This is a genomic window from Paenibacillus periandrae (assembly GCF_022458865.1).
GTDB lineage: Bacteria > Bacillota > Bacilli > Paenibacillales > NBRC-103111 > Paenibacillus_S > Paenibacillus_S periandrae.
The window spans coordinates 57,672-110,330 of record NZ_JAJNMU010000029.1 but is presented as its reverse complement, the minus strand read 5'-3'; the positions used below and the strand labels follow the sequence as shown (position 1 = coordinate 110,330).

Sequence of the window (52,659 nt, the reverse complement as noted above, 5' to 3'; positions counted from 1 at the left end):
TCCGGTGACGGATGAAGAGAACTCACTCCTGAAGATGAGGAACTGACGAAGGAAAGCCGTGTGCGGGAAATCCGCATGCACGGTTTGACGGGGAGTCCGAGGGAGTAATCCCTCGTCTTACCCTACTTAACAAGACACATGATATCCTTATATTAAGAACATCTTAAGAGTTTTCGTTAAATGGGTATGCTATGCTAATATAGAAAATCCGCAACTGCAGGATCTTTGCGAGTTAGATAGAGGATTAGGAGGGCTTGATATGTTCGGAGGCACCATTCTCCTAGTTGACGATGAAAAGGAAATTGTCGATCTCCTGGAGATTTATTTGAAAAATGAAGGTTTTACTTTATTGAAGGCAAGTAATGGTATTGAGGCCTTGGAGATATTGAATTCTCAGCTCGTCGATTTAATTATTCTGGATGTGATGATGCCACAAATGGACGGTATTGAAGCTTGTATGAAAATCCGGGAAGAAAAGCATATGCCGATTATTATGCTATCAGCCAAGAGCCAGGAAATGGACAAAATAACGGGACTCAGCATTGGTGCAGATGATTATGTGGTCAAACCGTTCAGTCCGCTTGAAATCACAGCTCGTGTCAAATCTCAGCTTAGGAGATATAGGCAGCTTAACGTTTCGTCCATCAAGAACGATAATGAAATCATTATCGATGATCTCGTCATTAATATTGCAACGCACAAAGTGAGCATTGATCACAATGAAGTCAGGCTGACACCACGGGAATTCTCCATCCTGCAGGTGCTCGCAAGAAACCGAGGAATTGTCCTCAGCATGGAGAAAATTTACGAAAATGTCTGGAACGAGCCTTTCTGGGAATCAAACAATACCATCATGGTACATATCCGTAAAATTCGTGAAAAAATAGAAAAAGATCCAAGCAATCCTCAATATATTAAAACCGTGTGGGGAATTGGTTATACGATCGAGTAAGGACGTCAGACTGGGCTGGGAGAGAATGTTATTGAAAAATAAATTTATTTATACGATGCGTTGGAAGTTTATATACGTGTTTGTGCTCAGTATTGTACTCGCGGCTATAACCGTGTTTCTCAGCTATCGAATTCTGCTCGCTTTGATTTATGTGAAACCGTTTACGACTCCTGTTAGATGGGTGGTCAATAACATTGGCTCTACTCCCGTAATGGTTGTCATCGGCGGCTTTTTGTTCCTGTTCTTTTTCTTTATCTTTAGTAGAAAAATCATAGGCTATCTGGAGGAAATTACGCTGGGTCTTCAGGAGATAGCCAAAGGAAACCTCAGCTACGAAATTGTCGCAAGATCGTCGGATGAATTGGGCGTAGTGGTAGATAACATTAACCAGATGACGAGAAAGCTGCGCAAATCGATTGAGGAAGAAAGAATCGCTGAACGAACTAAGAATGAATTAATTACCGGGGTATCTCACGACCTGCGGACACCGCTGACCTCGATATTAGGCTATCTCGAATTGATTGAATCAGACCGATATAAGGATGAGGTAGAGCTTCGGTATTATACGAATATAGCCTACGAAAAAACGAAAAATTTAAAAAAACTAATCGATTACTTATTTGATTATACTTCCCTGCATGGTAATGATCCCGTTCTGAAGAAGACCAAAATTAACATGTACGGTTTTTTAAAACAGCTTGCGGAAGAGTTTATACCGGCTTTAACGAAAGCTGGAATGTCTTACCGTTTGGCTTCAGATGATGAAATGGTGTACATCAATGCCGATGGAAATCAGTTGGTACGCGCTTATGAAAATTTAATTTCCAATGCGATTCGCTACGGTAGGGAAGGTAAATACGTCGATATTCAGATCAGAACAAGCAGTAATGAAGCGATCGTGGAAATTATTAATTATGGAGAAGCCATCCCTCAAATGGACCTGCCTTATATATTCGAAAGATTTTATCGAGCTGAGAAATCAAGATCTTCGCAAACAGGAGGCACCGGGCTCGGCTTGGCCATTGCTAAAAGCATTATTGAAGTGCATGGCGGTCAAATCGCTGTACATAGCAATAGAAGCATGACCGTTTTCGAAACGACGTTTCCACTGCTTACAGGTAATTCTTAATAATTATTAAGAATGACTTAAGCGGTTCATAAGCGGCTGCACAAGAGATCTAAAGATTTGACTAGTATACTCTTGATTATACAAGTGATTAAAAATTTGAAATCGAGGTGTAGGATGTTACGTAATTGGATTTTATTCGCAGCTGTGATCGTCATGTTGGGTATAGGAGGAAGCTGGCTGTACAACAAAGGAATGAAAGAAGATGTCCCGTTGACAGCGGCGCCACAGCACCAGGAGCCCAATAAGGTCGTATCGGTGGACAAGCTTCAGGATCGTTATGACTTGGTTGTTGTTGGTACAGATCCGGAAGGTATTAGTGCAGCCGTCTCTGCGGCGCGCAATGGATTGAAAACCTTATTAATAGAAAGCAGAAATCGTGAAGTATTGGGAGGCTTGATGACGGTAGGCTGGTTGAACAGCATTGATATGAACTGGGTGAAACCCAAATCCAACTTGCCAGGAAACACACAGGCCTACTTGAATCAAGGGATTTTTACCGAATGGTACAAAAAAATAGAAGGCCATTCGTTTGATATCCAGACAGCAGCTAGTGGTTTCAATGGGCTGGTTAGCTCAGAGGAGAACATTGATGTGTTCATGCAATCACAGACGATTGAGCCTATCGTTAAGCAAAATGACAAGTCCCGTGTGGTTAATGGGGTTAAAGTTATAACCAAGGACGGTAAACAGCATCATATAGAGGCCAAAGCTGTGATTGATGCCACTCAGGATGCTGACTTCGCCGCTGCTGCAGGTGTCGAATTTACAATAGGACGCGAAGATTTGGGGGATATTCAATCTGCGATGGCGGTTACGGCCGTGTTTCGTTTGAAAAATATCGATGCAAAGGCGTGGAAACTCATCTCCAAACGGCTTAATGAAGATGGGAACGACGGCACAGGGACCGACAAAATGTCCGCTTGGGGATACGGGACTGAGATGAAATCGTACGTGCCGTTGAACAAGGAACGTGCCATGATGCGCGGACTTAACATTGGCAGGCAAAATGATGATACGATTTTAATTAATGCACTGCATATTTTTGGTATTGATGGATTAAATCCGGCTTCGCACAAGGAAGCATTGGACATTGCCCGTGAGGAAATTCCGAATGTCGTACAATATTTAAATACCTTCCCGGAGTTCAAGAATGCCGAGCTGGATGGAATCGCCTCTGAGCTTTATGTTCGAGAAACCCGGCATATGAAGGGTCTATACCGCTTAAGTATTATTGATTTACTCGAAAATCGGGATCAGTGGGACCGAATAGCCTTCGGTTCCTACCCTGCGGATATCCAGAAAACTTCACCGGAAGATAACGGTGCCATTCCTGTTGATCCCTGGAGATATGCTGTGCCATTCCGCAGTATTGTGCCGCAAACTGTGGACGGATTGCTCGTGGTGGGACGTTCTGCCAGTTATGATACGTTGGCACACGGAAGCGCACGCGTCATTCCGACTGGAATGGCGGAGGGCCAAGCGGCTGGTGTTGCCGTTAAACTTGCCAAGGATAATAACGTTACCTTCCGAGAGTTATCCGAATCGAAACCGTTAATTACAGAAATGCAGAAGCAAATGAACGATCAGGGAATGGATATAAAGCCTTATACATTGAAACAGCCGTCCTTTATGGAGCATAAGGATTATCCTGGTCTTAAAGCAGCCGTATATATGGGGCTTGCTTACGGCTCTTACGGCAACACGGCCTTTGATTTGGACAAGGCGTCTAATGCTCAAAGGATGGTTAATCAGATCAATAATATGAAACGGATCTACGCGGCTAATTTTACGGGTGTTCCTTCTGAAGCATTAAAAGGTGTGACAGAACCAGCTAATGAACCTTTAAGCTTGCAGCAGGCAAGCTTTACGTTAGTGAAAGCACTCGGCTTGAACACAAACTTAGATGGAGCGCAAGCTGAACTTCAATCTAAAGGGATCATCAGCCAAGCTACCGTCGATAGTATCGCGGATAAACAGAATTTAACCAATGGGGATGCTTTTATGCTGCTCAAGGATGCAGTAAGCAGCATAGTTGGTAAGCAGTTCTAGCATGAGGAGCTGCCTCTCCAGTAGTTTTGTAGCTACTGGAGAGGCAGCTCTTTTGCTGTCATCACTCTTTTTACATTGAAAAAGGTCGAGCAGAGGGTTCAATTGCCTCTAGACTCAGCCTTGTGGTTCATCATGGTTGGATGATGAAAGCTCTACATATTCGATAAATCGTTTGGCCGCTGGTGACACATAGTGGTCTTTTCTCCATTTCAGACCAATCTCCCAGTACCAGCCTTCATCCGTAATTGGAATCCAGACGAGCCCGTCCAGCATCAGCCCCAATGTTTTGGGAAGTACGGATACGCCGAGATCTGCCTTAATAAATCCCGCGACTGTGATTAGATCTTCAGCATCGTAAGTTGAGGTTAGCACAAAACCGGTATTTTGAAAACGGGACAAGATGGTGGCCTTCAACCCACAGTTGTTTTTGAGGCCTACGAAGGGCTCTCCTGATAGCTCCGCCAGACTTAATGCAGAATGACCAGCAAAACGGTGCCGAGAAGAGACGACGATGTATAAAGGCATAGTGTGGATGACGATCCATTGATGATTGTCAATAATCGATTCCTTTGAGGTAATCATTAAATCCGATAGTCCTTGTTCCAAATGCTCGTCAATATCTCCGAGATTTCCTTGCGTCAATTCGAAACGAACGTGAGGATGGTTCAATTTTGGTAAGCCTTCACAAGGGTGGGAACCAGATCAACACCCAGAATATTAAGGTAGGAGATGGAGATGACACCTGTATCAGGATTGGACCATTCCTCGATTTCCTGCATACCGTTCTCAATATTGTGCATGGCCTGTTCAATCCATTTCGAGAACATCTGTCCATACCGATTAAGCTTAATATTTCGGCCGTTGCGTTCAAATAAAGGAACGTTTAATTCGTTTTCAAGCTTGGAAATAGCATGGCTTAATGCGGGCTGCGTAATACGGAGTGCTTTGGAAGCCATAGTCATGTGTTGAAGCCGGGCAACCGTCAAAAAATATTCCAATTGGGTAAGTTCCAATAGTCCGCCTCTTCTTTTATATGAATATTATTAATCAATTTCATTATTATTATAAATTGGACGCTATGAAAGGGTCAAGTGTAAACTAACTTTGAAGTTAATTCAATCCGGGTGCATAACCCAAAATTACAGGAGGCTATACAATGAATAAATCATATACAAATCCGTTGAATGAATTTGAAGGCAAAAAGGTACTTGTAACAGGTGGTACAAAAGGAATGGGTCAAGCCGTTGTCAAACGACTATCTACTGCTGGCGCAACCGTCATGACAACCGCGCGATCTTTACCTGCCGATTTGGCAGAACCCCATCTGTTCGTTCAAGCGGATTTGGCAATACCGGATGGTGTCGACAAGGTTATTCAAGGGGTTAAAGAGCGGCTCGGTGGTGTAGATATTGTGGTTCATTGCGTCGGTGGATCCACCACACCACCCGGAGGAGCGCTCGTCCTGACCGACGAAGACTGGCTTCATGCGTTGAATTGGAATCTTCTTGCCGCTGTTAGGCTGGACCGCGGGTTGCTGCCACTGATGGTAGAGAAAGGCTCCGGCGTCATTCTTCATTTCACGTCAATCCAAAGACGAATGCCTCTATATGAAACGACATTGGCTTATGCGGCGGCGAAGGCTGCTCTTGCCAACTACAGCAAAGGTTTGTCCAACGAGTTCTCTCCAAGAGGAATACGTATAAACACACTATCACCAGGTTTTATTCAAACTGAGGCCGCAGATGCGATGATTGATCGAATTGCAACCGCAGCTGGGAGCAGAGAAAGTGCACTGAATCAGTTAATGGACTCACTTGGTGGCATTCCGCTTGGCCGCCCGGGACTTCCGGAAGAAGTTGCCGAGTTGGTGGCATTTCTGATATCCGACCGTGCGTCATCGATTACAGGGAGCGAATATGTTATTGATGGAGGCACGATTCCAACCGTGTAATATCCTACAAATCAACACATATTTTACTGGATTTATAGCAAACTATTCAGAGGAGAAGGCGGCATATGAATGTCGATATACGAACGAATAAGCAGTAGAAGCAGCTTAATAAATTGAAGAAAGGGGGTATACCCTTGGCAGAAAAAAGCATCATGGCTTACTTTCATTCACCAGATGATGCGCACCGACTGCTTCCCAAGCTAAAAGCGCTTGGCACCATTGATGTTCAGGTTGCCAGGATTGGTCAATTCCAGGGTGACGGTGTGAGTGAAACGTTTAATCCATTAACGGGCGGTTTCCCCGGGTTAAGCTTTCTCACGCTGAATAATGAGAGTCCAGGAATTGACGAAGGCATTCTGGCAGCGGCAGACGTTGATGCCAGTGGATTAAGTGCTCCTCGTTCAGAGGATGGGTATTATGATTATAACGGGGTAGGTAATATGGATATTTTGCTTACGGTGGTTATTGAGGAGCAAGCTTATGAACAGGCGCAACGAATTGTCCGCGAGGGTGGGGGCTACTTTTAACCTAACAAAGTGAACAGTTTATCAGAATGATATTAAAAATGCCCTTTACCTAACGGTTGAGGGCATTTTGTTCAGTGATGATAATAAAATTGTAGTCATTTTTTATAAACCGTAAAGCATTTTTGCACGAACATCATCTATAGGTTTACTCACAGGTATATCCAGAAAATATTTCAGCTGCCATGCTTGAGTTTTTAGAGCCTGACGACTTGTAGGATGATCCCAAGGCGGGTAAACCCTTATTCCTCTTTTGCCACCTTTACCTTGACTGGATACGATATCCTGAGCACATAGAACAACTTTTGGAAATACAAAGTGGCCAAATTTATCAACATCACGTGTGCTAATAACAAAGTAATCAACAGGATCTGATATATCATAGGGCTGGGTCGGTCCATTCCCGATTTTCTCCCATATCGTCACGAATTGTCCGATCTTGGTAGGTGTGATTTTGGCCACGCGGAATCTTATGGAAAGAGCATTCAAGTTAAATACATACGCGCCATAGTCAGCATTTTGTGTTTCTTCAAGTGGTTGAGAGCACTCAAACCTGCACGGGTTATATACTAAATCCCTGATCGCAAGCAGATCGCTATGAATCGTGTCGGTGGAATTCCAATTAATAGGATCACTCGTGCCTGCTTTTGAAAAGTCTTGATGTTGTGCTTCCATCTGTTCAAAATCCCCCATACTTGTTTAACTCAAGTTTAGATTAGCGGCTAAGTAATCAACATGTTTGTCTACCTCATTCCAATTGGCAGCACGATATACTAACGGATTTACAACCGATAAATTATAGGGCTGTTCATATAAAATAACGGGCTTATTGACAAGGGCAAACTCCTCTGCATAATGAGGACCGTCATCAATCAATACATCAACCTTGGATTGAATACATGCTTGGAGTTTATTTTCAATCAGTGTGATATGGTGATAATTAATCTTATGGTGCTGAAGCCAGTTAATAGTAACCTCACGATAAAGCATGGGTCGTGCGGTAATAATAGATATTTGATGTTGAGTGTATAGTTTCTGTAATATTTCTAAGGCCATGGGTAGAGGTGATGAATTCCAATGAATATCGTGACCGTATTTATTATAAACGGCATCGCGTTCTTCCTTATCCCACCCATATAAACGGTATAAATAAAAATCATTCACATCTTCAGGCGTTAACGATAATCCAGACGCGATATTATAGTAATGTAAATGAGCTGTAGTTGCATCTAGAATGGTGTTGTCCAAATCGATTCCGATATGCAAGTTTTAACAACCTCCATCTAAAAACCTTGAATTTATAAGTAAACCGATTATACCATTGAAAAGTAATCATGTGCATGCAAGATTGCTAAATTAATTAAATTCGAACTCAAGTTGAGGCGAGCAATGATGGATAGCATCATGTTGTTATAGATTTAGCTTATGGCAGCGTAAAGGAAGGGGGAAATACCCACATTATCCTTAGCGTTTAGATTATTTATTCATTTTGAAACTACAGTTGAAAAATTATTTACTTTCGAGGAGGAAACAAAATGAAATTTCGAAAACCTAATGAAATCGAACAACACCAAAATGATAAATCCGCAAAAAACAGGGTGGGAATTTGCAATCTTGTGCTTGGTAATGTCATTTTCTTTTTCTAAATTGAACAGTAAGTAAGCATCTAAGTATCTTGTTTTCTCCACAAGGAGGGACTTACTTCATATCTTTGCTTAAATAGCCGACTGAAGTAATGGATGCTTTGAAAACCAACGGCATCGCTAATTGCCTGTACGGGCATTTGGGTCGTAGATAAAAAACAGGCTGCTGCATTCAAGCGCAGATCATGCAGGTATTGAAGCGGTGTTCTGCCGGCGATTTTGTGAAATGAACGTATAAAGTAGGAAACGTCTAGGTGAGCATGGGAGGCTAACAGGTTGACGGTCATCGGATTCTGATAGTTGGATTCCATGTAGCGCATGATCTTCTGAATTCGTTGGTTGGCATCTTCGGTATACCGGAAGGCCTCTAAAGATGGGGATATATCCCGAAGCTCGTGAGCCTCTAGAAAACAGGTAATAAGTAGCAGCAGCCGACGAATGTCCAATAGCATGAGGTCTTCGGCAATAGATTGATAGGGGCTCTGAGGGTCATAGCTATCCCACATTCTGGATGCAGTCTGATAAATTGGGACGAATGCAGACAGCTGTGGGTCTTTATTGGACTGCATCCCATTCCATGAAATTGCATGTACAAGACTCGGAAATTGTGTGGAGCCCAACATGTCAAGTTCGATGTATCCAAAACGGCAGACTTCAGATTGCTTGACTAATACATGTGGAGTATTCGGTGGCAGCAGGAAAAGAGCTGGTGCAGCTGACAGGTAGGCTTGGCCCATCCATTGAAGCGTGACCACGCCATCTGAGATGAAGAGAATTTCATGATAGGGATGGATGCCCCCTCCGTTTTCCTTGCTCAGAACCCCTGATAAATCTACCATATCGATTTTGCGCAAATACATGACAGCTCTCCTTGAACATGAGCCCAGTTGATTTCCTCATGGCTCATGATGTAATCTCCTTAAATTTTACCATATTAAAAGCGTCTATGAATCACCTTGGACGCAAAGCGCGATGGGATTCGTATGCGGATTGTACAGAAATTAAGATGAGTGTTCAAATTATTTTAGAGAACCACGAGATCGTATTGAAAATTACAGGCTGGACGGCGGTAGCCAGTTTAAGAAAAGAGATAAAGATTCCTTATGCTTCAATTCAAAACGTACAAACCGGAAATTTTGATTTTCCGTGGGGAGCTGTAAAAAGAGCCGGTATTTCTGTTCCATACGGCTATAAAGCGGGTAATTTCCTGCATAAGGGACAAAAATATTTTTTATCCTTTCACGATTCTACTCAAGTAGTCATGCTCGATTTGAAAGATAGTGAATTTGACAAAGTGGTCCTACAGAGCCAAGCTCCCGAAGAACTGGTAGATCTTATTTCAAAAAATTGTAGTTATTTATGAATCGAAAGGATGGTTTCCTACGATGATTGTCTATGAAAAACAAAATGCTTTTGTCATGATTACTCAACATGATCATGCGCATGTTTCCGGGAAGCTTGCATCCGAATTCAAAAACGATTTTTTTATTAATAAAGCACAACAAGATGAGTTTATTTATGCGGCTTATCAGCACGATAGAGGCTGGATTGATTTAGATTCTGCACCATTTTGGAATGATGCCAAGCATAAGCCTTATTCGTTTCGTGATTTTCCGCTTAAACCAAGGTTTGTATTTTACAAAAAGGGAATTGATGAAATTCAAGAGGTAAGCCATTATTCGGCTTTGTTATGCAGTCTCTTATATACGACTTTATTTGAAAGAATCAAACAAAAGGATGTTCAGGAATATTTAAACATGGAATATGTAAGACAAAAGACACTCAAGAAACTTTTAAATATGGATGACGAGCTATCGTTGCCATTACAAAAGCATTTAAGAGCGCTGCTTATTTGTGATGAACTATCATTATTTTTGTGTATGCAACAACCGGGAACACCAACAGATCAATACGAATGGTTTTCACAGGGCCTCAATTATTCGATCGACTCTACTAATAAATCACAAGTCAGATGGAGAACGAAGGATATCATCGAATTAACCTATTTTCCTTTTCATTCGGACGTTGAAATATTGCTTCCTTATAAAGAAGTCGATAAAGAGGATATTGTAACCTATGGGGTCTTAGAAGCGTACCACAAAACATCTTGGAAGGAATTTAATGTGTTTTACAAAAGCATGGCAGTCTCTCAGGAAGACAGCGGCAGCATGTAACATCGTGTTCCCATGTCTAATTTGTTAAGTGATAAAGAACCCTCCGATTATGGAGAGTTCTTCTTTTAAAATGATTAGTTAACATCCCACTCTGGATTCCAGACGACTTCCCACAAATGACCATCCGGGTCTTGAAAGTAGCCGGAGTATCCTCCCCAAAAAGTGTCATGTGCAGGGACTGTTATTGTAGCACCAGCCTTTTTGATCTCCTCCATCACCGTGTCCACTTCTTCTTTACTGCTCACATTGTGTCCGATAGTAAATTCAGTAGCGCTTGACCCAATTTGAGTAATATTAACGTCATGTGCGAGATCTTTGCGATTCCAGATTGCAAGCTTTAGCCCTGATTCCAAGTCAAAAAAAGCAACAGCCCCATGCTCAAATTCTGTGCCGATAATCCCTTCTGTCGGTAGCCCGAGACCATCGCGATAAAATTTTAATGATCTTTCCAGATCATCTACACCCAGTGTAAGTACCGTAATACGTGGTTTCAAAATAATGCCTCCCTGTTCGTTTACTTCACAGCTCACTTTCTTATATTAATCGACTTTAAGCACTAAGGATTGTAAAAATCGGACATGTTTCCAAATTCTCTGGCCGCAACAAGCGGTGATTCACCGTAAAAGCGTTTGAAATCTCGAATCATATGCGCTTGATCGAAATACCCGTGGTTCAAGGCAAGCGAAGCTCCGTCTATCTTTCCCAGGCTCTGTATGTCATCAATAATTGCTTGAAACCGTACTACATCACAAAATCTCTTTGGACTGGCTCCGATCCATTGATAAAAGATGCGGTTCATTTGCCGTGTACTAATCACTTCTTTGTTGGCTAATTCCTGTACACTCGTTTTTCCTTCGGTTACAAAGATGTGATGAAGCAGATTATGGATAAGGCTGTCGTTCATGGATTTATGGGTACGCATACAAGAGAGCAGGTATTGTTCCATGATCTGAACCCTTTTATAGGAAGATGGTTCTTCGAACACCCTGTATCCGATTTCATTATGCATCCCGGGCCAAACCAAGTCTACATCCACTAGAGAATTAGCAAATTCATGCAGTGGAACGCCTAACAATGCATGGGCCCCACCTGGAAAAAATCGTACACCGAACTTTCGAACGGGATGCTGCTGATCATAGGTAACTGTAAAGGACCCCTCAAAAAATCCCGAATACCGAGCTCTGAATTGATTAAGCTTAAGATCGTGCTCAAATATAATATCATTGCAGCCATCCGGCAGAACCCTGTCGACTGCTGCTTCATGGTACATATTAAATGAAAGATGACAATCCTGATCTTGCATTAACGGTTCGGACACCCAGTAACAGGATACATAAGGAGCTAGCAGCAGGGAAGGCGGAATTTCCATATATCGGTTGGTTGCCACTCTGCCGCTTGCTTGTTTTGGCCGAAAAAGTGTATGCAATTGAACTTGCACTCAACGTCCCCCCATCTGAGCAGTATGATCTAATGATATCACATTTAACCATCCCCGCATCCGATTGTGGAGCAGGGAGGGGTGGCGACGGATACACGGTCTCCTCCTATTTACAGCTCCAAGAATGTATGGTAAATTTAATTTAGTTTCACAATACGATATATTGTTTCATTAAATGAAACTAATGCAATTCAGAAGCTCTGATCTGTAAATTAGGAGGAAACGACGATGGAAGATTCGATTAAAGATCAAGTGCAGAAGCAATTTGCTAAAAACGCCAGTAAATATGTCACAAGTAATCGTCATGCCAAAGGCGAAGATTTGTCGCTGCTCGTCTCATTATCCAAAGCCGATACGAATATGGATGTGCTTGACATTGCGACGGGTGGCGGGCACGTAGCCAACGCTCTTGCCCCTTTGGTTCATCGTGTGACAGCCTATGACTTGACCGAAGAAATGTTAACGAACGCCTCCGAATTTATCCGTGGGAACGGTCATTCTAACGTCGAATTTGTTAAGGGAGATGCGGAGCAGCTTCCTTTTCTTGACGCTTCCTTCGAGCTCGTTACGTGCAGGATTGCGGCGCATCATTTTCCAAATATCCCTGCTTTCGCTGAAGAAGCGTTCCGAGTCGTCAAGCCGGGTGGCAAGCTGCTGCTAATTGACAATGTAGCTCCCCAACTAGATCAATACGATCAATTTTACAATGAGATAGAAAAGCAAAGAGACCCCAGCCATGTTCGGGTGTGGAAAAAGTCAGAATGGATCAATCTGCTGGAAACCATAGGCTTCCGCATAGAGATGCTCGTTTGTTTCCCCAAACCTTTCCAGTTTCAAGACTGGTGCGAACGATCCGGGCTTCCAGAAGAGGAAATAGCTTCGTTAGAGGCAAAGATGCTGCAAGTTCCGCAGGATTTCCAGGAGTTCTTTTCCATTCAAATCGATGAATCAGGCGGGCTATCGAGTTTTGCAGGTGAAGCCGTTTATTTTCAAGCAATTCGTCCATTGTAAATATGGGAATATATGTTGTTTCAGCTAAAGCCAGCATCGATTTGTGATCCCACAGGATCTCAACAGTCTGGGCCTCCAATGTGAGGCTCTTTTTTTATGTAGGGTATATACCAAGGTACTTGCCATTTTGTTAAGATAAGGAAAGGCAAGGCCGATCGGATCACTGGCTACACTATTGATTACATTGACTGGCCTCTACTTGTAGCTGAAGTTGATATCATAAAAAAATGAGGATGGGGATAGGACACATGGAAAAGAAACTTGTTTATTTTTTATGCACAGGAAATTCTTGTAGAAGCCAGATTGCTGATGGATTTTTAAACAAATTAGGCGGTGAGCAATATAATGTCCAAAGTGCCGGTCTGGAAGCTCATGGACTTAATCCGCGGGCTGTTCAGGTCATGAATGAAGTAGGTATGGACATCAGCGGCAACACTTCGAACGTCATTGACCCTGAACTATTAAACCGTGCAGATTATGTGATTACCTTGTGTGGGCATGCAGACGAGCATTGTCCCGTGATTTCCAATACTCATGTAGTGAAATGGCATTGGGGCTTTGATGATCCTGCCAAAGCGACAGGTACAGAAGAAGAAATCATGGATAAATTCCGTGAAGTTCGGGATGCGATCAAATCACGAATCGAGACGTTTATAGCTGAAGGAAAATAAGAGTAATAGAAAAGTAAGTTTTGCCGAAAAAAAGCTAGAACCCTCTATCATCATGGAGGGTTCTATTTTGTTCAGGATATGAGATTTAATAAGTGGGCACCTGTGAGCGGAATGCATGCTCCAGTTTTCTCCAGAATAGGTGTTGAGCAGGACCAATCAGCTTTTTCTTATGCTTCACAGCGTAAATATATCGTTTGGGCATCCAGAATGGGATCGGTTTTACGACTAGACTACCTTCCTGTTCTTCTGCTTTAACGGATGTTTCTGAAACCATTCCATAACCGATTCCATGACGTACTGCCGCTTTTAATGCCTCTGAGCTGGACACCTCCATGACAATATCCAATACGATGTCTTGCTGCTGCACCCAATCATCTACGAGCTTCCTGCTAATCGATCCTTCCTCGTGAGATACGAAGGGATAATCAGTAAGTTGATCAGGTATAATTTCCTCCACAAGTGCAAGAGGGTGAGCGGCAGCGAGGATAATGACCAGATCGTCCTTGACTAAAGGCTCGCTGATCAGATCGGGATCCTCCATATGTGTGTGCGAAATGATACCTATATCGATTTCAAAGTTTTTCAGCTGCTCTAGAATGAAAGGTGCCGGCCTTACATCAAGAAACAAGCTGAGATCGGGATAAGTGTGTCGCCATTCGCGCAGCAGCGGGGGAATCATATAAGTAGCAGGCGTATGTGTGCTGCCGATGGATAACCGCCCGGCCTTCATTCCTTTATGTTCATCCATCAGACTATGTATTTCCACAGAGAGGGCATTTACCTGTAAAGCATAATGATATAGATCTTTACCTGCTTCGGTCAGCTTGATAACATGGTAAGATTTGGTTTTGAACAAAGACACTCCCAGATCCTCCTGCAATTTATTCAAATGAAAAGTAACAGTAGGCTGTGTAATTTGCAGCTTCTCAGCTACTAAGTACAGTTTTTGCAAATCGACAGCGAGCACGAATACTTTCAATTGCTGCAAATTCATTGATTAACCTCTTTTCTTATACAAACTATCATTCATATTATCTATTTTATCAAAAATATCATTAATATTATTTAATTTTGTGTTAACACGCAGCTAACCCTCTGATGAATATGGTCACTTACACTTAAGTAACAGGGTCCAAGACGGATACCTGAAACGAGGGAGGTTCATATGAACAGGAAATGGATGCGAATGGCTCTGGGTATGAGTATAGCTGTCGGAATGCTGTTAACAGGCTGTGGAACGGATGGTTCGTCGTCTCTTGCAGGCAAAGGAGCGGAAGTCTCAACTCAGAGTGAGCCTAAGCCGGCTGAGGACACTGGCAAAACGATTTACTTGTACGGTAATGACTTTGTCGACCTGGTAGCACCTAAATTTACGAGTGAAACGGGATTTAAAATGGAAGCCGTTCATTATGGCGGTGGAGAAGCTTTGGCGAAAATTGAGGCGGAGCAAGGCAATCCGCAGTGGGACGTACTGATGATGGATGGACATGGATCGGTTCGCAGCCTGGCTGATCGTGACTTTCTAATGAAGGGCTGGAAGCCTGCCAATCTGTCTAAGCTAAGCGAGTATGGCGCTTCACTCGTGCCGAAGGATTACGCTTATTATCCGGTAGGCATTCATGCGGCGGCGGTCATTGCCTACAACACGAAGCTGGTACCAGCAGATAAAGCCCCCAAAACCTGGGAGCAATTTTTTGCCTATTCAGGTCCAGTTGGACATGCCGATCCTGCGGTGGCAGCACCTGCCTACCCTTTAGTTTCTGCCTTCTTCCAGAAGTGGGGAGTGGAGGAAACGAAAAAGAAGTACAAGCAGCGGTTTGAAGCTGGCATGCGGGTTTATCCCAAAAATGGACCGGTCGGTAAAGCTTTGGTAAGCGGTGAGATTCATGTGGCTGCGCTGCAGGAGCACAATGCCTATGAATTAAAGCTGGCGGGCGAACCTGTAGAAGTGATCTGGCCGGATGAAGGTGCACCCGGAAGTCTCCGCGTTATCGCCATAAGTAAAAAAACAAAAAATCCGGCGGCGGCTCAAGCCTTCGTCGAATATATGATGAAGCCGGAAACGCAAGCGATGTTAACGTCACTGCCTTCAACAGAAAGCTTGTTCACTCCATTGGCTCAGGGTGTGCAGATGCGCAAGGAACGCAGACAGGACGGCAGCTTTCTGCTGCCACCAGCGGAATGGGCAGCTCAACAGGAAGCACCGATAAAAACCTGGTTTGCTGATCAGAATGTTAAATAAGGGGAAATGGAAATGATTTCATCTGAGGCTCGCTGGGGAGGAGGGATTACCCTTCTTCTGTTCATTCTGATTTTTTTACCGCTCGTTGCCGTCTTGGCGAATGTCGTGATCCCTGGGCTTTTCTTCGGTCGAGTGGAGTTCCAGGGCTTGAATCTGCTGGTCGATATCTTCATACGTCCGTTATGGCGCCAATCGCTATGGAACTCTGTATCGTTGGCTTTTGGAGTAGCAACGCTTGGTACTGTTCTTGGTGGCGCTCTTGCGATGATACGGGCGCAGTGGGACTTTGCAGTCGGTCGATTGCTGGATGTAACGGCCTGGGCGTTGTTGATTGTTCCTTCCTTTATGCTGGCTCAAGGCTGGGTGCTGTTTGCCAGCCGGGACGGCCTGATGAATCAATGGCTGGGGTGGGAGTGGCTGCCAACCGCCGTTTTCCAGCCATCAGGTCTGGTTGTGGTAATGGCGCTTAGCAAATTTCCATTGGCCTATTTGGCTATTGTCGCAGCGATGGAATGGAACGTCAAACAATTCGGACAGGCTGCCCAGCTGTGTGGGGCAGGACCGTTCACCGTATGGAGGACGGTACAGCTGCCGCTGCTGGCGCCCTCCTTCATAGCAGGCTGGACGCTTGTATTTATGGACACCGTCGGCGATTTCGGGCTGCCTGCTGCTTTATCTACGGTATACAAATTTCCGACGCTGACGTATTCGATATATTCAGCAATCTATCAATCACCTGTGCGTTTTGATATGGCTGGTGTACTAGCCTTTTACCTGGTGTTGATCCTGACCGTGGCCATGGCCCTGCTGATGCTGGCGATGCGGCGCTCACGGTTTGACTTCTTGAATGCCCGGGCAATCAAGACCATAAAGCGCAAGCCACGTCATGCCTGGGTGCTCAATGCGATAGTAGGGGTTTTTCTGCTCATTTGTTTGGGGATTCCGATCGGGACTAGTACGTTATTCTCTTTCATGAGGCATGCGGGAGAAGGATTGTCCATTGGGAATTTGACAATGGAGCACTACTTTTCACTATTCGGGCACAATGGAGGGGACCATCGATTACTAGGCTACAAAGAAGGCTTGCTGCATTCTCTCCTCATAGCGGCGATTGCGGCGGTGCTTAGTATGATCATCGGTTTTGTAGTTGCTTATGTGCTTGCATTCACAGAATCCCGATTTAAGTCTGCCATACAGCTGTTTTCCATTGTATCGCTGGCTGTACCGGGTGTTGTCCTTGGTATTGGGTATATTTTCATCTGGAATCAAAAGTGGCTGGAGCCCATAGGCCTGCATCTGTATGGCTCACCGTCTCTATTGGTGCTATCAGCTGTTGCCGGCTCGATTCCTTATGCAGTAAGGATGCAGCTGGGAGCGTTCGCATCCGTGTCTGGCTCTATGCTCAAAGCTGCGGCTATTCAGGGAGCGGGGGTGTTCGACCGCATGATACAGATCGTAATGCCGCTCGTTCGACAATCGCTGCTGATCGCGACTCTGACAGCCTTTGGGACAAGTATTTTCGATCTGGCGCTCGCGTCTATGCTGCAGCCGCCCAATTATGTGCTGATGCCGCTGGTCATTGATCGGGCCTTTGAATTTGGCCGCTATGGCTATGCAACGGCTGCAACTGTCGTTAGTGGAGGGATGGTTGTGCTGCTGATTGTGGTACTGCAGGCAACTGGCAACTGGATATTTCGCCGAATCGACGGCGACCGTCGATAATGGGTAGTTGAAATAAAATCGAAATTATACAGGGAGGTTGTCATTTTGAGTTTTGTCTTGCAGTTGAGGGGCGTTGCCAAAGCTTTTGGAGCACAGCAAGTACTTCACCCCATTTCCTTTCAGCTGAAGCAAGGAGAGCGGGTGTGTATACTCGGGCCATCGGGTTGCGGCAAGTCCACGCTGCTTCAAATTGTGGCTGGTTTGCTGCGTGCTGACAGCGGCGAGGTAGAGATGGATGGAAGAACGGTAGAAAATGGAGCCCAGTACGTACCGCCAGAGAAACGGCCTCTCAATATGGTTTTTCAGGACTATGCCTTATGGCCGCACATGTCGGTGCGGGAAAATATTGAATACGGCATGAAACGCAGGAAGGTAGATCTCGGGGTCCGCAAGGAACGGCTTACCCAATTGCAAGCACTTCTACAGCTTGAAGGGCTTCTGGAACGGCTGCCTGCTCAATTGTCTGGGGGACAGCAGCAGCGTGTTGGCATCGCCAGAGCGCTGGCAACAGAGCCAAAGGTATTGCTGATGGACGAGCCTTTGTCTAATCTCGATGTTAAGCTTCGAACCGATATGCGCAATGAATTGGCTAATTTATTGGGCAGTCTGTCCATTGCGACTCTGTATGTGACACATGATATGATGGAGGCCTTCACCTTGGCGGATCGCATTCTGGTGCTTCGTGAAGGTCGAATCGATCAATTAGCTGCACCTCAGGAATTGTTCGAACGTCCCGCAACCCCGTGGGTAGCCCGCCTGATGGGTTACCATAACAGGCTGCAAGTCCGTTTTACGAAGGAGCAAACAGGGTCGGTCATACTGCAGGATAAGCGGATCAACGGTCAATTGATGACACATGGATCAGATAGGAAAGCAGCCGTCATTATGCTGCAGGCCGAATCACTGGTCATTCGCAATCGTACGGATTATGAAGAAGCTAACCAGATTGAGGTTACGGTTCGTCAAGCGATTTATGAGGGTGCCCGTTGGAGGCTGATCACGGAAACGGCTGATAACCAGGCTTTGCATGTATTTAATGAAGGGAGGATCGAGCCGGGGAGCGTATTGAACGTGTTTCTCCCTCCTGAACGAACGATGATTTACGCCGATAGCCCCAGCGACGCTGATGATTAGGGTGTTGGCTGTCTCGGATATTCATGGATATGGACATTTACTGGAAAGATTGCTGGAGCATGCCGGCTATGATGCTTGTAAGGACCGTTTATTTTTGTTGGGGGATTATGTAAATAAAGGCCCCGATTCGCTAGGTACGTTAAGTCTCGTCCGTAAGCTGACCCAAGACGGAGCACTTGCGATTCAAGGCAACAATGAACGCAAGTGGCTTCGTTCTGCTTCTTTGCCTGCTCACGATGGTTCGGACGGGATTGGGGGATATGGTGAGTTTTTGAGCAATTTGCCGCTTTGGGCGGAATATAAACCCTTTCTTTTTGTACATGCGGGATTACGTCCTGGAGTTCCGATGATTGAGCAGACCGCCGAGGATTTAACGGAAATCAGGGAGCTGTTCCATGCAAGCTCGCCTGAGGCTGGCAGGATTGTCGTCTTTGGTCATACCTCGACCTTCCGGTTTGGCCTCAGTCCTGAGCGCGTCTGGCTGGGGAATGGCAAGATCGGTATCGACACCGGAGCTGGACATGGTTATTTTGTTAGCTTGGTTGACCTGACCAATGGCATTCAGTGGTACATATCCGTGAAGCAGCCTCATATCATTGAAGTTGCCTTGCTGAGCCAATGAACGAAAATGCTATCCCTAAATGCAATTCGATTGTCTGATCTTATGAATAAAAGGCGCTTTAAAATGCGCTGCATATATGCAAACTAATAACCATCACAACCGGAAATGCACCCTTACGAATAACATTGCACCTATCCATTTGGGAAGCCAATGAGAATCGAGGGGTGCATTTTTACATGGGATATAGCTTCGAAAATAAAGTACATAAACTTGTTAATGCTTTACTCCTTTTTACGTATTAACCTGTGTAACACTTAACAAACAAATTGCGCAATTTGTTTAACACTTTATTTTTATAAAAAAACGAAGGGAGGGAGCGCAGTTGGAGATGGCCCCAGCGAACACAGCAGTCTACCAAAACCAAAAAAGTCATATCCAGGCAGGTCTCATGCCTACTGAACAATTCGCTCAAATCTATGATCTGTATTATAAACGAGTCTATAAATATATTTGCTATCGAATTAACAACCACTATGCGGCAGAGGACATATGCAGTCATGTGTTTGAGGCTGTTATTTCAAAATACCATAGCTTCTCATCGGAAAAATCCAAATTTGAGGTATGGTTGTTTGCTATTGCGAGAAACGCCGTGACGGATTACTTCCGCTCACAGAAAAAGAGAGCTTTTTTTTCACTCGATTCAATTTTGAATATGGTTGTATCCAAGTCGTCTCCGGAAGAGATCGTCATTCGGGATGATAATAATCGAGCCTTATTTACGGCACTTGCTAAGCTGAGTGACAAGGAACGCCATATTATTGCTATGAAGTATGCGGCGGGTCTCAAAAACTCGGAAATTGCAGACTTATTAGGTGTAAGTGATTCCAATATTGGCGTTGTGCTCTATAGAAGCTTAAAAAAACTTCATAAAGTATTACATATAGGAGGCTTCATCTATGACTAAAAAACAGGATGTAGAAGAATTTAGCAATTTGGCCAACCTGCTTACTGATGCGCAAATCGGGGATAACCCCTATAAAGATCGTATTTTCAATCGTTTAAAATATAAGTTGGAAACAGGAACAATTCAACACAATGATATAACAAAGGATGGTATTTATATGAAGCAGAGTAAGTGGAAATCTATCGTTGTCATTGCAGGTGCTATGATTTGTTTGTGTGGTGTATTTTCGACGATATCCTATGCGCAGGAAATGCTTCAATCGATATTGGCACGTTTTCAAGTTGGAAATATGGAAATCACACAATATGACAAAGAGCTACCCAAACCGGAATTAAACCGTACAGCCGACAAAGCACAAGCGAACGAATCAAGGTCAATCCAAAGAGAAGTACCCAAGCACATGACATTGGAAGAAGTTCGTACAGCTACCGGAATCAACTTTCCAGCTCCCAAATGGTTGACAGATCATTATGAATTCAAAAACAGTGTAGTCCAAGGCGCCCAGATGGTTGAGCTGCAATATGAAAAAACGGGAGAGTTTATTTCCCTGTTGATATCAAATAATACCAAGAACGGTATCAGCACCCAAGGTGAGGTTAAAACCGAAACTATTGGCGGAAAAACAGTCTATTTTGCCAATGGCATCGTGCTATGGGAGCATGAAGGCTTCACCTACGAATTGTATCAAATGGCAGACAACAATTTTGATGTGGATACTATCGGTAAAATCATTAATTCATTGGGAAAATGATTTCCATTTCGTTCCATACTTGTTCGCCAAATAATAAAGGAGCTGCCTGAGCAGCTCCTTTGCTTCATTTATATCACTTAACCAACCCTTAAACCCCGCGCTTATTTCCCCAAATCCAGGCATGCAGCTGTGGTAAAACCCTCACTTTTTTAAAATCAGTTGAAGCCATCACAGTTTGTATCAGCCATACATATCGTTCCATTAGTTGCTGCTGCAGCACATCCCGGTTGATCTCGCTAACATCGTGATTTCCTACTTGTAAATATAAATTAACATGCGGATAACGGCGATGGACAGTCCGTGCGTAGTCCAAATCAACATCGTCGAAGATAACGACCTTCAAACTGAAGTTTTTATGTCCTATGGTTAATTTCCCCACAATAGGATCCAATTGAGTCCAGTCCGTGATCATTGTGGAGCTTGGAGGCTTAGGTGACAGTGTTAATTCATCAATATCCATAAACCAATCCTGCCAACGACTTCCTTGTGTCTCTAGGGCAATCTCGATTCCTCGCACATGAAGAACCTCGATTAATTCGCCCAGCTGTTTGATCAGGGCCGGATTACCGCCAGATATGGTGACGTGACTACAGGTAGCTGTACCTAATTCATCGAGCTCTTGTTCAATCTCTCGTGCTGACATCCATCGAATGTCCTGTTTAGCAGAGCCATCCCAAGTAAAGGAAGAATCACACCAGGAACAAGAATAGTCGCAGCCCGCTGTACGAACAAACATCGTCTTTTGCCCAATGACCATTCCCTCACCTTGTATGGTAGGACCAAATATTTCAAGAACGGGTATGCCTTTAGCATTCATAGGATACGCCCGCCTTCGGACGGAATATGACATAGCTTGAAGGTGTTTCCCGCAAAAACACTTGAATACAGGCAGGGCGGTTCGCGGTTGTATCCAAATATTCTTGTACAAGATTACATATGGTTCTCGCTATGATTTCACTTGTTGGAAATCGGGAGGCATCATGCCGATCAAATTGACTGTCGTTGTTGAGCAGCGTATGATCGAAACGGTCGTGTATGAGCTTCTTAATCAATGAAAAATTGACAAGAAAGCCTGTTTCGTCCAGTTCATTACCAGCAATCGTAATATTGGCATAATAAGTGTGCCCATGCATCTGTGCGCATTGCCCAGCAGCTTCCGCAGGTATATAATGGGCCGCTGCAAAGTGGAAGTCTTTATTAAGTTCAAATTGAAAGGGATGGGTGACTGAGGGATATATTTGTTGTATCATCACAATACCCGATCATTTCTTAATGACAGGTAATCATCAAGACCTCTTTGGCGAAGGCGACATGCTGGACATTCTCCGCAGCCCTCCGCGATAATTCCATTGTAACAAGTAAGTGTTTGGCTGCGGACATAATCAAAAGCACCCAGTTCGTCTGATAACGCCCACGTTTCTGCTTTATTTAACCACATTAATGGTGTTTCAATAACAAAAGGGTAATCCATAGACAAATTCAAGGTGACATTGAGTGATTTAATGAATATGTCTCGGCAATCGGGGTAACCGCTGAAATCCGTCTCACAGACACCGGTAATGATATGCCGCGCGCCCACCTGCTTGGCTAAAACCGCCGCAAAGGAGAGGAATAAATGGTTCCTGCCGTCTACAAACGTATTGGGGAGCTTCCCATCTTCTTCTTGGATATCGATATCGTCCCGTGTCAGAGCACTCGGAGCCAGCTGATTCAATAATGACATATCCAGAATATGATGCTTGATACCCAGATCCTGAGTGATACGAGCCGCACATTCCAACTCCAGCTTGTGGCGCTGTCCGTAATTAAACGTAATCGCTTCTACCTCGCTGTATCGGGCTTTAGTCCAAAATAAGCAGGTCGTACTGTCTTGTCCGCCGCTAAAGACAACTATGGCTTTTTCATTTTTCATTAGTCGTATTCCTCTCTTTTCTACAAAATGGAGATAAAAAGAGAGATTCAAAAATAACTATACAAACAAAGATCATAACTAATATCAGCATTGGATATCAGTTCTTTAGTTTTTTATAGAGGGAGTTTTCGAACCTCTCTTGCCTCTGTCAGACAAGCAAACGCACGTGCAGAATAACGAATGGACATCCGTTTTCATTCATTACTATACCACAGGTATTGATTTGTATCGAGTCGAGAGTTAATCTAGCATAAGCAGATTGTTTATTTGGTAACCTACAATTAATGGAGGAATTCTAACTATGAGCACACAACAAGATGGCATACAACCGGAATTTGGAAGAAAAGAAAACGAGCTGAAAGGTGTAAGCTTGTTAGGTAATCAAAATGTTGAATACCCGAACAGCTACAACCCCGGCATCCTCGAAACCTTTGTGAACAAACACCAGGAAAATGATTACTTCGTGAAATTCAACTGTCCCGAATTTACAAGCCTTTGTCCGATGACAGGCCAGCCTGACTTTGCCACCATCTACATCCAATATATGCCTGATGTTGATATGGTCGAAAGCAAATCGCTCAAGCTGTATTTGTTCAGCTTCAGAAACCACGGCGACTTTCATGAAGACTGCGTGAATATTATCATGAAGGATCTGATCCGATTAATGAACCCCAAATATATTCAGGTGTGGGCAAAGTTTACACCTCGAGGTGGCATTAGCATCGATCCGTTCGCCAACTATGGCCGTCCAGGTACCGAATATGCCAAAATGGCCAAAGATCGCTTGTTCGCTCATGACATGTACCCTGAAAATATCAACAATCGCGGCTAATTCGAGTGCAAGCTTGACTCGTGATTGACTTTGATATCAAAAGGAGAAAGACGATGTACGATATTACAATTATTGGGGCAGGGGTAAGCGGAATTTTTGCAGCCCATACCTTGTTGCAGGGGAACTTGCGTGTTTTAATGATTGACAAGGGCAAACGGCTGGAGGAACGAGATTGTCCTTTGGAACGCGGAGAAGAAAGCTGTCATTGTGTTTCCTGTGCAAAATACATCGGCTTTGGTGGATTAGGTAAATCCGAAGGGAAATATAACTATACGAACGATTTTGGTGGTGAGCTGGAGTCCAAGGTAGGATATGACTATGCTTTGAAGCTCATGGAGGAGGTAGATCATGTGCTGTGCCGATTTGGTGGAGACCAGGTGGGGATGTATAGCACAGAAAATCCCTCCCTTGTTCAAAAGGCCAAAAAAGCTGGTTTTGAGGTTCTATCCACGAAAGTTCGTCATTTGGGAACTCGATTGTCGGAATCCGTGCTGCAACAAATGTTCATAGCATTAAACAGCCAAATGGATTTTAAATTTGATACGGAAGTAGAGTTGATTCGTAAAGGTAAAGACGGCTTTGAGCTGGAAATAACAGGGGAATCACCCATCTATTCAAAAAAAGTCATTATAGCCACGGGCCGCAGCGGCAACGACTGGTTGTCTGATCAATGTGTTTCCTTAGGTATCCCTCAGAACCATACGAGAGTGGATCTTGGCATTCGTGTAGAGATGCCGGCCAACCAGCTCGATCCTATACTCCAGGGATCATTTGAAACCAAGCTGCAATATCGGGGGGATGGCTTTCATGCCACCACGTATTGTATGAATCCAAAGGGAAGAATCATTCGTAAATTTCAGGACGGACTTGTCATGGCAGACGGGCAGAATTACCGGGAACAAGATGAGGGTACCTCTAATCTGAATTTTACTTTGTTTGTTCCGAGATATTTTTCAACCTTGCAGGAAGCCAACCAATATGCACATTCGATTATTGGAGCTATTAATCACAATAGGGACCGCATATTGGTGCAGCGTTTGGGAGATTTGAAGAGTGACAGGGCAACCTTGGCTTCTGCAATGTCTCGCAATACAGTCAAGCCGACTTTATCTGTAGATTATGGCAGCTTGAAGCAGGAGGTTCCGGAGCTTTATGTTGAAGCTGTGGTTTTATTCCTGGAGTCTTTGGAAAGGCTTTTAGAAAAACCAATTGATGAGGATACGCTTCTGTATGCGATAGATGGGAAGTTTTATTCGCCGAGAATAGAGACGGATACCCATTTTGAGACGGAGGTTCGTGATTTATACGTGATAGGGGATTGCTCCGGAATAACACATTCATTATCTCAAGCAGCTGCCAGCGGAATCTATGTCGGCAGAGAGCTTATTCAATATCAGGAGTAACTGGCAGTAAATGAATAAGGCTATTTCTTTTTACTTGCTATAATTCCCCCGACTCCGACCCCAATGGCAACACCTATTCCAATACCAAGTGCAAGGTTGAGAATGACAGATTTATTAGTTGTATTTAACCTAAAAACTAGCGAGACAGGCACAGCTGGAACCTGAGTAGAAGTCTCATATAAAGATTACATAATATTTATTATGTAATCTTTTTTTCATCCAATGTCCTCATTATAGACATAATGTCTCCTTACCGTTTATACTTTAGCTACTTAAAATTCGAGGAAGGTGCTTATGAGGGGGAGACGGTTCGACCGCATTACAACCCAGTTCAATGATTTTTTCCATAGTCTACCATTTAAACAAAGAATCCTGATTTCCTTCGTCATCTTGATCACATTGGCTATTAGCGCGGCAGGTACGATTTCATATTTGATCGCATCCAAGGAAATTCAGAACAATGCGTTTGAATCGAGCCAGGAAACCGTCAACAAGACCGCGCAAATCATGGATACCCGACTGAAAAATATTTCTACATCGATTCAATCGCTGATGTTCAGCGATGCCTTCGAACAAATGCTACGAGATGTTCAAAATAACGATTTTCTCAATTATTATAAGCATTTATCCGCTTTGCAGTTTGTATTTTCCCAAATCAGCTATAACGAGCCTCTGATTCAAAATGTATTGATAGCCACGCCAATCGGTGATTTTTATTCAACATCCGAGAATCGGAACCCAGCACAATCATTTTACGATTCCGACTTGTATGATAAGATCAAAAATAGCCCTAAAGGCGTTTGGTATAAAGGACATGCCGATCTCTTTTTTTCAGGAAACCAGCGTGTGCTCTCTTTTGTTACCAAAGGGATGCATGAACGTGTGTCCAGTGACCCGCTGAATGTATTCGTTGTCGTGAATATTAAGGAAAGAGAGTTTGTTCGCTTAATTAACCAAAAATCGCCAAGTAAGGACCGCAATTATGTATTAGTTGATGCCAAAGGCGAGGACGTCATTCAAGACGATGTCCCGAACACTTACCAATTCAATCAGGATGCCTTGTTTTTACAGCAAATGAGGTCTGGGCTGCAGGGTTCTTTTTTTCATGAATTCCATAAAGCCGATTATTTGGTTAACTATACGAAGCTGGAAATTGCCGATGATTGGATTCTCATAGGTACACAGTCCAAGGATCTGCTGCTGCAGCAGGTGAATGGTATTAAGCGGACGACCTTATATATCATTGTGGGCTTCGTGCTGACATCCTGGCTGTTGTCTAATTACTTGACGGCCTTGCTCTTGAGACCTTTGTTTAAGCTGCAGGGATTGATGAGAAAGGTCGAGGACAACCAGCTCTCGGTTCGTTTTGAAAGCCGCTATACAGATGAAGTGGCTCAGGTCGGATTTCAATTCAACCGGATGCTGGATGAGATCAATCAATTGATTGGCAACGTCAAATTCAGCGAGCAGGAGAAACGAAAAGCAGAGATGAAAGCTTTAACAGCTCAGATGGAGCCTCATTTTTTGTACAATACGTTAAATGCGATTTATTGCAAGTCGGTTTTGGGAGAAAACAACGACGTGAATGAGCTGATTCTGGCCTTATCTCAAATGTTTCAGTTGGGCTTGAGCGGCGGCAAGGATATGATGACTCTGGAGGATGAATTATCGCATGTCAAGCAATATTGTGCGATTCAGCAGAAATGCTATGAAGGTTTGTTTGAGTACGAGTTGATTGTTGAGGATGATCAGCTGCTAGCCTATTATGTACCCAAAATTGTGCTCCAGCCACTGGTTGAGAACAGTATTTTACATGGATTTAAGGACAAAGCTTCCGGAGGCAGGATCCGCATACAGATCTCAGAGGACGATCAGATGCTGCATCTCCTGGTTGAAGACAACGGCACAGGTGTAGATATGGATAAGGTCGAGCAGGGAATGGCAGCTGGTGTTAATACCAAAAAAGGCTATGCATTACGAAATATTAGGAATCGGCTGCAGCTGTACTATGGGAATGAGAGTCGCATGAAGCTGACGAATAATGACAAGAACGGAACTACAGTAGCTTTGTGGATTCCGATGAATAAAGGAGACCATGAATAGGATGGAATCGCATAACCTTATTAAATTATGTGTCATTGACGATATGAAGATGGTTGTCGATATGATTTCACAAAAAATAGCTTGGCTCGATCACCAGATTGAGATCGTCGGTACAGCATTGGACGGAGAAGCAGGACTGCGTCTGGCACAGGAAATGAAGCCCGACATTATTTTAACTGATATTCGCATGCCTCGTATGGATGGACTTGAAATGACTCAGGCAATATTGGAAGCATCACCACGAACCAAAATTATTATTTTGAGTGCATACTCCGATTTTTCTTATGCTCAACAGGCCATTCGACTAGGAGCCTTTGATTTTGTGAAAAAGCCGTTTGCTATCGATGAAATTGTCAGTGTTGTATTGAAAGCCAAGCTGGCTTGTGAAATGGAGTACAAAGAGCAGATCAGACTCAAGGAAATGGAGCAGAAAATCAAGGAAAGCCTGCCGATCCTGAGGCAAGAATATTTGACGCTGCTGCTGCATCACCAGACTAGTGAGGCTAGTGCCAGACAGCGCTGGGAGTTTCTCGGGGTCGATTTGGAGCCGAAGGACTTCGTCATTTTCATTGTTGAAATCGATCAATTTATGGACAAGTATCAGGCGCTGCCTGTTCAGGAAATTGAATTGATCCGGTTCAGTTTGCAAAATATTATGGAAGAAACGATAACCTCGATGACGACTGGTATTATTTTTCGTGAAGCTATCAACCGTTATGTGGTTGTCATGAACTGTAAGGATGATCAGATAGCATCTGAAATTGCCGAAGCCTGCTGCTTGAACATTGCCCGTTATACGCGATTTACGGTTTCTATCGGAGTAGGGCTCGGTGTACACGGCATTCATGAATTGCCACATTCCTACCGACAGGCTTTGAATGCATTATCTTATCATTTTTATACCGAAGGCAACGGTGTATTCAGCTGTGCGAATATGGCAACTGGACAGAGAGGCATACCGAGCTATTCAATTTCGAAGGAGCAGGACTTCCTATTCGCCCTACGCTCAGGTAACAGTGACAAAAGCCAGCATTTGCTTGAAGAAATATTCAACGATCTGGTTGATATTGTTCCGCTACCCGAGCCGCAATACGTGGAAAATGTATGCTATGAGCTGTCCTCCAAAATTTTCAGGCTGATGCTGGAAAAGTTCCCTTATGAGACTGTTCATCAGATGGAAACGAAAATGAACGAGTTTAAAAGTAAAAGTCAGCCGTCGCTTCAGGAGTTTCGAACCTTATTGAAAGAGCTCTGTCTGGAAGGCTGCGCATGGATCGAGAAAGAACGTTCCCACGAATCGATCAAGATTATTCATCAGGTCAAGGATTACATCCGGGCCAATCTGCATATGGATTTGTCGTTGGAGCATTGCTCCAGGCAAATTAATCTCAGCCAGGGCTATTTTTCTAACCTGTTCAAAAAGGTACTCGGCGTTTCATTCCAGCAATTTGTGATTCAGGAAAAGATGGAAAAGGCCAAAAACATGCTGATTGATGATTTTCAGGTTCAGGAAATCGCGCAAGAGCTTGGTTATGAGCATCGGCGTTATTTTAGTGATATTTTCAAAAAACATACGGGCATGACACCGTCTGAATTTAAAATATCATCGCAGGGAAGAATTCAATCATGAATTTCTTCCCTTTTTGTATGAAAACCTGCCCTTAATGTTGGGTTAACCACCTTATGTAACAGGCATGAAACACTTATAATCAACATGTAAGCTAAAATAATGAAATAGATAAGGGGAGATCAATATGAATACAAAGCTGAATCAAAAACTGGCCTTGTCTGCATTTTGTTTATTTCTGGTAACAGGATTGACGGCATGCAGCACCACTCCGGCAGCTACACCTGCACCTGCAGACAACAAGGATACCGCGACCAAGCCGGCAGCCAAAACCAAGCTGACCTACTGGACCGGAGACCGCCATGATGCGGACTATATTAAAGAAGTGATTGAAAAGTTCAATACAACGAATAAAGATAACATTGAGGTCGAACTCGTTGTTAAAACGGAAGACTTCAACCAGGCGATCGACTTGTCGTTTACGTCAGCGGAGACACCGGATATTATTCGTGTCAAAGAAAATACGATTCAAACCTTTTACAAGAAGCAATACCTGGCTCCAATCGACAGCTATTTGACTGCTGATCAGAAGAAAAATTTCCCGGCCATGGTTGATTTGAACAGCTTTGATGGTAAAATGTACAGCTTGCCGAACTATGGAACGACGATGCGCTTGATATACAATGTCGATTTGTTTGAAAAGGCCGGGATCAAAAATCCGCCGACAACGCTGAAGGAAATGGTCGATACCGCCAAAAAGCTTACAGAAGCTGGCAAAGCAACAGGCTCTTACGGATTTGCACAAAACTTCAAAAGCCCGGAGAGTGCGTTGGGCCGTTCCGCTCGTGTTATCGCAGAGGTTAGCGGATATGGAGGCTTTGGCTACGATTTCAAAACCGCCAAATTTGATTTCAGCGGCTTTAAGCCCATCATCGAAGCCTTCAAGCAAATGAAGGATGATGGCAGTACGCTGCCAGGAATGGAATCCCTCGATATCGACCCGCTTCGTGCACAGTTTGCTGAAGGCAAGATCGGCATGTACATGTCCTTCTCTTCGGAGCCAGGTGTTTACAAAAGCCAGTTCCCTGCGAAGATCAAATGGGCAGCAGCCCCAGTACCGAGCATAGATGGCAGTATCAAAGGCGCTTCAGGTTTTCTGGGTGGGCAATGGCTATCGATCAGCTCCAAATCGACCAAGAAGGACCAAGCGTGGAAATTCATCAACTTCATGTATCAAGAGGAAGTATTACAAACGTATCATGAAAAGGGCTTTGGCATCTCAATGGTTCCATCCGTTATTGCAAAAGCCAAAAAACCTGATATTGGAGGAATTGAAGGCTTCCTGCCTAGCAAAGTGGATGGCGTATGGCCAATCCAGCCAATCGTCAATGTCAAAGGAATCAAATACAGCGACGCCTTTTTCAAATACATGCTCAGCGGTGGCGATTTGAATGAAGTGATTACAGATTTGAACAAGCGCTATAATGAAGCACTGGCTGCCGGTGTTCAAGCGGGCGAATTTAAAGTAAGCCCTATGGCTGACTTTGATCCAGCGAAGCTTGGGGGACAATTCGCCAAATAATTTCATGCAGGGACCAAGAAGGATGGGGTTCTCACCCCATCCTTCTCTATCCGAATTTATGCTATAGGAGTTGATATTTTCATGAATAAAGCAGGGAAGTACGGGTTTGCCTATAGTTTTTTGATGCCAAGCTTTATTCTGACTGTGGTATTGGGATTGTATCCGATTGGCTGGGCAATGAGATATATGTTCTACGATTATAAAGGTTATGGTAAGGAAAGATTTATCGGTTTCGATAACTTTTCACAAATTATGGGAGATCAGCAGTTTTGGGATTCAGTTGTCACCACATTTATTTTTGCAGGTGGGAAGGTGCTGCTGTCGCTTCCTCTGGCTCTGATTCTGGCAGTTGTACTTAACAGGGGATTACGGGGCAGGCATTTCCTGCGAGCGATTTATTTTATGCCTACGATTATTAGCTCTGCTGTTATGGCAGTCGTATTTTTTGCGATCTTTAATTCCTATAATGGTATTCTGAATCAATTTCTTATGAAGTACCAGTTCATTGCGAAAAATATCGATTGGCTCGGTCCCGACTATGCACTGCTGACGATCATTCTTGTTGCTGTGTGGGGAGCTATCGGCAATTATATGCTGCTATTTCTGGCCGGTCTGCAAAATATTCCCCATGATATTTACGAGAGTTCGGCACTGGACGGTGCCAATAAAGTTCAACAGTTCTGGTATATCACCATCCCGATGCTTGGACCTGTTCTGCAAATTATTATTATGCTGGCGATAATTAATGCCCTTAAAGGTTATGAAAGCATCATGGTCTTAACCGGCGGGGGACCGATAGGGAAAACGGAAGTTATGTATTTGTATGTGTATAAGCTGTTCTTCCCTGTTGTGGGTGAGGCTCAGACCATACAGGACATCGGCTATGGCAGTGCCGTCGGTTTCGTGACAGCTCTGATCGTCGGCGTGATTACGCTCGCTTACTTTTATACGTCCAAACGTGTTAATAAAAATTTCTGATACGAAAACAAAGATAATGCTTACGAAGTCAGTTTTCTAACGAAAACAAAGCATATGCTTACGAAGTCAGTTTTCTCACGAAAACAAAGATAATGCTTACGAAGTTAGTTTTCTTGCGAAAACTCTGAGGAGGTCCAATATGAACATGCAGGCAGCTGTCAGGCCGAATACAACCGTTAACCCATCCACATTATCCCGCATGCTTGGGCAAATCATTTTATGGATTTTTTTGCTGGCTATTGCATTCCTAACGATATTTCCTGTATTAATCGCGATCCTCGGTTCCTTCAAAACCAATCTGGAATTGACTACAGGGGCGACTATATTCCCTTCGAATTGGATGTTTGAAAATTATATGCAAGCCTGGAAGCAGGCGAATTTCTCCACCTTCACCTGGAACAGCTTGTTTGTCAGTATTAGCACAACCGTTGGCACTCTCATTGTCGCTTCGATGGCTGCGTATGTCATTGATCGTTTGGGGTTTCCGGGTAAAAAGCTGTACATTGCCATACAAGGAGGCACCTTATTTGTTTCCGTGGGTGCAGTTGTATTGAGACCGCAATTTGAATTGATGATTAGCTTGAATTTACACACATCGCTTTGGGCAGTTGTACTTATTTTGATTAGTGCGCATGCGTATATCTTTTTTATTCTGCTCAGCTTTATGAATGGTATACCGCGAGAATTGGATGAAGCTGCCACAATCGACGGTTGTTCCCTGGGTGGAACCTATTGGAGGGTGATTTTACCTTTATTAAGACCGGGTCTTGCTGTATGTGCTCTATTTACTTTCCGAGCCGCTTGGAATGAATATTTATTGCCCTTGGTCTTTACGATGAGCAAACCCAACCTGCAAACATTAACCGTAGGTTTGGCGAATTTAAAATACGGAGTAGCCGCAGCCTCACAAACCCACTTTATGATGGCTGGCGCTTGTCTGTCGATTCTTCCTATCCTGGTTGTCTATATCTTTGCTAACAAGTCATTTATGCAAATGACATCTGGCTCGCTTAAAGGTTAATATTCATCTACAATAATTCCCATATGGAGGCACAACTTATGTCCAATACTCAATCCAGCATTTTAACGTCCAGCAAGCTCATTCATCGTCACCCAGCTAATCCGATTCTCGATGCTGCGCGTGTTCCGTATCCAACCGCACTAGTGTTTAATGCCGGAGTGACGAAGTTCAATGGCAAGTACGTGATGATTTTCCGCAATGATTACGGCTCTATAAGTGAGCAAACGATTGAACCTGCTTCTACTACAGATCTTGGGATAGCTTATAGTGATGACGGGATTCATTGGGAGGTCGGACCGAAGCCTTGCTTTAAACTGCGTGATCAAGAAATCATTCGTGCCTATGATCCGCGCCTTACAGTTATTGATGGCCGCTGCTACATGTGCTTTGCAGTGGATACCGAGCATGGAATTCGAGGCGGTATCGCCGTAACCGATGATTTTGTAAACTTTGAAATCTTAAGCTTATCAACTCCCGATCTGCGTAATATGGTGCTGTTCCCTGAGAAAATCAATGATAAATATGTTCGTTTGGAAAGGCCATTTACCGTATACAGCAGGGGTGGGGTCGACCGCTTTGACACCTGGATTTCGGAGTCTCCGGATTTAAAGTATTGGGGAAATTCCGATTTGCTGCTGGCTGTAGAGGATGTTGCCTTCGCTAATGATAAGACAGGACCTGCTGCACCTCCGATCAAAACTGATAAAGGGTGGCTGACTACGTTCCATTCGGTCGATCTTGACACGACAAGAGGGAAAAATGGCTGGGAGCCGACCTGGAAAAAAAGATATTGTGCTGGTATCATGCTGCTGGATCTCAACAATCCCCGGAAAATCCTCGGTATGTACAAGGAGCCGCTGCTTGCACCGGAAGCCAGCTATGAGGTCGAAGGTGGCTTCCGCAATAATGTCATTTTCCCCGGTGGTATGATTCTTGAAGATACCGGTGAGGTAAAGATTTATTATGGTGCGGCCGATACTGTGGTCTGTCTGGCTACCGCGCATGTCGATGATCTACTTCAATTATGTCTGTCGCCACGCTAGAGTTACAAGGGAAAAGCTATAGAAGAGGAGAAGGAGAATGCTTATCATTCGCCTTTCTCCTATTTTCGATTAAGGTATTTAGAATCTGGATGATAAGGGTAATATATATATCTAATTAATGGGTATTGTCTAAATTATTGTAAAATACTAATTTGAGGCGGCAAAAAAGTGATATATGTAAATTTGGGACGGACGGGTTTAAAAGTAAGTAGACTTTGCTTGGGTACAATGAATTTCGGTCAAAACACGGAAGAGAAAGAAGCGTTTCGTATTATGGATGCTGCATTGGACGCGGGAGTCAACTTTTTTGATACGGCGAATGGATACGGCGGCGAGAAACGCGGATTCACAGAAGAAATCATTGGCCGATAAGCTACATCAACTTGGACCCACAAGTACTACTCAGCAATCTGATCGAACACGGACATATGCCTCCTTGGCTAGCGAATCACGTTGTGGAAATTCAAACCATGTCTACGGTGATACCGGAAAAGCCTACGGATACTGTAAAGCGCTTGCTCGGTAGAGATGCCCGCAGACTAGACGCTTTTCTGTATGAGTATGTAGAAAATTTCCGGTAGGGGTTCCACCTCACAGCCATCAAGTCATGAATTTACAATACCCCCAACAAGGAAACTATCTAATCTTCTTCCTTTTGGGGGTAACTACAGTATGCGATTAGCTCCAAGACTTGTTTTTACAACAGGTGCACATATTAGAAGGAATCTGTATCATCAGCTGACTTTTTTGCTGCTTAGCTTTGTGTATCGTTTCTTCTTTTTTAGGATGATTTTCTTCTTGAGCTTCATTACTTTAACTTTATTCAGCACGCGAATGCCACGTTTCTTTCTTCGGTTTACCATCTTCTTTTTTGTTTTACGTTTACGTATGGGTTGAGGTATAGGTTGAGGTATAACTTCAGCTAAAGTTTGCTCAAACGGCTCTGAACACTCGGGCTTTTCTGGTTCTGGGATGAAACCGAAGTTTACCAATTGAATATCCAGCTCTGACAGCTTCTCGACAATTCGTTGATTCGTAAAAACGTTATGCTCCATGGCTCTGCCATCCGTCCATACTGAATAAGCTCTCACATCCTCGTCCACATAGCCAGGGTGACACATTAACTCCGTAATTCCGTCAGGAAGATGCTCCAAATGCCTAATTAAACGGTCAATACCATCCTCTGTATCGTACGTATCGAGAATCAAATAATCCGAGCTACGAAAGATTTGCCTGTCCTCAATGATCAATGGATGAAGACGCATTGGAATTTGCAGGCGAATGGAGAGGTCCTTTAAGGCATGGTATACGAGCTCTGAATCGATATGGATATGATGATGGGAATCCAGATGGGTAGGATATAAACCAGTGGCAATAAATCGCTTAAATTGAGCTTCCAATTCTGTAACGATATGCGCTTCAGTCCATTTACTTCTATCCTTTGAAAAAACACCTTTAGGATTAACTAGAGAAGCAACCTGCTGCTTGTGAGCAAGTGGTTTACCATAAGTGAGGTTGAAATGTAGGCCAACTCCTAATGAGGGTGTCGCCTTGGCAAGGGTAACAGCATCTTCAAATCCAGGCATATTGCACATTAAGGTTGTACTCGATACTGTACCCGCATGATGTGCTTCGATAATGCCTTGATTGATACTTTGGGAAAGTCCAAAGTCATCTGCATTGATAATGAGATATTTAGTCACAACGAATCCTCCCTCCATATAATTAATAGTATTAATGATTTATCTGATTAATTGATTATTTTGCAATTCCTGAAGCAGGCATTCGGAGCCTACAAGCTCGGTTTCGTATTTATTATGCTATGTATTACGCTACTATCAGGGAAGGGTATCAACCTACTTGACTGTCCATTTTGCATCGGAGGTTTGGTTGGTTTCCAGACGGATTTGTATTTTTGTCGACACAGCGAGCAAAATTGTACTTTAAAAAAGACTATGCTACCATAATCTTATCCCGATGAATTTGACGAATAGGAGATAGAGGATGCAGATTGCAGCTATTATAGTTGGAGTAATTGTCTTATCATTGATCTTGTTTTTGCGTTATTATCCTGCTTTCGGAGCGAAGTGGTCTGGGGATAAGGTTGTCAATGAGATGGATATTGGATCTAACACGACACCGGGAACAAACCTGTCCATCCTGAAGGATTTTATCAGAGGAAATCCGAATAGTAAGCCAGGCCAGCCTATCCCGATATTTCCTGCTGAAATTGGACGAAGTCAGGAATCGGGTACACGAGTCATCTGGTTTGGCCATTCGGCTTTTCTCATTGAAATCGATGGTAAGACATTGCTGTTGGACCCTATGCTCGGTAAAGCACCTACGCCATTTCCCTGGTTTGGTAATCAGAGGTACAGCAAGCAGCTTCCAATTGATATTGAGCAGCTTCCACCGATTGATGCTGTCCTGCTGTCGCATGATCATTATGACCATCTGGATTACGACTCCATCCAAAAGCTGAAGCATAAGGTTGGCAGCTTTTATACGCCTCGTGGAGTAGGAAGACATTTGGCAAGATGGGGCGTTGATCGGAGTAAAATCCATGAATTCAACTGGTGGGAAGAAACGGAGGCCGCGGGCTTAAAGCTCGTATGTACCCCTGCGATTCATTTTTCCGGAAGATACTTATTGGACAATAACTCGACCTTGTGGTGCTCGTGGGTGATTGCCAGTTCGGAGCATAAGCTGTTTTTTAGTGGAGACAGTGGTTACGGAACCCATTTCAAAAAGATAGGGGACACCTATGGACCTTTTCACTTGACAATGATGGAATGCGGTCAGTATGATGAGAGATGGCCAGCTATACATATGCTGCCAGAGCAAACCGTTCAGGCGCAGCTCGATGTGCAAGGTAAAGTAATGATTCCGATCCATTGGGGAGCTTTCAAGCTGGCCTTCCATGACTGGACGGATCCGATTGAACGTGTGATCCAGGCGGCCAAAGAACGAGGAGTAGCCATAGCCACACCAAGAATCGGTGAAGCCGTTAACGTAAATGCTTCTTCATATCCAGCTGCTATTTGGTGGAAATCATCCATATAGCATCCATATACTCGACATTCGTATATATAAAATGTGAGCTTTACCGGCTGCAAAACGTAGATTTTGCAGTGTTTTTTTCACCAAAAAAATTACGCTAAATTGATATTTAGCGTAATTACACTTTAAACGAACGGAGATAATTAATATGGACCGTATATACCCCGATGAAGAGCTCCTGGAGCTGTTTGATATTTGGATGAAGGACCAAGGATTTACCGCTCAAACGCAAAAAGCTTATTTGGGTGATGTGCGATTATTTTTGGCGGCGGTAGCTCCTAAATCGTTGGGTAAGCTGGAAGCTTTGGATGTAATGCGGTTCCTCACGCAGATGCGTCAGGGCGGAGCAGGGGATTCGACACGTAATCGTTATCTATCCTCGATTCGAACTTTTTTCAATGCCTTAATTGAGCATAAATATGCGGACAACAATCCGGCGCTGCATTTAAAAAAATCAAAGGTCGAGAGAAACTCGCTGCCTTCGTATTTGGACGAGCATGTGCTGTCCGCTTTTTTGGAATCGATCGAAGGGAAATATCAGATTCGGAATGTCGCGATGTTTTTGCTGATGAGTTATGCAGGTTTACGAGTAAGTGAACTGCATCGATTGAATATAGCAGATTTTAACCGTTCCTCGCACATGCTGCAGGTATATGGAAAAGGGCGCAAATGGAGATCCGTTCCGCTGCCGGAATCTTTGGTTCAAATTTTGATCATGGCCTTGAACGAACGAATTGATCCGAGAAAAACAATCGAGCAGGCGTTCTTCGTATCCCAATTTGGCCGCCGCATATCGACCCGAATGATTCAAAAAATTGCCGAAGCGAATTTTGCCCAATTGAAGACCGAATTTAGTGAGCTGCAAGGAAAGTCATTCTCCAGCCATAAGCTCAGGCATACCTTTGCCACCATGCAGGTGATCGCAGGAACAGATATACGAACTCTGCAAGAGCTGCTCGGGCATGCCAGTATACAAACCACACAAATTTATACGCATGTGGGAGACAAACAAAAGCAGGAAGCGATGAATCGGGTTGTGCCTAAGCTGCCGAAATCTGTGCTGAGAGAGACTGGCGGTTGAGCACGATCATGCTTTGGGAGTACCGATCACTCGATTGCGACTGGCGGCAATTCCGAAAATAAGCAGCAAGAAGGTTATGACCAGCAGCAGGATAAGCGGTACGTACCATCCGTTGGTCACATCATGCAGATAACCGAACAGAGTAGGGCCGAGCGCGGCTAACAAATAACCGACTGATTGAGCCATACCGGATAACTCGGCTGCGTCATGCGCATTGGCTGTTCGTAGTCCGAAAAAGGTCATCGCCAGGCTGAAAGAACAACCCGCTCCGATCCCGATCAAGATCGACCACAGCAGAACCAGATGATTCCCTGAAAGCAGTCCTCCAATACCGATGAAAAAACACAATGCCGTCGCAACGGTAAGCGCGATTTGATTTTTCATGCGTCCAGCCAGAATGGGCACGATAAAGGTAAGCGGAAGTATTGCGAGCTGCATCAAGGAAAGCACCCAGCCTGCGGAATCCGAGCTCAACCCTTGGCTTTTCAAAATATCTGGAAGCCAGGAAATGACGACATAAAAAAGCATTGACTGTAGCCCCATATAGATCGTCACCTGCCAAGCGAGAGCTGATTTCCATACATTCGTATGCTTTTCGTTCAACTTCGTAATAAGTGCTTTATGCTGCTGACGCCCGAGTTGGGGAATCCAGATAAGAATGGCTATAACAGCTAACACCCCCCACAGACCCAATGCACCCTTCCAGCCTAATCCTGTATGAGTAGCTATCGGAACACTGATTCCCGATGCAATTGCACCGCTCAGATTCATCGCAACGGAATAAACGCCGATCATGACTCCAATTTGTAAAGGATACTTTTCTTTAATCAGACTTGGCATCAGTACATTGCAAATGGATATGGCTAGGCCCAATAGGACCGTTCCGAGCAGCAGTAAACCGATATTCGATGCTGATCGGACAACAATACCAATAACCAGTAAAATTAATGATCCCAACAATAGAGGGGACATGCCAAACCGGCGAGCCAACCTCGGCGCCAGCGGTGACAACAAGGCAAAAGCAATTAACGGAAGTGTCGTGATCATGCCTGCTAGTGTATTCGATAAGCCCAAATCATTGCGAATCGTCCCAATCAACGGTCCTACCGAAGTGATCGGGGAGCGTAAATTGGCCGCGATCAAAATGATCCCCAGCAAAAGCAGCCATCCGGTAGAAGTTGAAAATGATTGAGCATGGAGTGTACGTGGTTCAGTTTCCATTTATAATTCCTCCCGTTCGACGGCTTGTTTAATTTCTTTAATAAACTGCTGCACATGCTTGGCTGCCGCATCGGGATCTTGCGCGAATATGGCCTCTACCAGCTGATCGTGATTATCTGGCGGCAGGTTGTCCGAGAATTGCTCCATTAATATAACGGTAATTGAATCCTGAATAACTTCCGTAATATGCTCATACAGGTCAATTAGCATTCGATTTCCGGTCGATTCAACAATAGTCTGATGCAGCTTCAAATCAGCGTCCACATACCGTTCTAAATCGTGTTGGATGCTGAATGATTGGCATTCCTGCTGATAGAAGCGGATTTTCGCTAAATCCTCATCAGTACGCCTTTCGGCAGATAGCTTGGCAGCTTCTTGCTCCAGAGCATTTCGAACCTCCAGCGTATCCAGTAAGCCGGATTTTTGGACACGACGTTGAATAGCCGCGCCAAGCGTGCTGTTAGAAGATACATAAGTACCATCACCCTGCTTCGTCATTAGCACCCCAGCGTGACACAATGCTTTTATACCTTCACGCAGTGTATTGCGACTGACATTCAGATCATGAACCAGATCCGGTTCCGGCGGAATTTTGGTCCCAAGCGGCCAGACTCCGGATTCAATCATGGCTTCAATTTGAATAATGACTTGATCAACAAGGGTAAGTCGTGTCGTTTTTTGCAGCAAATTTTAAACCTCCAAACGTAGGATGATTTGATGAATTGTATCTTATCACATTATTTTTATTTTGAAAACCCTTATATAGTAAATTGCGACCATGACTCTTTACAAAACAATTGAACAATGTTCACGAATGGGGTAAAATACTACAATTAGCAGCGTAATTATTAGGAACTTATTCATATATCAATCATAGAAATTGAGGTTAAAAGAAACGATGAAAATGAGGGTATCCGCAGTACAATATCATCTGCACACCATTAATAGTTTTGAAGAGTTTGCCAAACAAGTAGAACATTATGTTCATATAGCTGAGGAGTACGAGTCGGAATTTGTATTGTTTCCCGAGCTATTTACGACCCAATTAATGTCCATTGGTGACGGGAACGGACAACCGCTGCCTATTGAAGCACTGCCGGTTTATACGGAGGCTTATGTGGATTTGTTCAAGGGGCTGGCTATGAAAACAGGCATGCATTTGATAGGGGGAACACATGTTACCTCCGAGCAGGGAAAGCTGTTTAACACGGCCTATTTATTTTATCCGGATGGACGTATCGCCACACAGAACAAGCTGCACATTACACCTGCGGAAATCAAGGAATGGAATATGGGTGCAGGTGATTTGCTTCAGGTATTTGATACGGATAAAGGACGTATTGCTATTCTGGTATGCTATGATGTGGAATTTCCGGAGATTGTTCGGATGGCCCGAGCTCGCGGCGCAGATGTATTATTTTGTCCATCTTGCACGTATGACCGCCACGGCTATCATCGGGTACGTTATACATGTCACGCTCGTACGATCGAAAATCAGATTTATGTTGTTACCACGGGAACTGTAGGTACGCTTCCTACGGTTGACTTTATGCGCAGCAATTTTGGTCAGGCGGCGGTATTGACGCCTAATGATGTACCGTTTCCTCCTGGGGGTATTATGGCTCAAGGCGAGTTAAATGATGATATGGTGATCACCGCTGATCTCGATTTGCAGCTGCTTGCAGAAGTGCGAGAACGGGGTTCTGTGACGACATGGCGGGATCGCAGAACCGACCTGTATACGGATTGGTCGTAGACAAGGAGGCCATTTGAATTGAGCGAGGGCAAGGAAGCAGCTGAATTAGCAGATAATCACAAGGATCGATATTTCAAAGAGTTATTTGTTTATCATGGTGACAAGCCGCTGCGAGCGCTGGTCCGAAACTATTCGTATGAAGATTTTGATGCGTTGATCCATATTCAGCAGGAGAGCTTTCCTCCGCCTTTTCCGTCAGAGCTTTGGTGGAACAAGGAGCAGTTGAACGAACATCTGAGCAGATTTCCCGAGGGAGCCTTGTGTATCGAGGTAGAAGGGGAGATTGTCGGGTCGATGACGAGTCTTCGAGTAGATACCCATACGGAGCAGACGGGTCACAGTTGGGCAGAAGTTACAGATAACGGGCATATACGAACACACGTTCCTGATGGCGGTACACTGTATGTTGTTGATGTTTGTATTCATCCAAATAGCCGCAAGCTTGGTTTGGGCAAATGGTTGATGCAATCGATGTATGAGGTTACGGTACAGCTGGGTTTAGACCGATTGCTCGGTGGGGGGCGTATGCCGGGTTATCATAAGGTTGCCAGTGAGCTGACGGTGCAGCAATATGTGCAAGCGATATTGGATGGACGATGCAAGGACCCGGTTATCAGTTTTTTGATGCGCTGCGGCCGTACTCCGGTGGATATCGTTGCGAACTATTTGGATGATGAGGAATCCTGCAACTACGGACTGCTGATGGAGTGGCGGAATCCTTTTAAACGTAAGTGATAGACATGTGTGGTAGTGATTTATATCAATAGCAGGGAGTGTTGAGGATGGAATTTGTACGAATTACAAGTATCGAGGACCCGAATTTTTTACTAATGCATGAACTGATGAAAAAGGTATTTCCACCAGAAGAAGTATTGGAGTATTCACTATGGAGGGAACCGCTCGAGGATCCCGGCATTCGTGTATTTGTAGCTGTCCATGAGGGTGCTGTGGTTGGTGCGACTGAATACCGTTACTATGATGATCTGCAGGTTGCCATGACGGATTTCACGATTATTGGTCAAGCAGGTCTTGGCATCGGGCGGTTCATGGCAGCTAAGCGGATGGCCGATTTGCAGCAGCAGGCATCGTTATCCGGTCGTTCGATGCTTGGCATGTTTGCTGAAATTTATGATCCGTATCGTATCGAAGGACATGAATTTGGCGGTATTAAGCCAATGGATCCGTATGTGCGCCGCGAGGTTCTGTCTCATTTGGGCTACCAACGCCTGGAATTGGATTATGTACATCCTTCCTGGGAGAACAATGGTGAAGCGGTTGAAGTGTTGGACTTATGCTTCTTGCCGATCGACGATAGCTGCACGGAGGTATCGGCCTCATTGATTGTACAGTTTCTGACACGCTATTATTCGGTCCTGCCCGATAAGCCGTTACAATGGCAGCAAATGATTGAAGGCTTGAAGCAGCGGGAAACGGTAACTTTATTTCCTCTATAAACCAGCAGTGCAGGTGCCAAGAACCTGTATTTGTAAGGTGCTGCATTAGGATTTTCATAGAATAAAAAAATATGCCCGCCGCCCGAATTATCATTTCTGGGCGGCGGGCTTGATGTGTTTGGAAACGAAAAGTTGAGTTATTTGTGTTACAATGAGGTCACCACTTGATCGATAATCCCATATTCCTGTGCCTCTTCCGAGGACATGAAGTAATCGCGATCCATATCTTTTTCCACCTTTTCAAGCGGCTGACCGGTTCTTTCAGAAGTAATCCGGTTTAATCGTTCTCGAATACCGATAATCCGCTTGGCACTGATAGCAATATCACTGGCTTGACCTTGCGTTCCACCATGCGGTTGATGTATCATGATCTCGCTGTTCGGGAGTGCAAACCGTTTGCCTTTGGCTCCTGCGAGCAGCAGAATAGCTGCGAATGAAGCTGCAAAGCCTGTGCATATGGTATGAACCGGAGGCTTCACGAACTGCATGGTATCATAGATGGCAAATCCTGCTGAGGTAGAACCGCCAGGGCTGTTAATATAGAGACTGATTTCTTTCTCGGGATCCTCCGCAGCCAGAAATAGCAATTGAGCTGTAATGCTATTGGCCATCTGGTCATCAATCGCGGCGCCAAGAAATACGATTCGGTCCTTGAGCAGCCTTGAATAAATATCGTAAGAACGTTCGCCGCGACCGGTTTGCTCCACCACATAAGGCACATAATTGTTGTTCATCTGCTTACCTCCATTATGGATATTGGTTTGGTTATCTGCTTTCCATCAGCAAACGAATTCAATAAGGAAAAGGATACGGTGTAATTTTTTTAGAAGTTGCGTATCCTTATTCAGGGTTCATTCGTTATCATATTGAAGCTATGTATTGTCATTAAACCAGGTAAAGGAGAGAGCTGTATGATCTTAGCTGGTACCATAGAAAGCAAGGAACCAACAATAGAAGAGGCTGACGGTACGAATTGGGCTGAACTGCAAATGACCGTTAAAAGGTACTGTTTGTCGATTACAGGGTCCAGTTGGGATGCAGAGGATTTGGCTCAGGATACGTGGTTGAAAGCTGCACGCGTACTTCAAGAGACGGGACATGCGAATCCGGAGGCTTACATGCTGAGGATTGCAAAGAACACGTGGATCGATCGAATGCGAAGAAACAGCAGCCTGTCCTTAATCCTCCAACAGGAGCAGCGGCAGTCGGTTATGCAGGATCATGGGGCTATGGAAATGGAAACCGTTTTTCTGGCACTCATCAAGCACATGTCTGCTTTGCAAAGAACGGTTTTTTTATTGAGGGATGTACTTGGCTATTCGATCATAGAGGCGGCACAGCTGCTGCAAACGACAGAAGGCGCGATCAAAGCAGCGCTTCACCGAGCTCGTCAATCATTGAAAGCCGTCAGATCGGATCTGGAGCAAGATGTGCTTGTTTTACCTGATGAAGAGAGCTCCAAGGCATTACTGCAGATGCTGGCAGCGGCTTATCAAATGGGGGATATTGCGGTGCTGGTAGAACTTGCTCAGCGGGATCAGCTTGAACCTGCTGTGGCAATTGGAATAGCTCGCAATCATCATCAGTCCAGACAAACATCTGCCTCCAAGCGTTATGCCAAGCTGCCTTCGCACACTCCGTTTAGCGTCAGGATGGCAGCCTAATCAGATTAAACAAGCAAATAGGAGGCTCTGGAAGCCGCTGTGCATGTGTGCAGTGCAAAGAGGCTGATTCCCCGGAAGTATGGTGGGGATCAGCCTCTTATTAATGATTTACGGCTTCAGCTGCGACTATTTGGTCCTGATCCTTCGTAAGCTCCTGCACTTTTTTCCATTGCTCCAGATGTTTTTCCAGATTGTCGACAAGCAGCTTCACACTGGCATGAAAGCTTTCTTTATCGTTGTCATATATATCCTCATAGGAACGGAGCACCTCATCAGACAGCGGGCTGTAGGAAGGGAGAGTGGCAAGCAATCTCTGCAGTGTACTATCGATAAGAACCTCTGTCACTGCATTCGACGCTGCTTCTTTAACTGGTTCACTTACTAATCGTGCAGCAGTTTGATGCTCGGATTCATTACCTGCTTTATGCTCGGGATCGTAATGGAGTCCTTTTGTCGGTTCCGTCAAGGTTGCCGCTGTGGCTGAATTAGCCTCGGTTGGAGGCTGTTCGGGAGTCCGTTTATCCGTTTTATCGGCCTTCGTCGCGGCTTTGGGCTCAGCTTGCTTCGATCTTTCTGCTCTATTTTGTTCAAATACGGACCATGTTTCTATAAGCTCATAGCCGGATTTATAGAGCAGCTTCGCTTTAGTATTGTCGGAAATATCTTTATCCTTGAACAGCTTGGCGATTTTCTTGACATCACTCACTGACAGCTCATCCCTGGCGACCATCAGTGCCAACGAGTCCCGGTATTCAATCGGTAAATCCTTCAGAGGCAGCACCTGCAGCTCGGTGAGCTTGTCCTTCCTGATTTCCGTTCCGCTTACTATCAGCTTTTTGACAGCATTGCTGAATTTAAGCAGGTCACACTTGTTCTTGATATAGCTTTCTGGCTTGCCCAGCTTACTGGACAGATATTTGGTTGAACTGCTGAACTTCGGGTCCTTGAGCAGCTTATTAAAGGCATCTGCCTCTTCAATGGGTGAAAAGCCTTCCCGTGTCAAATTCTCGGCGATTTGCTCCAAATAAATTTCCAGCTCATCAGTCACATCCGAAACAATGCAGGGGATGGTAGGCTTACCCAAGGTACTGCATGCTTTATATCGGCGGTTGCCATAAATAATTTTATATCGGCCATCCTTAGTCGTTCTTACCTTGATTGGAGATAAAAGGCCAAGCTCGGCGATGCTGTTCATCAGCTCCTGCAAGGAATCCTCGTCGAATTGATAACGGGGCTGATCCGTATCTTCATCAATTAAATATGTAGGTATTTGCACAATGTCCATTCGATTACTCCTATTCGTTCAGTTAATTCGCCGGATCGTGAGTCCGGTGGGGCTAACGTTATACCTACCATTATATAACATGGTTTGAGCTGTGAAAATGGGTTGCCTGCCAAGGCTCGAATGAGGGCGGGAAAATAAGCTCTCCCAGCAGCAAAAAAGGAACGAAGCGGAGGCTCCATTCCTTTCCTATACATCTATGGATAAGTACGAGACCTGATAGGTTCTCATTCTTGCTTTAAGGGAAAATAGGTATCGAATACTTGTCACCTTGTGCGGAATATAGCAATGCTTGGGAGCGGAACAGGTCGATACGCACTAAAGACTCCTTCAGGTTAGCTATCGTTAATCGATTCTTTTGGAGTGCAGACAGTAAAGAAGGAATTATTTGTGAGTCCGCCCCGAATAAAAATACCGGTACCGAATTTTCCTGGAATGAAATGTTAGTAGTTACCACCGATAACAACCTCCTAAATTTGACATGTTATTTATTACACATGCAGGAGGGAAGTGAAACAATAAGTATACCGAAAAAAGTGCTTTTCAGCGACTTGTTTATTGTTAATCAGGCTCACTGTGCAGCTGGATAAGAACCAAACTCAATATCTTGCAGTATGGAATGATTGCCTGATTTCCAATTCAACTGTTGTTCCGCTTTCAGCCCGGATATTCGCTGATTGATACTCGACGCCCATGCAAATGGCCCCAGTATGTGGGTTGCCTCCTCCAAAGTCCACGACTGTAAGCGTTTCTCAAGGCCTGTGATTCTGCTGATCGCGGCCATTAATTGCTGCATGGTTACCATTTCCCGTGAGGCTGCATTGAACAAGGAGCCTGCTGCTGCACTGGCAACCGCTTTGGCATACAAATCAGCTAAATCCTCGACATGAATTGTCGACCAGGCATTATGACCATCCCCGATGTAATTAGCAGCTTGCAAGTGTCGAGCTAATTGGATCGAGCCTTTCACCAAGCCTCCACCAAGCCCATATACCAGAGAAGGACGGATCACTATCGTTCGAATACGACGCTGCGCCGCTTGCAGTACGGTGAGTTCTTGCTGCGCCTTCCATTCCAGAAAGGGGAGCGGCTGAAGCGGAGATTCCTCATTCACGGTATGCTGATTAGTATCATTGTAAATCAAGGTACCGCTCGTATAAATAAAAGGGTTGTCGCTTCCTTCCATAGCTTTCAGCATGGTTGCAACGGCTAACGTATCCAGCGCTTCACTATCGGCAGTGTGTGCGATAGCTGTATGAATGACTCCATCGGTCCGTGTGACACCCTCCAATAAAGCTGAAATATTACTCATGTCCCCGACAATCGGATGTACATTCTTGCTCTGAATGCCTGCTGCTTGCTCATCCGTACGCACCAATCCATACACTTCAACACCTTGCGCCACCAAGTGCTCGGCAAGAACTGCACCAATATAACCCGTAATACCTGTTATAAAAAGTTTCATGATTTTCCTCCCCAATGTTTACTAATATAAGTAAGCGTTATGTTTAAAAGCCTATTCAGCTCCTGACCATCCTTTTCCCCAAGATGCTCAACGAGTCCTGTGAACAGTTGTAGAAATTGATTTTCGGTCTCATCAATCATATTTCTGCCGGATTCCGTAGGTTTAACAAGCACAACTCGCTTATCCTTTTGAGATGCGACCCGGATCAGGTAACCTTTTTCTTCAAGTGTTTTCATCATATGAGTAGCGGCAGATTGCGTCATATTCAGGGAGGAGCTAAGATCGGATACTTTGACCTGACTGGATTCACTATGATTCAAATAAACGACATGGACAAGAAACAAAGCTTCACTTTGCCTTAATCCTTGTACGGAGCCAGTTCTTAATCCCATTCTTCGAACCATACCAAAGGTTCTAGCCAGATCTGCAGCTGTAAAAGAGCTTGATGGAGCGTCCATAATTGTCCTCTTTTCTTGATTATAATTTACTAAGTAAACTTTATTAAGTAAAGTATAATCCGAAATATTCCCCGTGTCAATGACAACTCCCAGTAGACTGTTCCCATATTTGTCTGCTTTTTCTGTTATCCCATCGAAAGTCCACCCGTAACGGGTGTGTTTGTCCTTGTCATAAAACGAGCATCGTCACTTGCCAGCTTGCTCGAATATGGGACACTACTTCTTCAGCAGCATCCATATTCGATAAATAATTCACAACCACTTTTGCACCCCGCGAGGCTAATAGAATGGAGGCTGCACGTCCGATACCTCTTGCACCGCCTGTAACGATTGCCACTTTTTCTTGCAGATTCATTGTCATTACCAACTTAGTTAGCGTATTTATTCAACATTCAGATCATTATCCATCCTTATTGAGAACAGCGTGTCCGGAATCGAGATACAAAGCTGATATGTCCAATGCCATTTTTCTGACCTCAGCCGCAATATGGGCAGGCTCCAGAATAATCAAATCGGTTTTATAATGAAGCAAAAAACCAATGATCCATTTCCCATCAGGAAATGTGGTCCGCACAAGAAGTGAACCATCCGCCAGCCTTTCGATCTCATTTTCATCAAACCGGTCTGCAGCGGATACTTTAGCCTCACCTGTGAACCGAAGGACAAGATCGATCGTCTGTTGTTGTTGTTGGGGCGTTCCCCATCGTTCATTCAGTTTAGTAAGTGTCATAGCTCGGCGATTGAACGATTCATCCAGTACCTGCATATCCCGAAGACGTGAAAGCTTGAAAATCCGGTAATCTGTGCGGTTCAAACAGTAGCCATGCAAATACCAGGAATACTTTTTGAGCACAAGTCCCATCGGCTCGACACAACGTTCCGATTCTTCCCCTTGGCCGTCTGTATACGTAAAACGGATTAACTTTTTGTCATTTATGGATTTTTGCAGAGAATCATATTTGCTTCGCTCGGTCTCGCTGTTTCTCCATGGGGTAAAATCGATTAGAACCTGATCGCGTTCGGCTAAACGTCCTTGTTCTGCCTGTGAGACCAGTGCCCCTACTTTATCGAGCAGACGGTCTACATGGGTATGATTCAATGCTTGTGACGACTGAAGACCGCGTAGCGCTGTAAAGAGGGCAAGTAGCTCATCAAAAGATAACATCTGCCGGTCCATGCGGAAGCTGTCCATAATTTCATAACCGCCTTCTGTTCCTGTATACGATACAATCGGGATTCCAGCCAGGCTCAATGACTCCAAATCGCGGTAAATCGTCCGTAAAGATACTTCAAGCCGATCAGCCAACTCTTGTGCCTGCACGCGTTTGCGGTTTAATAAAAGAATCGTGATGGCCATCAACCGTTCGAGTTTCATTGCTGCTCCTCCAATTTCGGGCAATATTACATTAATCATATACCATAATTCCCGACAACTGTGAGTCCTGTTCCAATTTACAAAGGTTAATGTGAAGGGGAGTAACCATCCGTATCTGCTGCTTGAGCCAATTTCTCTCGACTCATAATGAAGGCAGCGCTTAGCGCCAGTACTGCCGGGATGAGGCTCCATGCAAAGGTGCCGACAATGGAAGACGATAGCCCCTCTGTAATCGTATTCAGTGTGTTTCCGTCCATCGATTGGCGGATTGCGGGATTCATCAGAACATAAGGGTCGCTAAAGTTGATATTGTTCGGTATATTCGTTCCACTACTACCAAATGCCTGCGTCAGCTTATCTGATAGCGAATGGCTCTGAATGATGCCGAATATCGTAATACCGAGTGTCATGCCGAGTGACCGATTGAAATTCTGTGTTGAAGTAGCTGCTCCTCGCTGTGCAGCAGGGAACGAATGAATGGCTGCGCTGCTGAGTACCGAGAAGGAAGCGCCGATGCCCAAACCTACCAGGATCATATACACTGTGATAAGTAAACGCGAAGATTCCGTTGACAGTGTGGTTAGAAGTGCCATTCCGGCGATCAGGATGATGAGTGTAGGAATCAGGATGGTCCGATAAGGCAGCTTAGACATTAAAAATCCACCAACAGTTGCCGTCACGACTGAACCCACCATCATCGGAAGCAGTATAAGTCCTGCATTCGTCGCCGTGCCACCCAGTACGCCTTGAATGTAAATCGGTATGAACATGGATGCGGTTATGAACGTCGCTCCACCGAGCATGGCAACCAGATTGCTTGTCGCATAGAGCCGATTACGGAACATGCGGAATGAAATGATAGGCTCAGCTGCCTTTTTTTCCACAAAGACAAGCAAAATAGTAAGAATCGCGAAGCCTGCAAACAAGCCCAAAATTTGCGGTGATCCCCATGCATACGCTTTGCCGCCGAGCTCAACACCGAACATGAGGCAGATGATCGCTCCAACCAACAGGAAACCGCCAAGGAAATCGATTTTCTGCTTGGAATGCTCTGTCGATTCTTTGTAGAAAAACACAATCAAGACGAACGCAATCAAACCGAGCGGTAAATTGATGTAAAATATCCAAACCCAATTCAAATAATCGGTTATATAACCGCCGAGCAGCGGAGCGGCAACACTCGACAAGCCGAACAAAGCACCGAACATGCCTGTCATTTTACCTCTATTCTCAGGTGGAATGACGTCGAACATGATTGTGAACGCTATTGATACCATCGCGCCCGCACCGATACCTTGTATTGCTCTGTAAGCACTCAGCTGAACGATCGATTCCGCCAGTCCGCATAATGCAGATCCGATCATAAATACGACGATACCGAATACAAAAAAACGTTTGCGTCCATACATATCAGACAGTTTGCCAAACACCGGCATACCCGCCATTTCCGTTACCATATAGGCCGAGGTGGCCCATACAAATTTATCGAGACCGCCAATCTCACCCACAATCGTTCCCATCGCCGTCGCCACAATTGTGTTATCCATCGAAGCCATCAGGATAGCGAGCATAAGTCCTGTAATGATAACTCCCATTTTGTTCTGCACTTGTTTCATTTGAATCCCGTTCCTTTCTGTTATCAAGTTAAATGGTGATGCGGTAATTGAAGCAATCATAAACCATCCTTGTTGACAACAGTATGTCAGGAACGAGTTATCAAGTTCGAATAAGTGATGCACTTATTCGAACTTTCACAAGCACGAGGAACTTGAGTACATAATTATTATTATGTAAACTCTAAAGCAGAATGAAACCAAGTATGGGGAAGATAAACAAAAAACGCTAAAAAGTATGTAATTCTGCAACCCTTAGAGTAGTCGAGAGACCACTTTTTTAGTGAACCCAAGCTTCATGAAATCTAACATGAGATACAGTAAATCTGGTACAATGATGATTATATCTTCTGATCAGGAGATGAAGATTATAATTAATGATACATATTATTAATGATATTAAATTTAGTAATAATAGGAGTTATTTATCCCGCAGCTGGATATTGTAGAAAAGTCATGATTGTATTATTTTGTCGATAACATGGGGAGGAACTATGTATGAATATTGGAATTGATGCCGGAGGAACACTGATCAAAATCGCTTATATGGAGCAAAATTCGCTTGTTTTAAACAAATTTCCGGTGTCTGAGCTGGCTCATGTGGCAAACTGGATCAACGGAATGAGCGATACCCGAGTTTGTATGACCGGTGGAAAAGCTTCTGCGCTGCAGTCGCTTATCCACCTTAAAGCCGAAGAGTTGGTTGAATTTGATGCAACCTGTAGAGGTGTGCAATATTTTTTGGAGAAGCAGGGAGTCACGGAAACCATGTATGTGTTGACCAATGTTGGCACGGGCACTTCAATCCATTTGATAGACAGCGACCAACACCGGCGGCTTGGCGGTACTGGAGTAGGAGGCGGAACCTTGATAGGGTTATCTCAATTGTTAACAGGGTTAACTAATTATGAAGATATTATTCAAGGAGCAGCCATGGGGGCACGTGATCGAATCGATCTAAAGGTCAGTCATATTTATGAGGGAGCAGAGCCGCCAATACCTGGTGACCTGACAGCAAGCAATTTTGGACGTATTTTACAAGGTGCTTCCCACCCTCCATTTTCCAGAGAAGAGTTGTTAGCATCTGTAATCGGTTTAGTAGGAGAGACAGTTGCAACAGTTAGCGTACTGGCTGCCGGGCAGTCGGGGGCGACCACCGTTATTTTTATCGGTTCCTCGTTCATTGGGAATCATCTGCTTAAAGATGTTGTGCAGCGTTATACGAAGCTTAGAGGCGCATCACCTTTGTTTATTGAAAATGGTGAGTATGCAGGAGCTATTGGTGCTTGGCTGCATGAGGAGTAAGGTACAGGATTGTTTTTTTTGTTAGTTTAGTTGTATACTGATAATAAGTTTAGTACTAAACTTAAAATAATTACCGTTACACAAAAGGGATGATGCTATTGTGACAGACAACGAAATGCATCCATTAAGCAAACAAGAAAAACGGTTAGGGATATTGCTGTGGTTTCGGCTATCCCGCTTTTACAACCAGAGCATTCGTGAAACTAATCAGCATTTGAAAAAATGGGACATAACCGCAGCGCAGTTTGACGTGTTAGCCCAAGTGGGTGCAGCGGGACGTATCAGTCAGCAGGATTTGGCCGATAAGCTCGTTGTAACCAAAGGCAACATTGCCCAGATCATTCAAAAGGTTGAAGAGCTTGGGTGGATTATGCGGGAGCAGGATTGGAAAACCAAATATGTGTCGCTAACAGCAGAGGGTAAGTCCTTATTTGATGATATAGTTCCAATGCAGGAGCAGTTCCAGGCGGCTCAATTCAACAATCTGAACACATCGGAACAGAAACAGCTGCTGGATTTGTTAAAAAAACTAAAAACGTAAAGGATGGATCAGCATGAACGTAAAAGGTATTCATCATTTATCGGCTATGACCGGAGATGCACCTGGGAATTACAAGTTTTATACTGAGGTTCTCGGCATGCGTTTGATAAAAAAAACCGTCAACCAGGACGATACATCTGCTTATCATCTGTTCTATGGTGACGAACGGGGCAATCCGGGAACGGAGCTAACGTTCTTTGATTTCCCGGGTATCGGACCAACTCGCGCGGGAGCAAGCAGTATTTCGGGGACTGCCTTACGGGTACCGAGTGACTCGGCGCTGAATTATTGGCTGGACCGATTTACAGCACATGGTGTCAAGCATTCACCAATTACACAATTTGCAGGCCGCAGCGTTATTTTCTTCGAGGATCCGGAAGGTCAGCAGCTCTCGCTTGTTTCCGATGAGACGAATTCCGGTGTGCAGGGCGGTATTCCATGGGATCAAAGCCCGGTCCCTGCTGAATTTGGGATTATCGGACTTGGACCCGTAAAGCTTACAGTTCGCAAGCCGGATTCCACGTTGGCCGCGCTTAAGCTGATCGGCTTTACGGAGAAGAATCGAATTCCAGCCTTGGTCAAAGGACAAGAGGATATTATCGTGATGCAGGTAGGAGCAGGGGGATCAGGTGCAGAAGTGCAGGTTGAGCCGCGCAGTGATCTGTCTGTCGCCGCGCTTGGCAAGGGTGGTGTGCATCATGTGGCATTTCGGGTGGATGACAAGGAAGAATTACTTAAATGGATCGAGGTGCTGAATAAAGCGGGATTACGTAATTCCGGCTTCGTGGAAAGATATTATTTCCGTTCCTTGTATTTCCGTGAGCCTAACGGTATTTTATTTGAGCTGGCAACAGACGGTCCTGGTTTTGATACGGATGAGCCTTTTGAAACCTTGGGGGAATCACTGGCTTTACCGCCGTTCCTGGAGGATCAGCGGCAGTCGATTGAAGCCAATTTAAGGCCGCTTTGGACGAGGCGTACTGTTTAAAGAGCAGGATGAAGATGCAGACCCCTGAATATAAGCTT

At 44.4% G+C, this 52,659-nt stretch carries 55 protein-coding genes, 1 pseudogene and 1 riboswitch; of the genes and pseudogenes, 34 read left to right on the top strand and 22 right to left on the bottom strand.

The window, feature by feature from the left end; translation table 11 throughout:
- Positions 1 to 259: 259 nt before the first annotated feature.
- The 3 genes from LRL21_RS36765 to LRL21_RS36755 all read left to right on the top strand — a co-directional run bounded on the left by LRL21_RS36765 (position 260) and on the right by LRL21_RS36755 (position 4,130).
- The gene (locus LRL21_RS36765; protein ID WP_240420775.1) at positions 260 to 952 is read left to right on the top strand and encodes a response regulator transcription factor; all 693 of its coding nucleotides are present in this window, start codon (positions 260 to 262) and stop codon (positions 950 to 952) included.
- A 31-nt stretch (positions 953 to 983) separates the two neighbouring features.
- Complete coding sequence (locus LRL21_RS36760) at positions 984 to 2,081, top strand: sensor histidine kinase (protein WP_420832530.1); 1,098 nt, start codon at positions 984 to 986, stop codon at positions 2,079 to 2,081.
- A 114-nt stretch (positions 2,082 to 2,195) separates the two neighbouring features.
- Positions 2,196 to 4,130: an FAD-dependent oxidoreductase gene (locus LRL21_RS36755; protein WP_240420773.1), complete on the top strand. Its 1,935-nt coding sequence runs from the start codon at positions 2,196 to 2,198 to the stop codon at positions 4,128 to 4,130.
- Positions 4,131 to 4,244: 114 nt separating this feature from the next.
- Here LRL21_RS36755 and LRL21_RS36750 read toward each other — a convergent pair whose 3' ends face one another.
- Both LRL21_RS36750 and LRL21_RS36745 read right to left on the bottom strand, forming a co-directional pair.
- A complete protein-coding gene (locus LRL21_RS36750; protein WP_240420772.1) occupies positions 4,245 to 4,799 on the bottom strand; it encodes a LysR substrate-binding domain-containing protein in 555 nt (184 codons plus the stop codon).
- Entirely contained in the window at positions 4,796 to 5,143 is a 348-nt protein-coding gene (locus LRL21_RS36745) for a LysR family transcriptional regulator (protein WP_240420771.1), read from the bottom strand. The genes LRL21_RS36750 and LRL21_RS36745 overlap by 4 nt, the downstream gene beginning before the upstream one ends.
- A gap of 143 nt (positions 5,144 to 5,286) precedes the next feature.
- On the opposite strand from LRL21_RS36745, the gene LRL21_RS36740 reads away from it, so the two are divergent.
- Both LRL21_RS36740 and LRL21_RS36735 read left to right on the top strand, forming a co-directional pair.
- Positions 5,287 to 6,081, top strand: coding sequence for an SDR family oxidoreductase (locus LRL21_RS36740; protein WP_240420770.1), 795 nt, complete (start codon positions 5,287 to 5,289; stop codon positions 6,079 to 6,081).
- Positions 6,082 to 6,215: 134 nt separating this feature from the next.
- On the top strand, positions 6,216 to 6,608 hold the full coding sequence (locus LRL21_RS36735) for a hypothetical protein (protein ID WP_240420769.1): 393 nt from the start codon (positions 6,216 to 6,218) through the stop codon (positions 6,606 to 6,608).
- 102 nt (positions 6,609 to 6,710) lie between these two features.
- On the opposite strand, the gene LRL21_RS36730 is transcribed toward LRL21_RS36735, so the two are convergent.
- From LRL21_RS36730 to LRL21_RS36720, 3 genes are all read right to left on the bottom strand, one after another.
- On the bottom strand, positions 6,711 to 7,280 hold the full coding sequence (locus LRL21_RS36730; protein WP_240420768.1) for a MepB family protein: 570 nt from the start codon (positions 7,278 to 7,280) through the stop codon (positions 6,711 to 6,713).
- A gap of 24 nt (positions 7,281 to 7,304) precedes the next feature.
- Positions 7,305 to 7,871 (bottom strand): 5' nucleotidase, NT5C type, encoded by a 567-nt coding sequence (locus LRL21_RS36725; protein WP_240420767.1) that lies wholly within the window; start codon positions 7,869 to 7,871, stop codon positions 7,305 to 7,307.
- 400 nt (positions 7,872 to 8,271) lie between these two features.
- The gene (locus LRL21_RS36720) at positions 8,272 to 9,108 is read right to left on the bottom strand and encodes an AraC family transcriptional regulator (RefSeq protein WP_240420766.1); all 837 of its coding nucleotides are present in this window, start codon (positions 9,106 to 9,108) and stop codon (positions 8,272 to 8,274) included.
- Between the two features lie 17 nt (positions 9,109 to 9,125).
- Between LRL21_RS36720 and LRL21_RS36715 the strand changes: the two genes are divergently transcribed.
- Complete coding sequence (locus tag LRL21_RS36715; RefSeq protein WP_240420765.1) at positions 9,126 to 9,611, top strand: hypothetical protein; 486 nt, start codon at positions 9,126 to 9,128, stop codon at positions 9,609 to 9,611.
- Between the two features lie 22 nt (positions 9,612 to 9,633).
- Complete coding sequence (locus tag LRL21_RS36710; protein WP_240420764.1) at positions 9,634 to 10,422, top strand: DUF3891 family protein; 789 nt, start codon at positions 9,634 to 9,636, stop codon at positions 10,420 to 10,422.
- Positions 10,423 to 10,496: 74 nt separating this feature from the next.
- Here the strand turns inward: LRL21_RS36710 and LRL21_RS36705 are convergent, their stop codons facing one another.
- Positions 10,497 to 10,916, bottom strand: coding sequence for a VOC family protein (locus LRL21_RS36705; protein ID WP_240420763.1), 420 nt, complete (start codon positions 10,914 to 10,916; stop codon positions 10,497 to 10,499).
- A 62-nt stretch (positions 10,917 to 10,978) separates the two neighbouring features.
- A complete protein-coding gene (locus LRL21_RS46480) occupies positions 10,979 to 11,860 on the bottom strand; it encodes an AraC family transcriptional regulator (RefSeq protein WP_240420762.1) in 882 nt (293 codons plus the stop codon).
- 228 nt (positions 11,861 to 12,088) lie between these two features.
- On the opposite strand from LRL21_RS46480, the gene LRL21_RS36695 reads away from it, so the two are divergent.
- Together LRL21_RS36695 and arsC are read left to right on the top strand one after the other, a co-directional pair.
- Positions 12,089 to 12,871 (top strand): class I SAM-dependent methyltransferase, encoded by a 783-nt coding sequence (locus tag LRL21_RS36695; RefSeq protein ID WP_240420761.1) that lies wholly within the window; start codon positions 12,089 to 12,091, stop codon positions 12,869 to 12,871.
- Between the two features lie 248 nt (positions 12,872 to 13,119).
- Entirely contained in the window at positions 13,120 to 13,542 is a 423-nt protein-coding gene (gene arsC / locus LRL21_RS36690; protein ID WP_240420760.1) for an arsenate reductase (thioredoxin), read from the top strand.
- A gap of 85 nt (positions 13,543 to 13,627) precedes the next feature.
- On the opposite strand, the gene LRL21_RS36685 is transcribed toward arsC, so the two are convergent.
- On the bottom strand, positions 13,628 to 14,536 hold the full coding sequence (locus LRL21_RS36685) for a LysR family transcriptional regulator (RefSeq protein ID WP_240420759.1): 909 nt from the start codon (positions 14,534 to 14,536) through the stop codon (positions 13,628 to 13,630).
- Positions 14,537 to 14,707: 171 nt separating this feature from the next.
- On the opposite strand from LRL21_RS36685, the gene LRL21_RS36680 reads away from it, so the two are divergent.
- From LRL21_RS36680 to LRL21_RS36655, 6 genes are all read left to right on the top strand, one after another.
- Positions 14,708 to 15,784 carry an ABC transporter substrate-binding protein gene (locus LRL21_RS36680; RefSeq protein ID WP_240420758.1) on the top strand — a complete coding sequence of 359 codons (1,077 nt, stop codon included), beginning with the start codon at positions 14,708 to 14,710 and terminating at the stop codon, positions 15,782 to 15,784.
- Between the two features lie 12 nt (positions 15,785 to 15,796).
- Positions 15,797 to 17,506, top strand: coding sequence for an ABC transporter permease (locus tag LRL21_RS36675; protein WP_240420757.1), 1,710 nt, complete (start codon positions 15,797 to 15,799; stop codon positions 17,504 to 17,506).
- 45 nt (positions 17,507 to 17,551) lie between these two features.
- Positions 17,552 to 18,640, top strand: coding sequence for an ABC transporter ATP-binding protein (locus LRL21_RS36670; protein WP_240420756.1), 1,089 nt, complete (start codon positions 17,552 to 17,554; stop codon positions 18,638 to 18,640).
- Entirely contained in the window at positions 18,633 to 19,262 is a 630-nt protein-coding gene (locus tag LRL21_RS36665; RefSeq protein WP_240420755.1) for a metallophosphoesterase, read from the top strand. The genes LRL21_RS36670 and LRL21_RS36665 overlap by 8 nt, the downstream gene beginning before the upstream one ends.
- A 328-nt stretch (positions 19,263 to 19,590) precedes the next feature.
- Positions 19,591 to 20,166: a sigma-70 family RNA polymerase sigma factor gene (locus LRL21_RS36660; RefSeq protein ID WP_240420781.1), complete on the top strand. Its 576-nt coding sequence runs from the start codon at positions 19,591 to 19,593 to the stop codon at positions 20,164 to 20,166.
- Positions 20,159 to 20,917, top strand: a complete 759-nt coding sequence (locus tag LRL21_RS36655) for a hypothetical protein (RefSeq protein ID WP_240420754.1) — start codon at positions 20,159 to 20,161, stop codon at positions 20,915 to 20,917. The genes LRL21_RS36660 and LRL21_RS36655 overlap by 8 nt, the downstream gene beginning before the upstream one ends.
- A gap of 88 nt (positions 20,918 to 21,005) precedes the next feature.
- Here LRL21_RS36655 and queE read toward each other — a convergent pair whose 3' ends face one another.
- Genes queE through queC form a run of 3 tightly spaced genes read right to left on the bottom strand, consistent with a single transcriptional unit; the run spans position 21,006 to position 22,829 of the window.
- The gene (queE, locus tag LRL21_RS36650) at positions 21,006 to 21,734 is read right to left on the bottom strand and encodes a 7-carboxy-7-deazaguanine synthase QueE (protein ID WP_240420753.1); all 729 of its coding nucleotides are present in this window, start codon (positions 21,732 to 21,734) and stop codon (positions 21,006 to 21,008) included.
- Positions 21,724 to 22,167: a 6-carboxytetrahydropterin synthase QueD gene (queD, locus tag LRL21_RS36645; protein ID WP_240420752.1), complete on the bottom strand. Its 444-nt coding sequence runs from the start codon at positions 22,165 to 22,167 to the stop codon at positions 21,724 to 21,726. The genes queE and queD overlap by 11 nt, the downstream gene beginning before the upstream one ends.
- Positions 22,167 to 22,829, bottom strand: coding sequence for a 7-cyano-7-deazaguanine synthase QueC (gene queC, locus LRL21_RS36640; protein ID WP_240420751.1), 663 nt, complete (start codon positions 22,827 to 22,829; stop codon positions 22,167 to 22,169). The genes queD and queC overlap by 1 nt, the downstream gene beginning before the upstream one ends.
- 99 nt (positions 22,830 to 22,928) lie before the next feature.
- Positions 22,929 to 22,972, bottom strand: a riboswitch (PreQ1 riboswitch).
- 158 nt (positions 22,973 to 23,130) lie between these two features.
- Between queC and queF the strand changes: the two genes are divergently transcribed.
- From queF to LRL21_RS36590, 10 genes and pseudogenes are all read left to right on the top strand, one after another.
- Positions 23,131 to 23,661 (top strand): preQ(1) synthase, encoded by a 531-nt coding sequence (gene queF, locus LRL21_RS36635; protein WP_240420750.1) that lies wholly within the window; start codon positions 23,131 to 23,133, stop codon positions 23,659 to 23,661.
- 53 nt (positions 23,662 to 23,714) lie between these two features.
- Positions 23,715 to 25,064 carry an NAD(P)/FAD-dependent oxidoreductase gene (locus LRL21_RS36630; RefSeq protein ID WP_240420749.1) on the top strand — a complete coding sequence of 450 codons (1,350 nt, stop codon included), beginning with the start codon at positions 23,715 to 23,717 and terminating at the stop codon, positions 25,062 to 25,064.
- Positions 25,065 to 25,358: 294 nt separating this feature from the next.
- Positions 25,359 to 27,167, top strand: coding sequence for a cache domain-containing sensor histidine kinase (locus tag LRL21_RS36625; RefSeq protein ID WP_240420748.1), 1,809 nt, complete (start codon positions 25,359 to 25,361; stop codon positions 27,165 to 27,167).
- Between the two features lies 1 nt (position 27,168).
- Complete coding sequence (locus tag LRL21_RS36620; protein WP_240420747.1) at positions 27,169 to 28,797, top strand: response regulator transcription factor; 1,629 nt, start codon at positions 27,169 to 27,171, stop codon at positions 28,795 to 28,797.
- A 124-nt stretch (positions 28,798 to 28,921) separates the two neighbouring features.
- Positions 28,922 to 30,316, top strand: coding sequence for an ABC transporter substrate-binding protein (locus tag LRL21_RS36615; RefSeq protein WP_240420746.1), 1,395 nt, complete (start codon positions 28,922 to 28,924; stop codon positions 30,314 to 30,316).
- Between the two features lie 81 nt (positions 30,317 to 30,397).
- A complete protein-coding gene (locus tag LRL21_RS36610; RefSeq protein ID WP_240420745.1) occupies positions 30,398 to 31,294 on the top strand; it encodes a carbohydrate ABC transporter permease in 897 nt (298 codons plus the stop codon).
- 199 nt (positions 31,295 to 31,493) lie between these two features.
- Complete coding sequence (locus LRL21_RS36605) at positions 31,494 to 32,315, top strand: carbohydrate ABC transporter permease (protein ID WP_240420780.1); 822 nt, start codon at positions 31,494 to 31,496, stop codon at positions 32,313 to 32,315.
- A gap of 38 nt (positions 32,316 to 32,353) precedes the next feature.
- Positions 32,354 to 33,358, top strand: coding sequence for a glycoside hydrolase family 130 protein (locus tag LRL21_RS36600; RefSeq protein ID WP_240420744.1), 1,005 nt, complete (start codon positions 32,354 to 32,356; stop codon positions 33,356 to 33,358).
- A gap of 168 nt (positions 33,359 to 33,526) precedes the next feature.
- Positions 33,527 to 33,727 (top strand): annotated as a pseudogene (locus LRL21_RS36595) (aldo/keto reductase); the annotation flags it as partial.
- A gap of 14 nt (positions 33,728 to 33,741) precedes the next feature.
- A complete protein-coding gene (locus LRL21_RS36590; RefSeq protein ID WP_240420743.1) occupies positions 33,742 to 33,939 on the top strand; it encodes a hypothetical protein in 198 nt (65 codons plus the stop codon).
- A gap of 153 nt (positions 33,940 to 34,092) precedes the next feature.
- Here the strand turns inward: LRL21_RS36590 and LRL21_RS36585 are convergent, their stop codons facing one another.
- Positions 34,093 to 35,061, bottom strand: coding sequence for a carbohydrate deacetylase (locus LRL21_RS36585; protein WP_240420742.1), 969 nt, complete (start codon positions 35,059 to 35,061; stop codon positions 34,093 to 34,095).
- A gap of 301 nt (positions 35,062 to 35,362) precedes the next feature.
- On the opposite strand from LRL21_RS36585, the gene LRL21_RS36580 reads away from it, so the two are divergent.
- Together LRL21_RS36580 and LRL21_RS36575 are read left to right on the top strand one after the other, a co-directional pair.
- Positions 35,363 to 36,421, top strand: coding sequence for an MBL fold metallo-hydrolase (locus tag LRL21_RS36580; RefSeq protein WP_240420741.1), 1,059 nt, complete (start codon positions 35,363 to 35,365; stop codon positions 36,419 to 36,421).
- 145 nt (positions 36,422 to 36,566) lie between these two features.
- Positions 36,567 to 37,499, top strand: a complete 933-nt coding sequence (locus LRL21_RS36575) for a tyrosine-type recombinase/integrase (RefSeq protein ID WP_240420740.1) — start codon at positions 36,567 to 36,569, stop codon at positions 37,497 to 37,499.
- 6 nt (positions 37,500 to 37,505) lie between these two features.
- On the opposite strand, the gene LRL21_RS36570 is transcribed toward LRL21_RS36575, so the two are convergent.
- Both LRL21_RS36570 and LRL21_RS36565 read right to left on the bottom strand, forming a co-directional pair.
- Complete coding sequence (locus tag LRL21_RS36570) at positions 37,506 to 38,720, bottom strand: CynX/NimT family MFS transporter (RefSeq protein ID WP_240420739.1); 1,215 nt, start codon at positions 38,718 to 38,720, stop codon at positions 37,506 to 37,508.
- On the bottom strand, positions 38,721 to 39,407 hold the full coding sequence (locus LRL21_RS36565; protein ID WP_240420738.1) for a FadR/GntR family transcriptional regulator: 687 nt from the start codon (positions 39,405 to 39,407) through the stop codon (positions 38,721 to 38,723).
- A 211-nt stretch (positions 39,408 to 39,618) separates the two neighbouring features.
- Between LRL21_RS36565 and LRL21_RS36560 the strand changes: the two genes are divergently transcribed.
- From LRL21_RS36560 to LRL21_RS36550, 3 genes are read left to right on the top strand one after another with little or no spacing between them, the layout of a single operon-like run.
- The gene (locus LRL21_RS36560) at positions 39,619 to 40,476 is read left to right on the top strand and encodes a carbon-nitrogen hydrolase family protein (protein WP_240420737.1); all 858 of its coding nucleotides are present in this window, start codon (positions 39,619 to 39,621) and stop codon (positions 40,474 to 40,476) included.
- 18 nt (positions 40,477 to 40,494) lie between these two features.
- The gene (locus tag LRL21_RS36555) at positions 40,495 to 41,211 is read left to right on the top strand and encodes a GNAT family N-acetyltransferase (RefSeq protein ID WP_240420736.1); all 717 of its coding nucleotides are present in this window, start codon (positions 40,495 to 40,497) and stop codon (positions 41,209 to 41,211) included.
- 47 nt (positions 41,212 to 41,258) lie between these two features.
- A complete protein-coding gene (locus tag LRL21_RS36550; protein WP_240420735.1) occupies positions 41,259 to 41,930 on the top strand; it encodes a GNAT family N-acetyltransferase in 672 nt (223 codons plus the stop codon).
- 146 nt (positions 41,931 to 42,076) lie between these two features.
- Here the strand turns inward: LRL21_RS36550 and clpP are convergent, their stop codons facing one another.
- Entirely contained in the window at positions 42,077 to 42,664 is a 588-nt protein-coding gene (gene clpP, locus LRL21_RS36545) for an ATP-dependent Clp endopeptidase proteolytic subunit ClpP (protein ID WP_076234111.1), read from the bottom strand.
- Between the two features lie 177 nt (positions 42,665 to 42,841).
- Between clpP and LRL21_RS36540 the strand changes: the two genes are divergently transcribed.
- Positions 42,842 to 43,594: an RNA polymerase sigma factor gene (locus LRL21_RS36540; protein WP_240420734.1), complete on the top strand. Its 753-nt coding sequence runs from the start codon at positions 42,842 to 42,844 to the stop codon at positions 43,592 to 43,594.
- A 100-nt stretch (positions 43,595 to 43,694) separates the two neighbouring features.
- Here the strand turns inward: LRL21_RS36540 and LRL21_RS36535 are convergent, their stop codons facing one another.
- The 7 genes from LRL21_RS36535 to LRL21_RS36505 all read right to left on the bottom strand — a co-directional run bounded on the left by LRL21_RS36535 (position 43,695) and on the right by LRL21_RS36505 (position 49,790).
- Positions 43,695 to 44,879 (bottom strand): ParB/RepB/Spo0J family partition protein, encoded by a 1,185-nt coding sequence (locus LRL21_RS36535; protein WP_240420733.1) that lies wholly within the window; start codon positions 44,877 to 44,879, stop codon positions 43,695 to 43,697.
- 235 nt (positions 44,880 to 45,114) lie between these two features.
- Positions 45,115 to 45,333: a hypothetical protein gene (locus tag LRL21_RS36530; protein ID WP_240420732.1), complete on the bottom strand. Its 219-nt coding sequence runs from the start codon at positions 45,331 to 45,333 to the stop codon at positions 45,115 to 45,117.
- A gap of 114 nt (positions 45,334 to 45,447) precedes the next feature.
- Positions 45,448 to 46,341 (bottom strand): NAD-dependent epimerase/dehydratase family protein, encoded by an 894-nt coding sequence (locus LRL21_RS36525; protein ID WP_240420731.1) that lies wholly within the window; start codon positions 46,339 to 46,341, stop codon positions 45,448 to 45,450.
- A complete protein-coding gene (locus LRL21_RS36520) occupies positions 46,338 to 46,799 on the bottom strand; it encodes a MarR family winged helix-turn-helix transcriptional regulator (RefSeq protein WP_240420730.1) in 462 nt (153 codons plus the stop codon). Before LRL21_RS36520 ends, LRL21_RS36525 begins: the two co-directional genes overlap by 4 nt.
- Positions 46,800 to 46,968: 169 nt before the next feature.
- A complete protein-coding gene (locus LRL21_RS36515; protein WP_338044729.1) occupies positions 46,969 to 47,154 on the bottom strand; it encodes an SDR family NAD(P)-dependent oxidoreductase in 186 nt (61 codons plus the stop codon).
- Positions 47,155 to 47,199: 45 nt separating this feature from the next.
- Entirely contained in the window at positions 47,200 to 48,174 is a 975-nt protein-coding gene (locus LRL21_RS36510) for a helix-turn-helix transcriptional regulator (RefSeq protein ID WP_240420729.1), read from the bottom strand.
- Positions 48,175 to 48,260: 86 nt separating this feature from the next.
- Positions 48,261 to 49,790, bottom strand: a complete 1,530-nt coding sequence (locus tag LRL21_RS36505; RefSeq protein WP_240420728.1) for an MDR family MFS transporter — start codon at positions 49,788 to 49,790, stop codon at positions 48,261 to 48,263.
- A 495-nt stretch (positions 49,791 to 50,285) separates the two neighbouring features.
- Between LRL21_RS36505 and coaW the strand changes: the two genes are divergently transcribed.
- The 3 genes from coaW to LRL21_RS36490 all read left to right on the top strand — a co-directional run bounded on the left by coaW (position 50,286) and on the right by LRL21_RS36490 (position 52,621).
- A complete protein-coding gene (gene coaW, locus LRL21_RS36500; protein WP_240420727.1) occupies positions 50,286 to 51,092 on the top strand; it encodes a type II pantothenate kinase in 807 nt (268 codons plus the stop codon).
- 115 nt (positions 51,093 to 51,207) lie between these two features.
- Positions 51,208 to 51,633: a MarR family winged helix-turn-helix transcriptional regulator gene (locus tag LRL21_RS36495; RefSeq protein WP_240420779.1), complete on the top strand. Its 426-nt coding sequence runs from the start codon at positions 51,208 to 51,210 to the stop codon at positions 51,631 to 51,633.
- Between the two features lie 13 nt (positions 51,634 to 51,646).
- Complete coding sequence (locus LRL21_RS36490) at positions 51,647 to 52,621, top strand: ring-cleaving dioxygenase (protein ID WP_240420726.1); 975 nt, start codon at positions 51,647 to 51,649, stop codon at positions 52,619 to 52,621.
- The last annotated feature ends 38 nt before the right edge of the window (positions 52,622 to 52,659 follow it).

Coding starts and splice junctions, on each gene's coding strand:
- LRL21_RS36610 (WP_240420745.1), top strand. CDS start 30,398: ATGAATAAAGCAGGGAAGTACGGGTTTGCCTATAGTTTTTTGATGCCA.
- LRL21_RS36730 (WP_240420768.1), bottom strand. CDS start 7,280: ATGGAAGCACAACATCAAGACTTTTCAAAAGCAGGCACGAGTGATCCT.
- clpP (WP_076234111.1), bottom strand. CDS start 42,664: ATGAACAACAATTATGTGCCTTATGTGGTGGAGCAAACCGGTCGCGGC.
- LRL21_RS36550 (WP_240420735.1), top strand. CDS start 41,259: ATGGAATTTGTACGAATTACAAGTATCGAGGACCCGAATTTTTTACTA.
- LRL21_RS36695 (WP_240420761.1), top strand. CDS start 12,089: ATGGAAGATTCGATTAAAGATCAAGTGCAGAAGCAATTTGCTAAAAAC.
- LRL21_RS36675 (WP_240420757.1), top strand. CDS start 15,797: ATGATTTCATCTGAGGCTCGCTGGGGAGGAGGGATTACCCTTCTTCTG.
- LRL21_RS36715 (WP_240420765.1), top strand. CDS start 9,126: ATGAGCCCAGTTGATTTCCTCATGGCTCATGATGTAATCTCCTTAAAT.
- LRL21_RS36720 (WP_240420766.1), bottom strand. CDS start 9,108: ATGTATTTGCGCAAAATCGATATGGTAGATTTATCAGGGGTTCTGAGC.
- LRL21_RS36740 (WP_240420770.1), top strand. CDS start 5,287: ATGAATAAATCATATACAAATCCGTTGAATGAATTTGAAGGCAAAAAG.
- queF (WP_240420750.1), top strand. CDS start 23,131: ATGAGCACACAACAAGATGGCATACAACCGGAATTTGGAAGAAAAGAA.
- LRL21_RS36660 (WP_240420781.1), top strand. CDS start 19,591: ATGGCCCCAGCGAACACAGCAGTCTACCAAAACCAAAAAAGTCATATC.
- LRL21_RS36615 (WP_240420746.1), top strand. CDS start 28,922: ATGAATACAAAGCTGAATCAAAAACTGGCCTTGTCTGCATTTTGTTTA.
- LRL21_RS36625 (WP_240420748.1), top strand. CDS start 25,359: ATGAGGGGGAGACGGTTCGACCGCATTACAACCCAGTTCAATGATTTT.
- LRL21_RS36600 (WP_240420744.1), top strand. CDS start 32,354: ATGTCCAATACTCAATCCAGCATTTTAACGTCCAGCAAGCTCATTCAT.
- LRL21_RS36765 (WP_240420775.1), top strand. CDS start 260: ATGTTCGGAGGCACCATTCTCCTAGTTGACGATGAAAAGGAAATTGTC.
- coaW (WP_240420727.1), top strand. CDS start 50,286: ATGAATATTGGAATTGATGCCGGAGGAACACTGATCAAAATCGCTTAT.
- LRL21_RS36620 (WP_240420747.1), top strand. CDS start 27,169: ATGGAATCGCATAACCTTATTAAATTATGTGTCATTGACGATATGAAG.
- LRL21_RS36575 (WP_240420740.1), top strand. CDS start 36,567: ATGGACCGTATATACCCCGATGAAGAGCTCCTGGAGCTGTTTGATATT.
- LRL21_RS36505 (WP_240420728.1), bottom strand. CDS start 49,790: ATGAAACAAGTGCAGAACAAAATGGGAGTTATCATTACAGGACTTATG.
- LRL21_RS36655 (WP_240420754.1), top strand. CDS start 20,159: ATGACTAAAAAACAGGATGTAGAAGAATTTAGCAATTTGGCCAACCTG.
- LRL21_RS36535 (WP_240420733.1), bottom strand. CDS start 44,879: ATGGACATTGTGCAAATACCTACATATTTAATTGATGAAGATACGGAT.
- arsC (WP_240420760.1), top strand. CDS start 13,120: ATGGAAAAGAAACTTGTTTATTTTTTATGCACAGGAAATTCTTGTAGA.
- LRL21_RS36515 (WP_338044729.1), bottom strand. CDS start 47,154: ATGAATCTGCAAGAAAAAGTGGCAATCGTTACAGGCGGTGCAAGAGGT.
- LRL21_RS36525 (WP_240420731.1), bottom strand. CDS start 46,341: ATGAAACTTTTTATAACAGGTATTACGGGTTATATTGGTGCAGTTCTT.
- LRL21_RS36560 (WP_240420737.1), top strand. CDS start 39,619: ATGAAAATGAGGGTATCCGCAGTACAATATCATCTGCACACCATTAAT.
- LRL21_RS36685 (WP_240420759.1), bottom strand. CDS start 14,536: ATGAATTTGCAGCAATTGAAAGTATTCGTGCTCGCTGTCGATTTGCAA.
- LRL21_RS36540 (WP_240420734.1), top strand. CDS start 42,842: ATGATCTTAGCTGGTACCATAGAAAGCAAGGAACCAACAATAGAAGAG.
- LRL21_RS36510 (WP_240420729.1), bottom strand. CDS start 48,174: ATGAAACTCGAACGGTTGATGGCCATCACGATTCTTTTATTAAACCGC.
- LRL21_RS36605 (WP_240420780.1), top strand. CDS start 31,494: ATGCTTGGGCAAATCATTTTATGGATTTTTTTGCTGGCTATTGCATTC.
- LRL21_RS36495 (WP_240420779.1), top strand. CDS start 51,208: ATGCATCCATTAAGCAAACAAGAAAAACGGTTAGGGATATTGCTGTGG.
- LRL21_RS36580 (WP_240420741.1), top strand. CDS start 35,363: ATGCAGATTGCAGCTATTATAGTTGGAGTAATTGTCTTATCATTGATC.
- LRL21_RS36665 (WP_240420755.1), top strand. CDS start 18,633: ATGATTAGGGTGTTGGCTGTCTCGGATATTCATGGATATGGACATTTA.
- LRL21_RS36630 (WP_240420749.1), top strand. CDS start 23,715: ATGTACGATATTACAATTATTGGGGCAGGGGTAAGCGGAATTTTTGCA.
- LRL21_RS36755 (WP_240420773.1), top strand. CDS start 2,196: ATGTTACGTAATTGGATTTTATTCGCAGCTGTGATCGTCATGTTGGGT.
- queC (WP_240420751.1), bottom strand. CDS start 22,829: ATGAAAAATGAAAAAGCCATAGTTGTCTTTAGCGGCGGACAAGACAGT.
- queE (WP_240420753.1), bottom strand. CDS start 21,734: ATGAATGCTAAAGGCATACCCGTTCTTGAAATATTTGGTCCTACCATA.
- LRL21_RS36570 (WP_240420739.1), bottom strand. CDS start 38,720: ATGGAAACTGAACCACGTACACTCCATGCTCAATCATTTTCAACTTCT.
- LRL21_RS36490 (WP_240420726.1), top strand. CDS start 51,647: ATGAACGTAAAAGGTATTCATCATTTATCGGCTATGACCGGAGATGCA.
- queD (WP_240420752.1), bottom strand. CDS start 22,167: ATGATACAACAAATATATCCCTCAGTCACCCATCCCTTTCAATTTGAA.
- LRL21_RS36520 (WP_240420730.1), bottom strand. CDS start 46,799: ATGGACGCTCCATCAAGCTCTTTTACAGCTGCAGATCTGGCTAGAACC.
- LRL21_RS36710 (WP_240420764.1), top strand. CDS start 9,634: ATGATTGTCTATGAAAAACAAAATGCTTTTGTCATGATTACTCAACAT.
- LRL21_RS36680 (WP_240420758.1), top strand. CDS start 14,708: ATGAACAGGAAATGGATGCGAATGGCTCTGGGTATGAGTATAGCTGTC.